Below are 56,157 nucleotides of genomic sequence, written 5' to 3'. Positions count from 1 at the left end.
GCCCTGGGCTTCATGGGCATGACCCGTCGTCTGAACCACTCCGACAACCCACTGTGGGAACCCTACCTGTACGTAGCCGTCGTCGGCGCCGTGCTGATCCTGTTCGGTATCGCTTGCCAGCTGATCCAGATCTTCGTTTCGGTCCGCGACCGCAACCAGAACCTGGACGTGACCGGCGACCCATGGGGCGGTCGTACTCTGGAATGGTCGACTTCGTCGCCACCTCCGTTCTACAACTTCGCCCACATGCCTGAGCAGGTTGGTCTGGATGCATGGCATGAAACCAAGGAAACCGGTGCTGCTTACAAGCCGGCAACCAAGTTCGACGCCATCCACATGCCGAGCAACACCGCTACCGGTTTGTTCATGGGTCTGTTCCTGACCGTCTTCGGCTTTGCCTTCATCTGGCACATCTGGTGGCTGGTTGGCGCAAGCCTGGTTGCAACCATCGCTGTCTTCGTTCGCCACGCCGCACGTGACGACCAGGGCTACATGGTTCCGGCCGAAGAAGTGGCGCGCATCGAAGGCGAGCGCATGCAAGCGCTGGCCAAAGCAGGTGCTCTGCCTGCCGGCGCACGTGTCGAATCGTTTGAGCGGGTGTAATCAATGTCCAGTCAAGTAATACACGGCGGTGCTCATGGACACGACCATGGGCATGACGACCACCACCACGACTCGGGCCAGATGACCGTACTGGGTTTCTGGCTGTACCTGATGACCGACTGCATCCTGTTTGCGTCGCTCTTCGCCACCTACGCGGTGCTGTCCGGCAGTTTTGCCGGCGGCCCGTCGGGTCACGACATCTTCCAGCTCGACTTCGTGCTGGTTGAAACCGCGTTCCTCCTGCTGTCCTCGATCACCTTCGGCTTCGCCATGCTGAAGATGTTCGCCGGCAACAAGGCAGGCGTGCTGGGCTGGTTGGCAGTGACCTTCCTGTTCGGTGCTGGCTTCATCGCGATGGAAATCTACGAATTCCATCACCTGATCGCTGAGGGCTTCGGCCCGCAGCGCAGTGGCTTCCTGTCGGGCTTCTTCGCCCTGGTAGGTACCCACGGCCTGCACGTGACCGCCGGCCTGATCTGGATGGCAATCATGATGTACCAGATCAGCAAGCACGGCATCACGCCGACCGCCAAGACCCGCATGAGCTGCCTGAGCCTGTTCTGGCACTTCCTGGACGTGGTCTGGATCTGCGTATTCACCGTCGTTTACCTGCTGGGGGTTCTGTAATGGCTAACGCACACGACACTCATCACGAAGGTAACCACGGTAGCGTCAAGTCCTACATGGTCGGCTTTATCCTGTCGATCATCCTGACCGCGATCCCGTTCGGCCTGGTGATGTTCCCAAGCCTGCCGAAGAACCTGACCGTCCTGGTCGTGGTGGCCATGGCCGTCATCCAGGTGGTAGTGCACCTCGTGTACTTCCTGCACATGGACCGCTCGAAAGAGCAGCGTTCCAACGTGTCGACGTTCCTGTTCACCGCCATGGTGATTGCACTGCTGGTCGGCCTGTCGCTGTGGATCATGTTCAGCATCCACTTCGAAATGATGGCCAAGTGAGGTAAGACTGCATGTCCGTTAAGCACTTTATCCAAATCACCAAACCGGGGATCATTTTCGGTAACGTGCTTTCCGTGGCAGGCGGTTTCTTCCTTGCCTCGAAGGGCCATGTAGACTTCGCCCTGTTCCTGGCGGTGGTGATCGGTACTTCCCTGGTAGTCGCGTCTGGTTGCGTGTTCAACAACTGCATCGACCGTGACATCGACATCAAGATGGAACGTACCAAGAACCGCGTCATGGTCCAGGGCGGCATGTCGCTGCCCCTCGCGCTGATCTACGCCACCCTCCTCGGGGTGGCCGGCTTCAGCCTGCTGTATGTCCAGGCCAACCCGCTGTCGGCGTTCTGCGCGCTCATCGGGTTCGTCGTCTACGTCGGTTTCTACAGCCTCTGGCTGAAGCGCAAATCGGTGCACGGCACCTTGGTTGGCAGCCTGTCCGGTGCCATGCCTCCGGTGATCGGCTACTGCGCCGTGAGCAACAGCTTCGACCTGGCTGCAGTGACTCTGCTGGTGATGTTCAGCCTGTGGCAGATGCCGCACAGCTTTGCGATCGCCATCTTCCGCTTCAAGGATTACAGCGCTGCCAACATCCCGGTCCTGCCGGTGGCACGCGGCATCCTCGCGGCGAAGAAGCAGATCGTGCTGTACGTGCTGGCCTTCGTGCTCGCGACCCTGATGCTTACCCTCGGCGGTTACGCCGGCCTCGGCTACCTGGCTGTGGCAGCTGCCATGGGCCTGTACTGGCTGTACATGGCGTGGGGTGGCTACAAGGCCGAGGACGACAGCAAGTGGGCCCGCAAGGTATTCGGCTTCTCCATCCTCACCGTTACTGCCCTGAGCGTGATGATGTCGGTGGATAGCCAGACTGCCGCGGACGTGCTGATGACCTACGCGCGCTGATACAGCTGCCTGTTACAGAAAAACCCCGGCCTTTGTGCCGGGGTTTTTTTATGGGCTTTAATTACTGTCAGTCCTGTTAACTGAAAGGATTCGAAATAAGGCCCTGAAAACATGAAATAAAACGGGATATTTTCCTTTACAAGATATCTTGCGCGGCATTATTGTCTGACTCGGCCGCCGCAGCGGCCAGCGTCGCTCGGACGGTTCCGGGCGCTTACGTCTTGCCGAGGAAACCATGGCCAACCCAGGTTCGCCGCGCCGCTTTGCGCGCATCGATCGTCTTCCCCCGTACGTCTTCAACATCACCGCCGAGCTCAAGATGGCCGCCCGCCGCCGTGGCGAGGACATCATCGACCTGAGCATGGGCAACCCAGACGGTGCCACGCCGCCGCACATCGTCGAAAAGCTGGTGCAGGTCGCTCAGCGTGAAGACACCCATGGCTACTCCACGTCCCGCGGCATCCCGCGCCTGCGCCGCGCCATTTCGAATTGGTACAAGGAACGCTACGAGGTCGACATCGACCCGGAAAGCGAAGCCATCGTCACCATCGGCTCCAAGGAGGGCCTGGCTCACCTGATGCTGGCCACGCTCGATCAGGGCGACACGGTGCTGGTGCCCAACCCGAGCTACCCGATCCACATCTATGGCGCGGTCATCGCCGGTGCCCAGGTGCGCTCGGTGCCACTGGTGCCGGGTGTCGACTTCTTCAACGAACTCGAGCGGGCCATTCGCGAGTCGATCCCCAAGCCGAAGATGATGATCCTTGGCTTCCCGTCCAACCCGACCGCGCAATGCGTGGAACTGGACTTCTTCGAGCGTGTGGTGGCCTTGGCCAAGCAGTACGACGTGCTGGTGGTGCATGACCTGGCCTACGCCGACATCGTCTATGACGGCTGGAAAGCCCCGTCGATCATGCAGGTACCAGGGGCCAAGGACATTGCGGTGGAGTTCTTCACCCTGTCCAAGAGCTACAACATGGCGGGCTGGCGGATCGGCTTCATGGTCGGTAACCCCGAGCTGGTCAGCGCCCTGGCGCGGATCAAGAGCTACCACGACTACGGCACCTTCACACCGCTACAAGTGGCGGCCATTGCCGCGCTGGAAGGCGACCAGCAGTGCGTACGGGACATTGCCGAGCAGTATCGCCAGCGCCGCAACCTGCTGGTGAAAGGGCTGCACGAACTGGGCTGGATGGTCGAGAACCCCAAGGCGTCGATGTACGTGTGGGCGAAGATCCCTGAGCAGTACGCCCACCTGGGGTCGTTGGAGTTCGCCAAGAAGCTGCTGGCCGAAGCCAAGGTCTGTGTTTCGCCTGGGGTCGGTTTCGGTGATTACGGCGACGACCATGTGCGCTTTGCCCTGATCGAAAACCAGGATCGGATTCGACAGGCAATCCGCGGCATCCGGCAGATGTTCCGGGCCGATGGCCTGAGCCGCAAATAGCGCTGAACCAGGGGCCGTCACACGGCCCCTGTTGCTTGCCGGATCGACGGCGAACTATTTTTCGCTGCCCCTCTTCTCAGCCGACCTCGCTTCGATTACAAATGGCGCCGCGGGCCTGCCCCGATAACAATAACCTTCCCTCCGTGCCATCATGTCCGAATATAACCCTTGCCTTGACTGCGGCGCCTGCTGCGGGTATTTCCGTGTGTCCTTCTTCTGGGGCGAATGCCAGTCTGCCGGGGGCGTTGTGCCTGACGACCTGGTGGTGCAGATCAACCCCACTCGGGTAGCCATGATCGGCACCGATGCCAAGCCCTGCCGCTGTGTCAGCCTCAAGGGCGAGATCGGCACCGAGGTGGCGTGCACCATCTACGCCAACCGCTCAAGCCCCTGCCGCGAGTTCGAAGCGTCGTGGGAGGGGGGTGTGCACAACCCCAGCTGCGACGATGCCCGCGCGGCCTATGGCCTGCCACCGCTGACCCCGCCGGGGGCCAATGAGCCGCATTGGCCGGATGATGGGGCTGAGGTGGCCTGATGGCTTTTGCGGTGCCTGCGCTTGCCCTATCGCCAGTTCAGGCAGCCCCTCTCAGGCACCTCCAGCTCTACCTGAACACCGAAGCCCAAGGGGCCTGAAGGGTGTTCGTCGCGAGCGTTGCAGCGCTCTTGAGATCGAGCGCCGCCCGCGCGGCGCATCGCGGGGCAAGCCCGCTCCCACATTTGTTGCAACGTGCCATGGCCTGTGAGGCCATAGTTGTCAGCCTTGTTAGCACGATGCGATTTTTCCGTTGGTGCTGCCGGCGCCCCACCTGTCTTCAGCCATGCACCAAGGCGAACAACCATGGCCTGGCTGGAACGGCGCGTTGCAACGAATGTGGGAGCGGGCTTGCCCCGCGATGCGCCGCGCGGGCGGCGCTCGATCTAAAGGGCGCTGAAGATCCCAAGGCAAGCGCTTCGCGATGCGCCGCGCGGGCGGCGCTCGATCTCAAATACACCCTATAACTCAAGACATGCCCCGGCGACCTACATAACGTTACACTGTCACCTCCCCAGCAATGGACAGGAGATCCGGCGTGACCCCACCCCGCAGTTTCCCCAGCGACCTCTGCCTCGACAGCCCGCGCCTGCAGCTGCGGCCGATGCGCCATGCCGATGCCGAACAATGGCTGACGATCATGGCCGACCCCGAGGTCATGCGTTACTGGCACCACGCCCCTTGGCAAGACCTGGCCGAGGCCGAAAGCGCCCTGGCCGCTGACCGCGAAGCCTATGCCAATGGTGATCAGCTCAAGCTGGGCATGTACCGTCGTGACAACGGCGACCTGATCGGCATGGTCCAGCTGTTCAACATCGACGATGTGTCCCGCAGGGGCGAAATCGGCTACTGCCTGGCCAGTGCCGTGCAGGGCAGGGGTTACATGGACGAGGCGCTGACATGCTTCATCGACTACCTCGCCCACACCCTGCACATGCGCCGCCTGGAAGGTGAAATCGACCCACGCAACCAAGGTTCGGCGCGTACCCTTGAACGCCAAGGCTTTGTGCTTGAAGGCACGCTGCGGGCGCGCTGGTGCGTGGCGGGTGAGCTGTCCGATTCTGGTATATACGGGTTGCTGCTCGAGCCACCGGTTGCATGACGGCTTTCTACCTCACCTTCAGCCTCGCCCTGTATCTGCTCGGCTTATGTTTCGATGGCGCGTTGATGACCGCCGGCAGGCACATGCCGGCTCTGCAGATGCTGCTATACGGGCCCTGGGGCATTCCATTCGGCTTGTTTCAGTGGTTTGCCAACCCGTTGCTGGCGGTGGCGATCCTGGCCCATCGGCGCTTCCGGCGCTTGGCGCTGGTGGCTGGCTTGGGTGCGCTGTACCTGGCGGCCAGCAGCTTCGGCATTGAACGTCTGCCGGACAACATCAGCTACGACTTCCAGGATCGCACAGGCTTTGGTGCCGGTTTCTATCTGTGGTTTGCGTCTATTGTGGTGTTTTGTGCGGGGCAGGCGTGGCATGTTTGCAAGGCGCGCAACGCCCAGGACATGCCAGCTTGGCGTTGGCTCGACGTGGCGCTGATAGCAGCCCTTGCGCTGGCTGTGTATGCCGCCACACAAATGCCGTCGCTGCGTTTCGAGCCGGGCAAGGTGCTGATGCCGCCAGAGCAGCCGCAAGCGTTTTGAAGTTCACCAGGAGGGTTGCGATGAACAAGCAGTACCTGATGGGCCTGGCCCTGGCGTTGGGTACGCCGATGGCGATGGCTGGGGATAACTCGCCCACCTATACCCAGTGCATGGACAACGCATCCAGCACGGTTGCGATGAGCGGCTGCATTCAGGCCGAGACCCAGCTGCAGGATGCGCAATTGAACAGGGTCTACAAGCAACTGCTGGCCAAGCTCGAAGCAGCGCCGCAGAAAAGCCTGCGCGACGTACAGCGGCAGTGGATCGCCTACCGCGATGGCAACTGCAAATTCCACGTGCAGGCGAGTGGCGGGACGATGGCCCAGCTTGAAGGTGCCATGTGCATGATGGACATGACCCGTGAGCGGGCGGCGGAGCTGGAGCGGGTGCTCAGCCCAGGGCAGTGATATTGCCTGGGCGGGCCTTTTCGCGGGTAACCCGCTCCTATGACGGCTGGCGCAGTACCTGTAGGCGATGGGGCGCGAAGCGGCCCTATTTATTCATGTGAGCACCGCGCAGCGCCCGGGCCTTGAGGTACTCGCGCACCTCCAGCGCATCCCCGGCAAACTCGATCCGGTCAGCCTTGGCGTCACGCTGGTAGGCATACATCGGGTCGTAATATTCCTGCAACAAACCCTCGATCCACCCGCGGTGCAGGTCTATTGCACCGCACCGCTGCTGCTCGTCCAGTGCCTGGCGCAGAATCTGGGACAGGCGCTGGAACCGCTCGCCACCCAGGCGCTTCTGAATATTGGCCATGCTCTGCAGCATGCGCTCGGCGAATAGCCGATGGCCGAGCTGCTCACCGTGCAGCGTGACGAACTCGGCGCACAGGTTGATTACGTAGTCGCGCAGGATGCGTTCCACACGGTTCTCGAAGCTGTCCTCCAGCCATACCATCGGGTACTGCTGCATGCCTTGGTACAACGCCAATGGCACCGTGCAGCTGCCAACGATGCGGCCTTCATCTTCCAGCACGAACTGCTCGATGCCACGGGCACGTTTCTTCAGTACATCGATGGCCAGCTTGTTCTCGAAGTCGATCTGCGCCGGCTGCGCGGTGGCGCGCTTGCCGAAACTGGAGCCGCGGTGGTTGGCTTGGCCTTCAAGGTCGAGCACGTTGTTCAGCTGGTGCAGCACATCGGTCTTGCCCGTGCCGGTCAGGCCGCCCAGCAGGACGAAGTCGCACTGTTCGACAGCCTGTTCGGTGGTTTCCAGCAGGAAGGTGCGCAGCGCCTTGTAACCGCCGCTGATTCGCGGGTAATCGATACCGGCCTCATCGCGCAGCCACTGCTGGACGATCAGTGAACGCAAGCCACCGCGAAAGCAGTAGAGGTAGCCGTTTGGGTTGGCCCGGGCGAAGCTGGCCCAGGCGTGCAGGCGCTCACGCTTGGTGGTACCGCTGACCAGTTGGTGGCCGAGGGTGATGGCTGCGGCCTGGCCTAGTTGCTTGTAGCAGGTGCCTACTTTCTGCCGCTCCTGGTCAGTCATCAACGGCAGATTGACCACGCCGGGGAAGGCGCCCTTGGCAAATTCGATGGGCGCGCGCATGTCCATCATGGGCGCGTCGTCGAGGAACAGCTGGCGGAAATCGGTGCAATCGGGGCGCATCAGCTCACCTCGACTGCGTGGCGCTGTCGCTCGGCCAATATGCCGATCGGCGAGAGCGTGAGGCCCAGCTCGGCAGCCACGGCGAGGAATTCCTCCTCGCCTTCGGCGCTGACGGCCACCAGCAAGCCGCCGCTGGTCTGCGGATCGCACAGCAGGTGCTTCTGATCATCGCTGAGCGGGCCGATCTTGTGCCCGTAGCTTTCGAAGTTGCGCAGGGTGCCACCGGGGATGCAACCCTGCGCCAAGTAGTGCTCGACGCTGGCCAGGCGAGGCACGGCGGCATAGTCCAGGTGTGCGGTCAGGCCGCTGCCTTCGGCCAGTTCGACCAGGTGGCCAAGCAGGCCGAAGCCGGTCACGTCGGTCATGGCCTTGACCCCATCGAGCTTGCCGAACCGGCTGCCGGGGGTGTTGAGAGTGCACATCCAGTCACGTGCCAGGCCTTGGTCCTGCTCGCGCAGTTTGGCCTTTTTCTCGGCGGTGGTAAGAATGCCGATACCCAAGGGTTTGGTCAGGTACAGGCGGCAGCCTGCGGTGGCGGTGTCATTGCGCTTGAGATGGCGTTTGCTGACCATGCCGGTGACGGCCAGGCCGAAGATCGGCTCTGGGGCGTCGATGGAGTGACCACCCGCCAGCGGGATGCCGGCTTCGGCGCACACGGCGCGCCCACCGCGGATCACTTCGCGGGCGACCTCCGGTGGCAGCACGTTGACCGGCCATCCGAGGATGGCGATGGCCATCAGCGGGTCCCCGCCCATGGCATAGATGTCGCTGATGGCGTTGGTGGCGGCGATGCGGCCGAAATCGTAGGGGTCATCGACGATCGGCATGAAAAAGTCGGTGGTGGAGACCACGCCGCGCTCATCGTCCAGGGCGTAGACGGCAGCGTCGTCGCGCGATGCGTTGCCGACCCACAGCTTGGGGTCCAGGGCTTGCGCGCCGCTTTCGGCCAGGATCACATCCAGTACCTTGGGGGAGATCTTGCAGCCACAGCCAGCACCGTGGCTGTACTGGGTCAGGCGAATCGGCTCGCTCATACGCACCTCAGGGAATCAAATTGTTGCGCGATTGTAGCAAAGCTGGCCTTTGTGCCATGCGCCCTTATACTTTCCACGCGCGGCGCGGATCGTCGCCCATTCCCCCCGCTATTGAACCGGAGTCTTCCCATGCTCAAACGCCCAATGGCGCTCGCCGCCGGCCTGGTCCTGTCCTGCTGTGCCGTTGTCGCCCAGGCCGCTGAAACCCTGCGGGTCAGTGCCATCCCCGACGAAGCGCCGACCGAGTTGCTGCGCAAGTTCGAGCCGCTGGGCAAGTACCTGTCGCAGCAGCTGGGTATGGAGGTTAAGTTCGTGCCGGTTGCCGATTACCCGGCGGTGGTCGAGTCCTTGGCCAGTGACCGCCTGGACATGGCCTGGCTGGGCGGGTTCACCTTCGTCCAGGTGCATTTGAAAGACCCGAAAGCCACGCCTCTGGTGCAGCGTGAACAGGATGCCAAGTTCACCTCCAAGTTCATCACCGCCAACCCCGATGTGAAGAGCCTGGCCGACCTCAAGGGCAAATCGTTTGCCTTCGGCTCCATCTCGTCTACCTCGGGCAGCCTGATGCCGCGCTATTTCATGCTCAAGGAAGACAACATCAAGCCTGAGAGCTATTTCAGCCGCGTGGCCTATTCCGGTGCCCACGACGCCACTGTGGCCTGGGTGCAGGCTGGCAAGGTCGACGGTGGCGTGCTCAACGCCAGCGTGTGGCAGAAGCTGGTCGATGCCGGCAAGGTCGATACCGGCAAGGTCAAGGTGTTTGCCACCACGCCGGAATATTACGACTACAACTGGACCGTGCGCGGCAACATGGAGCCGGCCCTGAAGGAGAAGATCAAGCAAGCCTTCCTCGATCTGGACCCCGCCAAGCCCGACCATAAAGCGATTCTCGACCTGCAGGCCGCCAGCCGCTTCATCGAGACCAAGCCTGAGAATTACCAGGGCACCGAGCAGGCGGCACGTGAGGCCGGCCTGCTCAAGTGACTATCGACCTGCACAACGCCGGCCTGCGCCATGGCCAGGTGCGCGCGCTGGAGTCCGTATCCTTGCGTATAACCAAGGGTGAGCGGGTGGCGATCATCGGCCCTTCCGGGGCCGGCAAATCCAGCCTGTTGCACCTGATGGCCACGGCCGTGCAGCCCAGCGCCGGGCGCCTGGTGCTGTTCGGCGAGCAGCCCTGGGCGCTGTCTGCCAGGGCACGCCAGCGCTTGCGCGCGCGGATCGGGCTGGTTCATCAGGCGCCGCCCTTGCCGCCTCGCCAGCGGGTGGTGACAGCGGTGCTGGCGGGCCGCCTGGGGCAGTGGGGCACGTTGCAGGGGTTGTTCAACCTGGTGTATCCCACCGATGTGCCAGGCGCACGGCAGGTGTTGGCCGAGCTGGGGCTGGCGGAAAAGCTGTTCGTGCAGTGCGGGCAACTGTCCGGCGGCCAGTTGCAGCGGGTCGGTATCGCCCGAGTGTTATACCAGCGCCCCGAGTTACTGCTGGCTGACGAGCCGGTGTCGGCCATGGACCCGGTGCTGGCTGACCACAGCCTGGCTTTGCTAAACCGCCATGCCCAAGCCAATGGCGTCACCCTGGTGGCCAGCCTGCATGCGGTTGAGCTGGCCTTGGCGCATTGGCGGTGCTGAGCGGGTGTTGTTTATACACCTGCGTTTCTTGGGGGTGGACTACCAGATCTTGTAGTGATTAGCGTATGAACGGGTTGGCTGCAGCCCACCGAATGAACTGTTGCATTATTGTGAAGAGGCAGGTTCATTCGTCGGCTGAGAGGCGGTAATGGCTTACTAACATCGCCGGGATGCAATGTTCTAAGTAGTTGGTTGGATTAGGCGCAATGAATCTAGTGCTAGCGCAAAGCCTTCTATGACGATGTGATTTTGCTTGTTGACAGAGATTCAGGTTGGTCTAGTCTAACGGCCTGTTTTCAACTTTAGTGGTGCTCAAAATGGAATTAGGGCAGCAGTTGGGATGGGATGCGTACTTTTATAGTATCTTTGCGCGAACCATGGATATGCAGGAGTTTACGGCTGTCGCGTTGAGGGCCTTGCGCGAACTACGGTTTGATTTTTTTGCCTACGGCATGTGCAGCGTGACCCCGTTCATGCGGCCCAGGACTTATATGTACGGCAATTACCCCGAGGACTGGGTGCAGCGATATCAGGCGGCTAACTACGCGGTGATCGATCCCACGGTGAAGCACAGCAAAGTCTCGTCGGCCCCCATTCTATGGAGCAATGAGTTGTTCCGGGGATGCGCGGACCTGTGGTCTGAAGCCAAGGATTCACATTTATGCCACGGCCTGGCACAACCCTCGTTCAACGCCCAGGGGAGGGTCGGGGTGTTAAGCCTGGCGCGCAAGAACAACCCCATCAGCCTTCAGGAATTTGAAGCCTTGAAGCCGGTGACCAGAGCCTTTGCCGCCGCGGCCCACGAGAAAATTTCCGAGCTGGAGAGCGACGTGCGTGTCTTCAATACGGGCGTGGCGTTCAGTGGGAGGGAATGTGATGTGCTGCGCTGGACGGCCGACGGCAAGACCTCGGAGGAAATCGGCGTGATCATGGGGGTGTGCACCGATACCGTGAATTACCATCACCGCAACATCCAGCGCAAAATCGGCGCCAGTAACCGCGTGCAGGCAGTGTCTTACGCAGTCGCGATGGGCTATATCTGAGGGGCATTCAAAAAGGACGACTCGGCCCGTATCAAGCTGTCTCTTTCAATAATGTGCCGGACATGAAGGCTGACGGTGCGACCGCGCTGCGATGGTGCTCGCGGTGGGCCGAGAGTTTGATGGCGAGGATTTTCTCATTCTGGTGCACCGTGACCGGGCCCAGCCGTTCGTAGTGGACTCCGTTGATTTTGTAATAGCGCTCCATGGTGCTGTTGACGATCCCGACGATGGCCTCTGCGCCCGCCAGGGCGGCCGTCTTGAGGCTTCTCCAGAACAACGGCATCGCCAATTGCGGTTCGCAGGTGGTGAAGCGAGTCATTTCCCAGACGGCTGGATGCTTGGGCGGCGCCCCGGCGCAGGCATGGCTGAACACCCCTTCAAGCAGGTTGGGGAGCGTGGTGGGAATCAGCCGGGCGCAGCCAACGATGGCGCGGTCTGCATTGAACGCCAGGAGGTAGCGGGCGTGTTCGGTGTCGTATTGATCCCATTCACAACCTGCCTGGCTCGGATGGGCGGGCAGCCGCCATCCGAGTTTCTCGACGAATTGTTCGTGCCGAAAGCGGCCGAGCATGAGTTTCAGCTCATCGTCCATTTCGCTCAGTGTGTGCTCTTCCATGTGCATTGCTGGGGTTCCTTAGGGATGGAGTGCAGTTTTATAGAGGACTTGCACAGGCTTGGCACCTGCAAGATCTGGTAGGGGCTTCGGTGGAATCGAGGTCAAGCCATTCGTTGGGGGTTCCCGCGGGTAATTGGTATTCGTGAGGGGCAGGTGGTGTTCGACTGCCCGGCCGACGCTGTGACAGACCCGATGCTGGACGCTTTGTACGCCAACGAGCAGTTTGCTTCGCAACCGGCGCAAGGGCCGACCCTGGCCGTGCAGATCCCCAGATGTTGAAAGCGCACACCCGCGACCCGGCCGCATTCACGCGGCTGATGCTAACCCTGCTTGCCCTGGCCGTGCTATGGCCTGGGGTACGGTTGAGCGAGCTGAACCCCGGCGTAATGCTGCAGGCGGAAAACCGCCAACAGATTGCCGCTTTCACCAGCGCCTTCTGGCCACCGGCGCATGATGCCGAATTCCTCAAGCTGCTCTACGAGGCCACGCTGCAGACCTTGGCCGTGGCCACTGCCGGCATGGCCTTTGCGTTGCTGTTGGCCATTCCTACAAGCTTGTTGGCCAGCCGCGCTTTGTCGTTGCGAGCCGCCTCGCGCTGTGGCCGTGCCGGTGTGATGTCGCGGCTGCTGCGTATGCCGGTTCGCGGCTTGCTGATCTTCCTGCGCAGCGTGCCGGAAATCGTCTGGGCATTGCTGTTCGTAAGGGCCGTGGGCCTGGGGCCGACCGCTGGGGTGCTGGCCATTGCCATTACCTACAGCGGCATGCTCGGCAAGGTCTATGCGGAAATCTTCGAATCGGTCGACCAACGCCCGGCGCATGCCTTGCTGCAAGCGGGCAGCGGCCGGCTGACGGCATTTTTTTACGGCATCCTGCCAAGCGCATTGGCGGAGGTGGTGTCGTACACCGTGTACCGGTGGGAGTGCGCGATCCGCGCTTCAGTGGTGATGGGGTTCGTCGGGGCCGGCGGCCTCGGGCAGCAGATCGACTTGTCCATGCGCATGTTCGCGGGAGGCGAGGTGGCGAGTATCCTGCTGGCCTTCTTCGGCCTGGTGCTGTTGGCTGACCTGCTCAGCCGCTTTCTGCGGGGGAGGCTGGCATGAACCGAGTGCTCAACTTTCTCGTAGTTGGCGCGATTGTCGCAGCGGTGTTCGCCGCGTTCAGCTATCTGGAACTGGACCTGAAGGCGCTGACAGGTAATGGCGGGCTGGGGCAGATGGGGGCGTATGCAGGGCGTTTTTTGCACCCTGACTTGTCTGCCGAGCACTTGCAGGCAGTGGCGCACGGTGCCCTGGAGACCCTGGCAATGTCGGGCTTGGGCACGTTGCTGGCCATGGCCCTGGGCCTGCTCCTGGCATTGCCTGCAGCGGGGCGATTCGGCTGGCCGCTGCAGTCAGCAGCGCGCCTGCTGCTCAATGCCTTGCGCGCCATCCCGGAGTTGGTCTGGGCTGCCCTGACGGTGCTGGCGGCGGGGCTAGGGCCGAATGCCGGGACGCTTGCGCTGGCATTGCACACGTCTGGGGTGTTGGGGCGGTTGTTCGCCGAAGCGTTGGAGAACGCACCGGCAGAGCCGGCTGCCGCTATCCGCCTGCAGGGCGGCGGGCAGGTCGCTGCGTTCTGTTTCGGCACCTTGCCCAACCTGTGGCCGCAGTTGTTGGCCTACAGCCTGTACCGTTGGGAAAACAACATCCGCATGGCCAGTGTGCTTGGCTTTGTGGGGGCTGGTGGCCTGGGGCAGATGCTCTACACCACGCTGAGCCTGTTCCAGGAGGCGCAGGCCAGCACCGTGATCATTGCGATGCTGGTGCTGGTACTGCTGGTGGATGGGTTCAGTGACCTGATGCGCCAGCGCTATGTGCGGGCATGACAGCGTCTGCCATCAACTCCCCACATTGCGCTTCGCGCTGCATCGACTCCAGGTTGCGCTCGATGGTCTCGCAAATCGTGTCCATCTGGATCTGGTGCTCACTGAAGCGGAACGGGCTCTGCAGGTCGGTGCCGATGCGCTCGATGGCCAGCAGCATGAACCCCACCACGGTCGACGCCAGCGGGGTGAACCAACCCAGCGACTCCACCAGGCCGATCGGTACGATCAGGCAGAACAACGAGATGAACAGCCGCGGAAAATACACGTAAGGGTAGGGCAGTGGCGTGTTGGCGATACGCTCCATGCCGCCCTGGGCATTGGACAGGTCCACCAGCGTCGACTCCAGCCGCGCCAGGCGAATGCTGTCGAGCCGGCCGGCCTTGTATTCTCGCGCCAGCAGGGCCGCGGAGCCGCTGAGGATATCGTTGGCGAAGTTGTTGGACCGGTTGCGCCGCTCGAACTCCCCCGGCGGGATGAATGCCATGAGTTCATCCGGGCATTTTTCGCCCTTCAGGTGCGCTGCCAGGCAGTTCACGTAAGCAATATGGCGGCGCAGCAAGGTGGCTTTGGTCGGGTTCAGCCCGTCAGCCGGGTCGTCGATCAGTGTCAGCGTCTGCCGGGCAAAGCTGCGCGAACTGTTCACCAGCGCGCCCCATAACGTGCGAGCCTCCCACCAACGGTTGTAGGCGCTGCTGTTGCGAAAGCTCACCAGCACCACCAATGCCGAACCCAGCAATGTCAGTGGCATGAGGGGCAGGGTGAATTTGCTGTTGAAGAACAGCATGAAATCGATGGTGACCAGTACATCCCAGATCAGCAGCCAGAACAGCGACCAGCCGATGTAGCCGAAGGTTTTCACCACCAGGCGGTACTTGCGGGCGATGATCTCTTTCACGCGGGGGTACCTCGAAAGGGTGGGCATGAAGGATCGGACGCTGAGGGGCTGGCAAGGTTCTGTGCTGTTCGTCGTAGGGTGTAACTGGAAGTGTGTGATTAGCTCAATGGCACGCGGCTCTTCGCGGGCGTTACCGCGAAGAGCCCTAGGGCAACATCACATGCCAGCAGCGGCATTGCACCCCCTGACCCACCCGGATTCAAGGCTTGGCAACCACCGCCACATAGCCCTTCACCGCAGCAGGCACGGCATTGGGCTTGGTTTTGTGAGCCAGGTACTGGAACCGGCGCCATTCCTTGTCGATTTCACTGAACGACATGAACACGCTGACCCGCGCCTTGTCCGCCAGGTCCGGCCGATTGCGCGCATCGATCCCTTCCTTGGCGATAAACGCGACGTTGATCCCGACCACCCTGCCGTCGTCGGCAAACACCGGGCCACCCGACATGCCCTTGACCATAGGGCCATCGTGCACCGAATAGAACACGCTGCCCGGCGTGCCTTCCAACCGCACCAGCGACTGCAGTGTGTGGCCCTTGCCCTGCACCGGCATCATCAGGCTGTTGAACCCGACCGCCGTCACCGACTCGCCAGGCACGTACTGGCGCCAGAGCGGCACCTGGGTGGCCTTGTGCTTGAAGAACACCACGTCACCAAGGCCCTCGTGGACCACGTTGCGCAGGAAGGGGGTGTGTTTGGCGGTCACGGCGTAGTCTTCGTTCCACTGAATGGCGGTAGCCATCAGCAGCATGGGCAGCGGTGCGCCCGAGGTGACTACGAACGCTTGATCGTAGACGGGGTTTGAAACGTACGACGTTGGCATTCCATTGCACCCACTCAGCAGCATCATTGCCGCCAGACAGGGCACAGTTGTCTTCATGATTTGCACATGGGTTAAAAAATGGGAGCGCAAATATGGCTAAGAGCCATCACGCTGGCAATACTTTCTGCATATATCTGATGAATGACATCTTAGGTAGGGGGCCAGATGATGGCCAATAGATTCCAGGCATGGCTGGAGCGCCCGTGGTCGTTGGGCTGGCGTCAAATTGGCGGGTTATAAAGTGTTTGCAGTGATGGGGCGCCTAGGTTCGGCTCATTGAGCTGCATTGAGCTGCATTGAGCTGCATTGAGCTGCATTGAGCTGCATTGAGCTGCATTGAGGCGCATTGAGCTATATCCGGAGACGCCATGGCATTGCCAAACAGAATTCTGAAAGCACTGCAGGACAACCAGAGTCTCGGATCGCGCGACATCGCCGAGCCCCTCAATGCGAGCTGGCCCACAGTCAAGCATCACTTGAATGTGTTGTTGGAGCAAAGTAGCCGAACCAGGCTTGCTGTCTGTCTCCTAGGAGGCAGGTAACGGAATGGATTAGCGCGGGGCGGCCTTTCTGATGGTTCAGCCCGTGGAGTGCCGACGTCGCGCCCCCACGCCAGCACTGAAATGCCAAGGTGCGTTGACTTCACGGCAATTCAATCACGCTATAGGCGAATTCATTGGGCTTCTTGGCCTTGCCATGCGCGGAGTCTGCGACCTGAACGCGGTCGTCATCATGAACCACCAACACGTGTCTGGCACCCAACGCCACAACACCTTCCGGTTTGTTATCGAACCACAAGGGCGTGCCGTCCTGCCTTAGTACCAGCTGTGCAGTACCGGGCCCGCCCGGCTCAAGTAGTGACATCGGCAACGTCCACAAATAGCCACCAATCCTGTCACCCTGCTCGTAGCTGGTGGTTGCCAGCAGGCGCTCGTTGAAGGGGTCGTATTCCAGGCTGGAAAGGCCCAGTGGTCGGTCGTCGCCCTGTACGCGCGGGGTGAACTGGTAGGCCAATCTGAAATCGCCAGCAATCACCAATTCACCCGCTTGCAAGCGGATTGGGGCTTGCACGATGGTGAACACTGGGTACGCCGTCGTGTAGTCGCGGCCTTGCTGGCGAATACCGAGGAGGAGCGAGCCGTCAGGGCCCATGGCTGCGCCTTCGACCTGGAAGAAGGGCTCGCGCACGATAGTGCTGATCTGCTTGCGCATGGCCGCCACTTCGCCAAGCTGCCTGGCGTCAGCCGGCCTATCCACGGGCCAGTACAGGATCTTGTTGAACGCAGGGTTTTCCGCCCGAGTGAAGGCACTGCTTGCGATCACGTAGTGCGTATCTTCGAGTGTGATTGTCGTCAGGCCTTCAAGCTTCTGTGCCGCTTCGATCAATGGGCCGCGTGCGTATTCGAGGTGGTCGAATTTCAAAGGCAAGCGGGCCAGGCCCTCAGGCGCTTTCAGGCCAATGGAGAAAACCGAGGATGTGTCGTTCCCCTTGATGGGTTTGTCATTGGCAAAAAACAGCTGTTCACCGACTCTGGTAACGGCGGACACCTCACAGTTCACGTCCAGGGCAGCGTGATGCGCCGCGTCGAGGCATTTTCCTGTGTAGTGATGAACGGTGCTGGCGTGAACGGATGACGATCCAGCGGCCAGGGGGCAGGCCAGGGTTGAGAGGGTAGCGGCCAAGGCAAATGGCAGGCTCTTTTTCATGTCGTGGCTCCTTGATCAAGAGGGGAGGAGCCAGGTTAGGGCGGTGGGGGGCAGGAGCGAGTTGGCAATCTTGCCTAGGGGCAGTGGGGCCCTAGCGTCGGGCGAGCGGCCGCTTGGTCATACTGCAGGCACAAAAAAACCGACCATAAGGTCGGTTTTTTCCGGATTTTGGTGCCCCGAGGGAGACTCGAACTCCCACTCCTTTCGAAAACGGATTTTGAATCCGCCGCGTCTACCAATTCCGCCATCAGGGCGTGTGGCGCGCAGTATAGAGAGGTGCTTGAGGTCGGTCAATCGGCTTTCATGGTCAATTTTCACACATTGGGCTAAACTTCCCGGCCCTGCCGAACCCGAACATCATCATGCGCGTCGCCGATTTTTCCTTCGAACTCCCCGATTCCCTGATCGCTCGCCACCCTTTGGCCGAGCGCCATGGCAGCCGTCTGCTGGTCCTCGATGGGCCGAGCGGGGCGCTGGCGCACAAGCGGTTTACCGACCTGCTCGACTACTTGCGCCCCGGCGACCTGATGGTGTTCAACAACACCCGGGTGATCCCGGCGCGGTTGTTTGGCCAGAAAGCCTCCGGTGGCAAGCTGGAAGTGCTGGTCGAGCGCGTGCTCGACAGCCACCGCGTGCTGGCCCATGTGCGTGCCAGCAAGGCGCCCAAGGAAGGCGCGGTGATCCTCATCGACGGCGGTGGCGAGGCCGAAATGGTCGCGCGCCACGAAACGCTGTTCGAACTGCGCTTCACCGAAGAGGTGCTGCCACTGCTTGAACGCGTCGGGCACATGCCGTTGCCGCCGTACATCGACCGCCCGGACGAGGGCGCCGACCGTGAGCGCTACCAGACCGTCTACGCCGAACGCGCTGGCGCCGTGGCCGCGCCAACGGCGGGGCTGCACTTCGACGAAGCGCTGCTGGAACAGATCGCAGCCAAGGGCGTGGAACGCGCCTTCGTTACCCTGCACGTCGGTGCGGGTACCTTCCAGCCGGTGCGGGTCGACAAGATCGAAGACCACCACATGCATAAAGAGTGGCTCGAAGTGAGCCAGGATGTGGTCGATGCCATCGAAGCCTGCCGCGCTCGCGGTGGCCGGGTGATCGCGGTCGGCACCACCAGCGTGCGTTCGCTGGAAAGCGCGGCGCGCGATGGCGTGCTCAAGGCCTTCAGCGGCGACACTGATATCTTCATCTACCCGGGCCGGCCGTTCCACGTGGTCGATGCCCTGGTCACCAACTTCCACCTGCCGGAGTCCACGCTGTTGATGCTGGTCTCGGCGTTCGCCGGTTACCCCGAAACCATGGCTGCCTACGCGGCAGCGGTCGAACACGGTTACCGCTTCTTCAGTTACGGTGATGCCATGTTCATCACCCGCAATCCGGCGCCACGCGGCCCAGAGGATCAAGCATGAGTCGCACCTGTCGTATGTCCTTCGAACTGCTGGCCACCGACGGCAAAGCCCGTCGTGGCCGCCTGACCTTCCCTCGTGGCACGGTCGAGACCCCGGCGTTCATGCCGGTGGGCACCTATGGCACGGTCAAGGGCATGCTGCCGCGTGACATCGAGGCCACCGGTGCCGAGATCATCCTTGGCAACACCTTCCACCTGTGGCTGCGCCCAGGTACCGAAGTGGTCAAGAAGCACAACGGCCTGCACGATTTCATGCAATGGAAAGGCCCTATCCTCACCGATTCCGGTGGTTTCCAGGTGTTCAGCCTGGGCGCCATGCGCAAAATCAAGGAGGAGGGCGTGACCTTCGCCTCGCCGGTCGACGGCTCCAAGGTGTTCATGGGCCCGGAAGAGTCCATGCAGGTGCAGCGCGACCTGGGTTCGGACATCGTGATGATCTTCGACGAGTGCACCCCGTACCCGGCCGAGCACGATGTAGCGCGCACCTCCATGGAGCTGTCGCTGCGCTGGGCCCAGCGTTCCAAGAACGCCCACGCTGACAACACGGCGGCGCTGTTCGGTATCGTGCAGGGTGGGATGTACGAAGACTTGCGCAAGCGCTCGCTGGAAGCACTGGTCAACATCGACTTCGACGGCCTGGCCATCGGCGGCCTGTCGGTGGGCGAGCCCAAGCACGAAATGATCAAGGTGCTGGATTACCTGCCAGCGCTGATGCCTGCTGACAAACCTCGTTACCTTATGGGGGTAGGCAAACCGGAAGATCTCGTTGAGGGTGTGCGCCGCGGCGTTGACATGTTCGACTGCGTGATGCCGACGCGTAACGCGCGCAACGGCCATCTGTTCGTCGATACAGGCGTGATCAAGATCCGCAATGCGTTCCATCGCCACGATGATTCGCCGCTGGATCCGACCTGTGACTGCTACACCTGCAGCAACTTCTCCCGCGCCTATCTGCATCACCTGGACAAGTGCGGCGAAATGCTGAGCAGCATGCTGAATACCATCCACAACTTGCGCCATTACCAGCGCTTGATGGCCGGTTTACGCGAGGCTATTCAACAGGGTAAATTGGCCGCCTTTGTCGACGCCTTCTATGCCAAGCGCGGGCTGCCTGTGCCGCCTTTGGACTGACTGTTCGCACCAAACTAATTAAAACTTAAGCAACTGGAGTGCCCAATGAGCTTCTTGATCCCCGCCGCCTACGCGGACGCTGCAGCACCCGCCGCTGGCCCAGCCGGCACCGGCTTCGAGTGGATTTTCCTGGTCGGTTTCCTGGTTATCTTCTACTTGATGATCTGGCGCCCGCAGGCTAAACGCGCCAAAGAGCAGAAAAACCTGCTGGGCAACTTGCAGAAAGGTGACGAAGTTGTCACCAACGGCGGCATCGCTGGCAAGATCGTCAAGGTTTCCGACGATTTCGTGGTCCTGGAAGTGTCCGACACCGTCGAGCTGAAGTTCCAGAAGGGCGCGATTGCCGCGACCCTGCCAAAAGGTACGCTCAAGGCTATCTGAGTTACCGGTTTATTTTTCCAGTCGGGGCGCGCAACGCGCCCCGCGTCTTGAACGGGCGGCGTGATGCTGAACAAATACCCTCTGTGGAAATACGCACTGATCGTGCTGGTACTGGCGATCGGTTTTATTTATTCCGCTCCCAACCTTTACCCGGATGACCCGGCGGTGCAGATCAGCGGTGCCAGCTCGGCGCTGCAGGTGAACCAGGCCGACCTCGATCGCGTCAGCAAGGCGCTGACCGAAGCCGGTATCACCGTCAAAGGCGCGAGCCTGGGTGAGAAGGGCAGCGGGCTGGTGCGTCTGACCAACCAGGAAGACCAACTGCCAGCCAAGGATGTAGTGCGCAAGGCACTGGGCGATGATTACGTCGTGGCCCTGAACCTGGCCCAGACTACTCCGCAATGGTTGCGTAATGTGGGCGCAAGCCCGATGAAGCTGGGCCTGGACCTGTCCGGTGGTGTGCACTTCCTGCTGGAAGTGGACATGGACAAGGCCATGAGCGCCCGCATGAAAGTCTACGAAGGCGAGGTCAAGACCTTGCTGCGCAAAGAGCGCGTCCGCTACCGCAGCCTGCCTCAGCAGGATGGCGGCATCATGCTGGGCTTCGCCGACGATGCTACCCGCGAACAGGCGCGTGCCCTGATCCGCAAGAATTTCAGTGATTTCGACCTGACCACCACCGAGCGCAACGACCTCGCCGTGCTGCGTCTGGCGCTGACTCAGGCGAAAGTCGCCGAGATCCGCGAATACTCGATCAAGCAGAACCTCACCACCGTGCGCAACCGCGTCAACGAGCTGGGCGTGGCCGAGCCGCTGGTACAGCGCCAGGGCGCCAACCGCATCGTGGTCGAACTGCCAGGCGTGCAGGACACTGCCGAAGCCAAGCGTATTCTCGGCAAGACCGCCAACCTCGAGTTCCGCTTCGGCGCCGAGCCAGGTGCGTCCAAAGCCACCACCGAGGTCTTCGAGTTCCGTGAGGGCGGCCGTTCCGCACCGGTCGAGCGCGGCCTGATCATCACCGGTGACCAGGTTACCGACGCCCAGGCCAGCTTCGACGAGCACGGTCGCCCGCAGGTGAACATTCGCCTCGACGGCCACGGTGGCGAGCTGATGAGCCGCGCAACGCGCAGCAATGTCGGGCGCAGCATGGCGGTGATCTTCATCGAGCAGAAGCCGGTCACCCGCTACGTCAAGCAGACCGTCGACGGCGTCGAGAAGGAAGTTGCCGTACAGAGCTTCCAGGAAGAGAAGAAGATCATCAGCCTGGCGACCATCCAGTCGCCGCTGGGCAGCCAGTTCCGCATCACCGGCCTCAACGGCCAGGGCGAATCGTCCGAGCTGGCCCTGCTGCTGCGTGCCGGTGGTCTGGCTGCGCCGATGTACTTCGCTGAGGAACGTACCATTGGCCCGAGCCTGGGTGCCGACAACATCACCAAGGGTATCGATGCATCGCTGTGGGGCATGCTGTTCGTCTCGCTGTTCATCATCGCCATCTACCGCGGGTTTGGCGTGATCGCCACCATCGCGCTGACTGGCAACATGATCCTGCTGCTGGCCCTGATGTCGCTGCTGGGCGCGACCCTGACCCTGCCGGGTATCGCCGGTATCGTGCTGACCATGGGTATGGCGGTCGACGCCAACGTGCTGATCTTCTCGCGGATTCGCGAAGAGCTGAAAAACGGCATGTCGGTGCAGCGCGCCATCCACGAAGGTTTCAGCCGTGCCTACACCGCGATCATCGACGCCAACCTGACTAGCCTGCTGGTCGGCGGTATCCTGTTCGCCATGGGTACCGGCCCGGTCAAGGGCTTCGCGGTTACCATGTCCCTCGGGATTTTCACCTCGATGTTCACCGCCGTCATGGTGACCCGCGCAATGGTCAACCTGACCTGCGGCGGGCGTGACATCAAGAAGCTGTGGGTTTGAGGGAATAACCATGAAAACCATCAACTTCATGGGCGTGCGCAACGTTGCGTTCGCCATCACCGTCCTGTTGACCGTACTGGCGTTGTTCAGCTGGTGGCAAAAGGGCCTGAACTTCGGCCTGGACTTCACCGGCGGTACGCTCATCGAGCTGACCTACGAGCGCCCGGCGGATCTCAAGGCGGTGCGCGCCGAGCTGGTCGAGTCGGGCTTCCACGAGGCCATCGTGCAGAGCTTCGGTGCGACCACCGACCTGCTGGTGCGCATGCCGGGCGATGACCCGCAACTGGGTAGCAAGGTTGCTGCTGCCCTGCAGCAGGCAGGCGGTGACAACCCGGCCACACTCAAGCGCGTCGAGTTCGTCGGCCCGCAGGTGGGTGAGGAGCTGCGCGACCAGGGTGGCCTGGGCATGCTCCTCGCGCTGGGTGGCGTGTTGCTTTACCTGGCCTTCCGCTTCCAGTGGAAATTCGCCGTGGGTGCGATCATTTCGCTAGTGCACGACGTGGTCGTGACCATGGGGATCCTGTCGTTCTTCCAGATCACCTTCGACCTGACCGTGCTGGCGGCGGTATTGGCGATCATCGGTTACTCGCTCAACGACACCATCGTCGTGTTCGACCGGGTGCGTGAGAACTTCCGTGTAATGCGCAAGGCATCGCTGATCGAGAACATCAACGTCTCGACCACCCAGACCCTGCTGCGCACCATCGCCACCTCGGTATCTACCCTTCTGGCCATCGCCGCGCTGCTGTTCTTCGGTGGCGACAACCTGTTCGGCTTCTCGCTGGCGTTGTTCATCGGCGTCATGGCCGGTACCTACTCGTCGATCTACATCGCCAACGTGGTGCTGATCTGGCTGAACCTGAACAGCGAAGACCTGATTCCACCGGTCAAGGCTGAGGGTGTGGACGACCGTCCGTAAGGGTTATGCCCTGCGCCGTTTGGCGCACGAAAGCCGCGAGTGTTGAACTCGCGGCTTTTTTTTTGCTCCAAGGCTGGGAGAAGCGCGGGTTGATACCCGCCGGTACGATCAGGAGGTTCACGTGAATAAATCAATGCTGGTGGGTGCGGTGCTGGGTGCTGTCGGTGTTACTGCCGGAGGTGCTGTGGCGACCTACAGCTTGGTGAACAAAGGCCCTGAGGTCGCCCAGGTGACTGACGTGCAGCCGATCAAGCAGCAGGTGAAAACCCCGCGTGAAGTGTGCAAGGACGTGGCTGTAACACGTCAGGCGCCGGTCAAGGACCAGCACCAGATCGCCGGTACCGTGGTCGGTGCCCTGGCGGGTGGCTTGCTGGGTAACCAGATTGGTGGCGGCACTGGCAAGAAGATTGCCACCGTGGCCGGTGCAGTCGGCGGTGGTTATGCCGGCAACAAGGTGCAGGAAGGCATGCAGCAGCGTGATACCTATACCACCACGCAAACCCGTTGCAACACGGTCAATGACATCAGTGAGAAGGTCGTTGGGTACAACGTGACCTATTCCATTGGTGATCAGGTGGGCAAGGTGAAGATGGATCGCGAGCCTGGCTCGACCATTCCGCTGGACAAGAATGGCAAGTTGATCCTCAGCGAAGCTGGCCAGTGATGTGTGTAGTTTGAACTGGCCTCTTCGCGGGGCAGGCCCGCTCCCACCAGGTCTGCAGCAATGCAAAGCCTGTGGGAGCGGGCTTGCCCCGCGAAGAGGCCGTTCCAGGCGCTACAAATGGCAGGCAAAAAAAAGCATCCTCGACGGATGCTTTTTTTATGCACTAGGCGCTTAGCGCTTCATGCTTTCTGGCAGGTGCGGCTGGATGGCAGTCAGCACGGCCTTGAAGCACTTGATGTTGCCGGCGACGATGTGGCCCTTGTCGAGGAAGTCGTGGCCACCGTTGAAGTCGCTCACCAGGCCACCTGCTTCCTGGATCAGCAGCACACCGGCTGCCATGTCCCACTCGGACAGGCCCGACTCCCAGAAGGCGTCGAAACGGCCGGCGGCCACGTAGGCCAGGTCCAGGCTGGCGGAGCCGGCGCGGCGGATGCCGGCAGTCTGGCCAGTCAGGGCGCGGAACATGCCCAGGTAGTTGTCCAGGTCGGCCATCTGGCTGTCACGGAACGGGAAGCCGGTGCCCAGCAGGGCGCCGTCGAGGCTGGTGCGCGAGCTGACGCGCAGGCGACGGCCATTGAGCTGGGCGCCACGGCCACGGCTGGCGGTGAATTCTTCCTGGCGTACTGGGTCGAGAACGACGGCGTGTTCAAGGCGGCCACGGTATTTGCAGGCAATGCTGACGGCGAAGTGCGGGATGCCGCGCAGGAAGTTGGTGGTACCGTCCAGCGGGTCGATGATCCACAGGTAGTCCTTGCCTTCTTCGCCGGTGCCCGCGTGCATGCCCGTCTCTTCACCCTGAATGGAGTGGTTCGGGTAGGCCTTGCGCAGTGCGTCGACGATCTTCTGCTCGGCGGCGCGATCAACCTCGGAAACGTAGTCCTTAGCCTCTTTCTCGTCCACCTTGATGCTATCCAGGCGTTCGATGGAGCGGAAAATCAGTTCACTGGCGCTGCGAGCGGCGCGCAGGGCGATATTCAGCATAGGCTGCATGGGCGGGTCACCTGGAGATGTTAAAGAAGAAAGCCGATCATTCTAGCAGAAAATTTTGGCGGAAGAAGTGTCACATTTGCTTTCATAGCGTTACGCTGGTCGGTTCTGTAAGATCGAAACCTCTAAAACCCGCATCTGTGAGCACAACACCTTGCTGCAAAATATTCGTGTTGTTCTGGTCAATACCAGCCACCCCGGCAACATCGGCGGCGCTGCGCGTGCCATGAAAAACATGGGCTTGTCGCGCCTGGTGCTGGTGCAGCCCAAGGAATTCCCGGCCGCCGAGGCCAGTGCGCGCGCCTCGGGCGCCGATGATGTGCTGGCCAGTGCCCAGGTGGTCGACAGCCTCGAGCAGGCGCTGGTCGGATGCAGCCTGGTGATGGGCACCAGCGCCCGTGAGCGCAGCATCCCCTGGCCCTTGATCGACCCCCGTGAATGTGGGGCCAAGGCCGTGGCGCATGCCGTCGGCGGTGAAGAAATCGCCCTGGTGTTCGGGCGCGAGCACGCCGGCCTGACCAACGAAGAGCTGCAGCGATGTCACTTCCACGTGCACATTCCCTCGAACCCCGGCTTCAGTTCGCTGAACCTGGCTGCCGCCGTCCAGGTGCTCTCTTACGAGGTGCGCATGGCCTGGCTGGCTGCTGAAGGTTCGGCGCCGCAAGACGAGAAGGTCGACGCCAGCGAGCTGGCGACCATGGACGAAATGGAGCTGTTCTACGAACACCTGGAGAAAACCCTGGTGGACATCGGCTTCCTTGACCCCGAGAAACCCAAGCACCTCATGGCGCGCCTGCGCCGGCTGTATGGGCGAAGCTCGGTAGAGCGTCCGGAAATGAGCATTTTGCGCGGCATCCTCACCGAGACCCAGAAGGTCGCACGGGGCGAGCCGCATAAAAGGAAGGGCTGACAGATGTTCGAACGTCTGCGTGAAGATATCCAGAGTGTTTTTCATCGCGACCCAGCGGCGCGCAACGCCTTCGAGGTATTGACCTGCTACCCGGGCATGCACGCCATCTGGCTGCACCGCCTTGGTAATGCGCTGTGGAGGCGCGACTTCAAGTGGCTGGCCCGGCTGGTGTCGAACTTCGGCCGCTGGATGACCGGGATCGAGATCCACCCCGGCGCAACTATCGGCCGCCGCTTTTTCATTGACCACGGCATGGGCATCGTGATCGGCGAAACCGCCGAAATCGGTGACGACGTTACCCTGTACCAGGGTGTGACCCTGGGTGGCACCAGCTGGAACAAGGGCAAGCGTCACCCGACCTTGGAAAACGGCGTGGTGGTAGGGGCGGGCGCCAAGGTGCTCGGCCCGTTCACCGTCGGCGCCGGGGCCAAGATCGGCTCCAACGCGGTGGTCACCAAGGCAGTGCCAGCGGGTGCGACTGCAGTGGGTATCCCGGGGCGGATCATCGTCAAGAGCGAAGACAGCGAGCTTGAGGCCAGGCGCAAAGCCATGGCCGAGAAGATCGGTTTCGATGCCTATGGCGTCAGTGGCGACATGCCTGACCCGGTGGCGCGGGCCATCGGCCAGATGCTCGACCATCTGCAGGCAGTGGACGAGCGCCTGGAAGGCATGTGCGGCGCGCTGACCAAGATGGGCAGCGACTACTGCGCCAAGGAACTGCCGGCCCTGCCGGACGATGATTTCAGCGAGGCCGCGCAGGCGCCACAGCGCGACGCTCAGTCGCATTGATTGCGCCGTAGTAAAGGCATCCTGACATAAGGGGCGTGTGCTCACGCCCCTTAGCTGCTACAATCGCGCCCGCCTTCCAGCTGCCAAACCCGACTAAAGCAGTAGGTCTAATAGTTGACTTAAATGCTCGGGAATCGCATACTCGCTCACATCCTGTAACTCCCGTGGTACCCAATAGCCATGCGACTGACTACCAAAGGCCGATACGCCGTGACAGCCATGCTTGACCTGGCGTTGCACGCGCAGCATGGGCCGGTGTCTTTGGCCGATATTTCCGAGCGCCAGGGCATTTCCCTCTCTTATCTGGAGCAGCTGTTCGCCAAGCTGCGCCGCAGCAGTCTGGTCTCCAGCGTGCGCGGTCCGGGTGGTGGCTACCAGCTGTCGCGCGGCATGGAAACCATCCAGGTAGCCCAGGTCATCGACGCGGTCAACGAATCGGTTGATGCCACCCGTTGCCAGGGGCTTGGGGACTGCCATGCCGGTGATACCTGCCTGACCCACCACCTGTGGTGCGACCTCAGCCAGCAGATCCACGAATTTCTCAGCGGCATCAGCCTGGCCGACCTCGTCATGCGCCGTGAAGTGCAGGAAGTCGCCCAGCGCCAGGACCTGCGTCGTGTCGCAGGCCGTTCTGCCCAGCTGGACAAGATTGAGACGTCCGCCGTCGACTGACCGTTAACAGTGACGACGAGCGACGCCACCGCCTGATAGGAGATACTCAATGAAGTTGCCGATCTACCTCGATTACTCCGCGACCACGCCGGTCGATCCCCGTGTCGCCCAGAAAATGGCCGACTGCCTGCTGGTCGACGGTAACTTCGGTAACCCGGCCTCGCGCTCCCACGTGTTCGGCTGGAAAGCCGAAGAAGCGGTCGAGAACGGTCGCCGTCAGGTCGCCGAGCTGATCAACGCCGATCCGCGCGAGATCGTCTGGACCAGCGGTGCCACCGAGTCCGACAACCTCGCACTGAAAGGCGTGGCGCACTTCTATCAGACCAAGGGCAAGCACATCATCACCTCCAAGATCGAGCACAAGGCGGTCCTGGACACCGCTCGCCAGCTCGAGCGCGAAGGTTTCGAAGTGACCTACCTCGAGCCAGGCGCAGACGGCATCGTCACCCCGGCTCAGGTCGAGGCAGCATTGCGCGATGACACCATTCTGGTCTCGCTGATGCATGTCAACAACGAAGTCGGCTCGATCAACGACATCGCCGCCATCGGTGAACTGACCCGTTCGCGCGGCGTGCTGTTCCATGTTGACGCCGCCCAGTCGGCCGGCAAGGTCGAAATCGACCTGCAAAAGCTCAAGGTCGACCTGATGTCGTTCTCGGCGCACAAAGTCTACGGCCCGAAAGGTATCGGCGCGCTGTACGTCAGCCGCAAGCCGCGTGTGCGTCTGGAAGCCATCATCCACGGCGGTGGTCATGAGCGCGGCATGCGTTCGGGCACCCTGCCGACCCACCAGATCGTTGGCATGGGCGAAGCCTTCGCCATTGCCAAGCAGGAAATGGCCGCCGAAAACGTGCGCATCAAGGCCTTGAGCGACCGCTTCTTCAAGCAGGTCTCGGACCTCGAAGAGCTGTACGTCAACGGCAGCAGCACCGCTCGCGTGCCACACAACCTGAACCTGAGCTTCAACTACGTCGAAGGCGAGTCGCTGCTGATGTCGCTGAAAGACATCGCCGTATCGTCCGGTTCGGCCTGCACCTCCGCTTCGCTCGAGCCGTCGTATGTACTGCGCGCTCTGGGCCGTAACGACGAGCTGGCGCACAGCTCGATCCGCTTCTCCTTCGGCCGCTTCACCAGCGAAGAAGAAGTCGACTACGCCGCGCAGAAAGTCTGCGAGGCCGTTAACAAACTGCGTGAGCTGTCGCCGCTGTGGGACATGTACAAAGACGGCGTTGACATCTCCAAGATCGAGTGGGCCGCCCACTAAGCAGTCGCCGGCAAGAGCGGCTCCCTGATGAGGAAGGAATTGCACCATGGCATACAGTGAAAAGGTCATCGACCACTACGAAAACCCACGCAACGTCGGCAAGATGAATGCCGAGGACCCGGATGTCGGTACCGGCATGGTCGGCGCCCCAGCGTGCGGTGACGTGATGCGTCTGCAGATCAAGGTCAACGAGCAAGGCGTCATCGAAGACGCCAAGTTCAAGACTTACGGCTGCGGTTCGGCCATCGCTTCCAGCTCCCTCGCCACCGAGTGGATGAAGGGCAAGACCCTGGACGAAGCCGAAACCATCAAGAACACCCAGCTGGCGGAAGAACTGGCGTTGCCGCCAGTGAAGATCCACTGCTCGGTACTCGCAGAAGATGCCATCAAGGCAGCTGTTCGCGATTACAAGCAGAAAAAAGGCTTGATCTAAGTCGCCTGCAAGGTAAGACGTAAGGAGTTCCGATGGCTATCAGCATGACAGAAGCCGCCGCCAACCACGTGCGGCGTTCCCTGGAAGGGCGCGGCAAGGGTGAAGGCATTCGCCTGGCCGTACGCACCACCGGCTGCTCGGGCCTGGCCTACGTGCTGGAGTTCGTCGACGAAGTGGCGGGCGAAGACCAGGTGTTCGAGAACCACGGCGTGAAGGTCATCATCGACCCCAAGAGCCTGGTGTATCTCGATGGCACCGAGCTCGACTTCGTCAAGGAAGGGTTGAACGAAGGCTTCAAGTTCAACAACCCCAACGTGCGCGGTGAGTGTGGCTGCGGCGAAAGCTTCAACGTTTGAGGCTGGCCGTGGGTACTCCTTGTCATTACGCCCTGTTTGATCTCCAGCCGTGCTTCCGGCTGGACCTCGACAAACTGGCCACTCGTTACCGCGAGCTGGCCCGCGAGGTCCATCCTGACCGCTTTGCTGACGCTTCCGAGCGTGAGCAGCGGGTAGCGCTGGAGAAGTCCGCGGCCCTCAACGATGCCTACCAGACGCTGCGCAGCGCGCCGCGCCGTGCCCGCTATCTGCTGGCCATCGGTGGCCACGAAGTGCCTCAGGAAGTCACGGTCCACGACCCTGATTTCCTTCTGCAGCAGATGCAGTGGCGCGAAGAGCTCGAAGAGCTGCAGGACGAAGCCAACCTCGATGGTGTTGCCGTGTTCAAGAAGCGCCTCAAAGGTGCCCAGGACACGCTGAACGAGGATTTCGCCGCCTGCTGGGATGTGCCTGCCGAGCGCGACAAGGCCGAACGCCTGATGCGCCGCATGCAGTTCCTCGACAAGCTCGCCCAAGAAGTGCGCCAACTGGAAGAGCGCCTCGACGATTAACCCGGCGTTTCCCGTGATGACGCCTAAGGTATTCAGATAAGCATGGCCCTACTGCAGATCGCCGAACCCGGTCAAAGCCCTCAGCCGCACCAGCGCCGCCTGGCGGTGGGTATCGACCTGGGTACCACCAATTCTCTGGTCGCTGCCGTGCGCAGCGGTCGCAGCGAGCCCCTGCCGGATGTGCAGGGCAACGTCATTCTGCCCTCGGCGGTGCGCTACCTGGCTGGCCACAACGAGGTCGGCCTGGCCGCGCGCGAGGCGGCCGCCAGTGACCCGCTGAACACCATTTTGTCGGTCAAGCGCCTGATGGGGCGCGGCCTGGCTGACGTCAAGCAACTCGGCGAGCAGCTGCCGTACCGCTTCATTGGCGGCGAATCGCACATGCCGTTCATCGATACTGTCCAGGGGCCGAAGAGCCCGGTGGAAGTGTCTGCCGACATTCTCAAGGTGCTGCGCGAGCGCGCCGAAGAAACCCTGGGTGGTGATCTGGTGGGGGCGGTGATCACCGTGCCAGCCTATTTCGATGATGCCCAGCGTCAGGCGACCAAAGATGCGGCCAAGCTGGCCGGCCTGAACGTGCTGCGCCTGCTCAACGAGCCGACTGCCGCTGCCGTTGCCTACGGGCTGGACCAGAATGCCGAAGGCCTGGTGGCCATCTACGACCTGGGTGGCGGTACTTTCGATATTTCGATTCTGCGCCTGACTGCCGGTGTGTTCGAGGTGCTGGCCACCGGTGGCGATACCGCCCTGGGTGGCGATGACTTCGACCACGCCATTGCCGGTTGGATCATCGAACAGGCTGGGCTGTCTTCCGACCTCGACCCGGGTACCCAGCGCCAGTTGTTGCAGGCCGCCTGCGCCGCCAAAGAAGCCCTGACCGACGCCGATGCGGTCAGCGTCAGCCACGGTGCCTGGCAGGGCGACCTCAGCCGAGCCGCCTTCGATGCCATGATCGAGCCGCTGATCGCCCGCAGCCTCAAGGCCTGCCGCCGCGCCGTGCGCGACAGCGGTGTCGAGCTGGAGGAGGTAGGTGCGGTGGTCATGGTGGGTGGTTCGACCCGTGTACCGCGTGTGCGTGAGGCGGTCGGCGCGCTGTTCGGCCGCACCCCGCTGACCTCGATCGACCCTGATCAGGTGGTCGCCATCGGTGCCGCCATTCAGGCCGATACTCTGGCTGGCAACCGCCGCGAAGGTGGCGAACTGCTGCTGCTCGACGTCATCCCGCTGTCCCTGGGGCTTGAGACCATGGGTGGGCTGATGGAGAAGGTGATCCCGCGCAATACCACCATTCCGGTGGCGCGTGCCCAGGAATTCACCACCTACAAAGATGGCCAGTCGGCCATGATGATCCATGTGCTGCAGGGCGAGCGTGAACTGATCAGCGACTGCCGCTCGCTGGCGCGCTTCGAGTTGCGCGGCATTCCGGCGATGGTTGCAGGTGCGGCGAAAATCCGCGTGACCTTCCAGGTCGATGCCGACGGCCTGCTGAGTGTCGCGGCCCGCGAACTGGGTTCGGGCGTTGAGGCCAGCATCCAGGTCAAGCCGTCCTACGGCCTGACCGATGGCGAGATTGCGCGCATGCTCAAGGACTCCTTCGAGCACGCCGGCACCGACAAGCAGGCCCGCCAGTTGCGTGAGCATCAGGTCGACGGCGAGCGCCTGCTCGAAGCCGTACAGGGCGCCCTGGACGCCGACGGCGAGCGCCTGCTCAGCAGTGAAGAGCGCGAAGCCATCGAATTCCAGATGCAAGAACTACGTGATTTGCTGACCGGCACCGATGGCCCCGCCATCGAGCAACAGACCAAGCGTCTGTCGCAGGTGACCGATGCATTTGCCGCCCGTCGCCTTGATTCGACGGTCAAAGCCGCACTGGCCGGGCGCAACCTGAATGAGATCGAGGAGTAATCGATGCCGCTGGTGACATTCCTGCCGCATGAGAAGTTCTGCCCTGAGGGGCTGACCGTGGAGGTCGATGCCGGGACCAACATCCTGGAGCTGGCGCACGACCATCACATCGAGATGGAAAGCGCCTGCGGTGGCGTCAAGGCCTGCACCACTTGCCACTGTATTGTTCGCAAAGGTTTCGATTCGCTGGAAGAGGCGGACGAGCTGGAAGAAGACATGCTGGACAAGGCCTGGGGCCTGGAGGCCCAGTCGCGCCTCGGCTGCCAGGTGGTCGTGGGTGATGAAGACCTGACCATCGAGATTCCCAAGTATTCGCTCAACCACGCTGCCGAAGCGCCGCACTGAGGTCAGCCCCATGAGCCTGAAATGGATTGATGTACTTGAGATCGCCATCCAGCTTGCGGAAAGCAAGCCGGAAGTCGATCCTCGTTATGTGAATTTCGTCGATCTGCACCGCTGGGTGCTGGCATTGCCAGAGTTCAGCGACGATCCGTCACGCGGCGGTGAGAAAGTGCTCGAGGCCATCCAGGCGGCCTGGATTGATGAAGCCGACTAAGCGCGACGCTGCAGGTTAGGCAATCCCCTGGAACCCGCGTATAATTCGCGGGTTTAATTTTTCGCAACACTCATATTCTGGAGTTTTCCATGGCTGTTCAACGTACTTTCTCGATCATCAAGCCTGACGCCGTAGCCAAAAACGTCATCGGCAAGATCACCACTCGCTTCGAAGACGCCGGCCTGAAAATCGTTGCTTCGAAAATCAAGCAACTGTCCAAAGCCGAAGCCGAAGGCTTCTACGCTGAGCACAGCGAGCGCGGCTTCTTCGGCGACCTGGTTGCCTTCATGACTTCCGGTCCGGTTGTCGTTCAGGTTCTGGAAGGCGAAAACGCCATCGCTCTGAACCGCGAGCTGATGGGCGCTACCAACCCTAAAGAAGCTGCTGCCGGCACCATCCGTGCTGACTTCGCCGAGTCGATCGACGCCAACGCCGTTCACGGTTCGGACTCCGAAGCTGCTGCTGCTCGCGAAATCGCTTACTTCTTCGCTGCTACCGAGGTAACCACTCGCTAAGCGAAAGCTTACGGGTGAGGGTGAATCCATGACGACATCTACTGGCAAAATCAACCTGTTGGGCCTGACCCAGCCGGAAATGGAACAATTCTTCGACTCGATCGGGGAGAAACGCTTCCGTGCCGGCCAGGTGATGAAATGGATTCACCATTTTGGCGTCGATGATTTCGCCGCCATGACGAACGTCGGCAAGGCCTTGCGCGAAAAGCTCGAGGCTGTTGCCGAAATTCGCCCACCGGAAGTGGTCAGTGAAGACATTTCCGCCGACGGCACCCGCAAGTGGGTGATCCGCGTTGCCTCCGGCAGCTGCGTCGAGACCGTCTACATTCCCACCGACGATCGCGGCACCCTGTGCGTATCGTCGCAAGCCGGCTGCGCCCTGGACTGCAGTTTCTGCTCCACCGGCAAGCAAGGCTTCAACAGCAACCTCACCGCCGCCGAAGTGATTGGCCAGGTGTGGCTTGCGAACAAATCTTTCGGGACCGTCCCGGCCAAAGTCGACCGCGCGATTACCAACGTGGTCATGATGGGCATGGGCGAGCCTCTGCTGAATTTCGACAATGTCATCGCCGCCATGAAGATCATGATGGATGATCTGGGCTATGGCATTTCCAAGCGTCGCGTCACGCTGTCCACCTCGGGCGTGGTGCCGATGATCGACGAACTGGCCAAGCACATCGATGTGTCGCTGGCCCTGTCGCTGCACGCGCCAAACGACGAACTGCGCAACCAGTTGGTACCGATCAACAAGAAGTACCCGCTGAAGGTGCTGCTGGAATCGTGCATGGGCTACATGGCCACCCTGGGTGGCAAGCGCGTGCTGACGGTCGAGTACACCCTGCTCAAGGACGTCAACGACCAGCCCGAACACGCCGCGCAGATGATCGAGCTGCTGCGCGATGTGCCGTGCAAGATCAACCTGATCCCGTTCAACCCGTTCCCGCACTCCGGTTACGAGCGCCCTAGCAACAATGCTATCCGCCGCTTCCAGGACATGCTGCACCACGGCGGCTTCAACGTGACCACGCGCACCACCCGCGGCGAAGACATCGACGCCGCCTGTGGTCAGCTGGTCGGTCAGGTCAATGATCGCACCCGCCGCAGCGAGCGCTACATCGCCGTACGCCAGTTGTCTGCCGACGCCGAGCTGCAAGACAGCGCTGTGCGCCACTGAGCCAGGGCCTGTCATGAGCCTGCGCGCCGCGCTGTCGATCTTCGCACTGTCGCTGCTGGCCGGATGCGTAGCGGGCGGCGCGAACGACCCTCTGGCCAGTCGCCAGGGGCGAGTGGAGGCCGGGCGCGCCTATGTGCAGCTGGGGCTTGGCTATTTGCAACAAGGTTTGACCGAGCAGGCGAAGGCCCCGCTGGGCCAGGCACTGGCGCTGGACGCCCGTGATGCCGACGCCCACTCCGCCCTGGCCGTGGTGTTCCAGGCCGAAGGCGAGCCGGCACTGGCCGAGACTCACTTCAAAAAAGCGCTGTCGGCACGCCCCAACGACACGCGAATTCGCAACAACTACGGCAGTTTCCTATATGCTCAGCAGCGTTTTGCCGAAGCCGAGCAGATGTTTCGTCTGGCCAGCGCCGATACCCTGTATCCTGAACGTTCGCGGGTGTACGAGAACCTTGGCCTGACGGCCCTGCAGCTCGACAACCGTGACCAGGCACACACGTATCTGACCAAGGCCCTGCAACTCAATCAGCGGCAACCCAGGGCGTTGCTGGAAATGGCTGAGTTGTCCTACGAAAACAGGCATTATGTGCCGGCCCGGGACTACTACGATCGTTTCAGCCAGGTGAGCGATCACAGTGCCCGCAGCCTCCTGCTGGGCAGCCGTCTTGCCCGGGTGTTCGACGAGCAGGGCACACTGGCCGACCTGGGCCAGCAATTACAACGACTTTATCCCGGTACGCCGGAATATCAGCAATACCTGTCGGAGCAACGATGAAAGCCGCGCATCCCGAAGTAGCAGCAGCGACTGGCCAGAACCCCGGCGAGCTGTTGCGCCAGGCCCGCGAAAAACGGGAGTGGTCGCAAGCCGAGGTCGCCCGTAAGCTGAACCTCACCGTAAGTTCGCTGAACCACGTGGAATCCGGCGCCTTCGACAAGCTGCCAGGGCATACCTTCGCCCGTGGTTATATCCGCGCCTACGCCAAACTCATGGACCTCGACCAGGCGCCACTGGTCGAGGCCTTCGACCAGTACACCGGCACGCATGCCAAGGGCAGTGAAGTGCATTCGCTGGGCCGCATCGAAGAGCCGGTGCGCCTGTCGCACAACATCCTGCGCGGTGTGAGCCTGTTGCTGCTGGTCGCCGTGGTCGGTGGCAGCTTCATCTGGTGGCAGGACCAGGGCAGCCTGCCCGGCAAGGACCTGGCCAAGATCGCCCTGGAACATGTCGAAGTCGAAAGCGCCGACGGTACCACCCAGATTCACCCGCTGGACGAGCCTGAAGACCAGGCCGTGAGCGTAGGCCAGCAGGGCGAGAGCGCGCCGCTGCCGCTGGAGCAGGCCCCTGCCGAGCCCGTTGCCGGCGCCGGCAGCGAGGCCGCCCCGGCTGCCGCACCGTCTGCGCCTGTACAGCAAGCACCTGCACAAACCGCAGCACCGGCTGCAGCACCCGTTGCACCTGCCGCCCCTGTAGCCCAGGCCGCCCCTGTGGCACCTGCCGCCAGCGTGCCGGCGGTCGCCGCCGCCGAGCCTGCCGCCGTACCGGCAGGCAGTGCCAAGGTCGCGATCCAGTTCGTCGCCGATTGCTGGACCCAGGTCTCCGACGGCAACGGCAAGGTGCTGTTCAGCGCCATCAAGCGCAAGGGGGACAGCCTGGAACTGACCGGCAAGCCGCCGTTCGCGGTGCGCCTGGGCTTTGCCCGCGGCGCCCAGGTCAGCTACAACGGCCAGCCCGTCGATGTTGCCCCGTTCACCAGTGGCGAGACTGCTCGCCTGAAGTTGGGACAGTAAGTCATGCACGGCGAATCTCCGATCAAACGTCGCGAATCCCGCAAAATCTGGGTCGGCAATGTACCGGTGGGTGGGGATGCGCCCATCGCTGTACAGAGCATGACCAACACCGACACCAACGATGTCGCCGCCACCGTAGGGCAGATCCAGCGCCTGGTCGATGCCGGCGTCGACATCGTTCGCGTCTCGGTACCGGACATGGACGCTGCCGAGGCCTTCGGCAAGATCAAGCAACTGGTCAGCGTGCCGCTGGTCGCCGACATCCACTTCGACTACAAGATCGCACTGCGCGTGGCCGAACTGGGCGTTGATTGCCTGCGGATCAACCCGGGCAACATCGGCCGTGAAGACCGGGTGCGCGCCGTGGTCGATGCCGCGCGCGACCGGGGCATTCCGATCCGTATCGGTGTCAACGCGGGCTCGCTGGAAAAGGACCTGCAGAAGAAGTACGGTGAGCCTACCCCGGCTGCGTTGGTGGAGTCGGCCCTGCGCCACGTCGAGCACCTCGACCGTCTGGACTTCCAGGACTTCAAGGTCAGCGTCAAGGCCTCCGACGTGTTCATGGCCGTCGAAGCCTACCGCTTGCTGGCCAAGCAGATCATCCAGCCGCTGCACCTGGGCATCACCGAAGCCGGTGGCCTGCGCTCGGGGACGGTGAAATCCGCCGTCGGCCTCGGTATGCTGCTGGCCGAAGGCATCGGCGATACCATTCGTATCTCGCTGGCTGCCGACCCGGTTGAAGAGGTGAAGGTCGGCTACGACATCCTCAAGTCGCTGCACCTGCGTTCGCGTGGCATCAATTTCATCGCCTGCCCGAGCTGCTCGCGGCAGAACTTCGATGTGGTCAAGACCATGAACGAGCTGGAAGGGCGCCTGGAAGACCTGCTGGTACCGCTGGACGTGGCGGTGATCGGTTGCGTGGTCAACGGCCCTGGCGAAGCCAAGGAAGCCCACGTGGGGCTTACCGGCGGTACGCCGAACCTGATCTACATCGACGGCAAGCCGGCGCAGAAGCTGACCAATGACAACCTGGTCGATGAGCTGGAAAAGCTCATCCGCCAGAAAGCGGCCGAAAAGGTCGAAGCCGACGCGGCGCTGATCGCCCGCGGCTGACACACAGATTCGTAAGGACTTTTCGTGAGCAAATCGCTGCAAGCCATCCGTGGCATGAACGACATCCTGCCAGAGCAGTCGCCGCTGTGGCGCTACTTCGAGAGCACCGTTGCCGGCCTGCTGGACACCTATGGGTACAGCCAGATCCGCACGCCGATCGTCGAGTTCACCGAGCTGTTCAAGCGCTCCATCGGTGAAGTCACCGATATCGTCGAAAAAGAGATGTACACCTTCGAGGACCGCAACGGCGATTCGCTGACCTTGCGCCCTGAAGGCACCGCCGCCTGCGTGCGTGCCGTGCTGGAACATGGCATCACCGGCAACGGCCAGGTGCAGAAGCTGTGGTACATCGGCCAGATGTTCCGCCACGAGCGCCCGCAAAAAGGCCGCTACCGCCAGTTCCATCAGATCGGCGTGGAAGTGTTCAACCTGGACGGCCCGGACATCGATGCCGAACTGATCATGCTGACCTGGCGCCTGTGGGGCCTGCTGGGCATCCAGGACGCGGTCAAGCTCGAGCTGAACAGCCTGGGCACCAGCGAAGCCCGTGCCCGCTACCGTGACGCGCTGGTCGAGTTTCTCTCGGCGCGCCTGGAGCAGCTCGACGAAGACAGCCAGCGCCGCCTCAAGAGCAACCCGCTGCGCATCCTCGACAGCAAGGACCAGGGCACCCAGGCGGTGCTGGTTGGCGCGCCGAAGCTGGAAGACTACCTCGACGACGATTCCCGCGTGCACTTCGAGGGCCTCAAGGCCCGCCTCGACGCCGCCGGTATCCCGTTCGTGATCAACATCAAGCTGGTGCGTGGCCTGGACTACTACAGCAAGACCGTGTTCGAGTGGGTAACCGACAAGCTCGGCGCCCAGGGCACTGTCTGCGCCGGTGGCCGCTACGACGGCCTGGTCGAGCAGATGGGCGGCAAGCCGACCCCGGGTGTTGGCTTCGCCATGGGTATCGAGCGCCTGATTCTGCTGCTGGAAACCCTCGGCAAGGTGCCGGAGTCCATCAACCGCCAGATCGACGTCTACCTGTGCGCCTTCGGCGAGCAGGCCGAACTGGCCGGCCTGCGCCTGTCCGAACGCCTGCGTGATCACCTGCCTGGCCTGCGCCTGGCGGTCAACGCCGGCGGCGGCAGCTTCAAGAGCCAGTTCAAGAAAGCCGACAAGAGCGGCGCGCTGTTCGCGCTGATTCTGGGCGACGACGAACTGGCCAAGCAAGAGATCGGCCTGAAGCCCCTGCGTGGTCAGGGCGAACAACAGAACATTGCCTGGGATGCTCTGGCTGAGCACCTGGAAACCGCGATCGCTCAGGCGTAACGCGGTTCAACAAGCGAATAGGCGAAAAGGAGTATTGGGGTGTCGAGTACTGATGATGATGACCTGGCAGGGGTCAAGGACTGGTGGAACCGCAACGGCAAGCCGCTGCTGACCGGCGCGCTGCTGGCCGGTGTGGTGGTGCTGGGCTGGAATACCTGGCACAAGTACCAGAACAACCAGTCGCAAGGCGCCTCGCAGCTGTATCAGGCCCTGCTGGAAACCAGCCTGACGCCGAGCGGCGAGCCAGACGCGACCAAGGTCGCTGAACTGTCCGGCAAGCTCAAGAGCGAGTTCGGCGGTACCGCCTATGCCCAGTACGGCAGCCTGTTCGTGGCCAAGGTCGCAGTAGAAAGCGGCAAGCTCGACGACGCCGCTGCCGAACTCAAGGCCGTGCTGGACAAGCCGGCCGACGTGACCCTGGGCGAAATCTCGCGCCAGCGCCTGGCACGCGTACTCGCAGCCCAGGACAAGGCCGAAGATGCGCTCAAGCTGCTTGACGGCGACGCTGACAAGGCGTTTCTGGCCAGCCGTGAAGAATTGAAGGGTGACTTGCTGGTGCAGCTGGGCCGCGCCGACGATGCCCACAGCGCTTATGAAAAAGCCAAGGCTGCGCTGTCTGATGAAGCGGCGGTCGGTGGCCTGCAACTGAAGCTGGATGACTTGGCCAAAGGGGACGCGTGACGTGATCGGTTGGAAACAAGCAGCAGTGCTGACCCTGGCCGTACTGGCCGCAGGTTGCAGCAGCAACAGCAAGAAGGAACTGCCTCCGGCCGAGCTGACCAAGTTCACCGAAGAAGTGGTGCTGAAGAAGCAGTGGAGCCGTTCGATCGGTGACGGCCAGGGTGAGACTTACAACACCCTGGTACCGGCCATCGAGAACGACCGCATCTACGCCTCCGACGTCAACGGCGAAGTCTTCGCCCTCGACCGCAATACCGGTGACGTGGTGTGGAAGAAGGACCTGGAGCTGCCTGTTTCCGGCGCAGTCGGCGTAGGCTATGGCCTGGTCATGCTCGGCACCCTCAAGGGTGAAGTGATTGCCCTGGACTCCAGCACCGGCGAAGAGCGCTGGCGTTCACGCGTTACCAGTGAAGTCCTGGCGCCACCTGCCAACAACGGTGATGTCGTGGTGGTGCAGACCCAGGACGATCGCCTGATCGGCCTGGATGCCGCAACCGGCGACCGCCGCTGGATCTACGAAAACACCCCGGCCGTTCTGACCCTGCGTGGTACCGGTGCACCGATCGCCACCAACCGACTGGCCGTTGCTGGCCTGTCCACCGGCAAGGTGGTGGCGGTGGATATCAACAACGGCGTACCCGTGTGGGAAAGCCGTGTGGCTATCCCGCAGGGCCGTTCCGAATTGGACCGTGTGGTCGATATCGACGGCGGCTTGCTGCTGTCGGGTGGTACCCTGTACGTCAGCACCTACCAGGGCCGTGTAGCGGGCCTGGACCTGGAAAGCGGCCGTGTGGTCTGGCAGCGTGATGCTTCCAGCTACGTGGGTGTCGCCCAGGGTTACGGTAACGTCTATGTCAGCGAAGCTTCCGGCACTGTCGAGAGCGTCGACGAGCGCTCTTCCAGCGCCCTGTGGACCAACGACTCGATGGCACGCCGTCAGTTGTCGGCACCTGAAGTGTTCTCCAGCTACGTGGCTGTAGGTGACTTTGAGGGTTACCTGCACCTGCTCAGCCAGGTCGACGGCCGTTTCGTCGGCCGTGAGCGTATCGACAGTGATGGCCTGCGCGCCCGGCCCCTGGTGGTCGGCGACACCATCTATGTCTTCGGCAACAGCGGCAAGCTCGAGGCACTGACCATCCGCTGAAGCTATGCTCAAGGCCGCTACAGGCCTTGAGTTGCGGCGTAGGACACGCCGCCCGAACTCCGGCCGCTGCCTTGCAGCGGCCTTTGCATTTTCAAGAATTCAAGAGTGGAGAGCCGCATGGTTCCCGTAATCGCCCTGGTGGGACGGCCGAACGTCGGCAAATCCACCATGTTCAACCGCCTGACCAAAACCCGCGATGCCATCGTCGGTGACCTGTCGGGTTTGACCCGTGACCGCCAGTATGGTGATGCCAGCTGGCAGGGTCGCTCCTTCATCCTGATCGACACCGGTGGTATCACCGGTGACGAAGTGGGCATGGACGAGAAAATGGCCGAGCAGTCGCTCATGGCCATCGAAGAAGCTGACTATGTGCTGTTCCTGGTCGATGCCCGCGCCGGCATGACTGCGGCAGACCAGATGATTGCCGAGCACCTGCGCAAGCGCAACAAGGCGGCAATCCTGGTCGCCAACAAGATCGACAACATCGACCCCGATGTTGCCCGCGCCGAGTTCTCGCCGATGGGCATGGGCAACGCCATTCCAGTGGCGGGCTCCCAGGGCCGTGGTATCAACGCCCTGATGGAAGCCGTGCTCGGTCACCTGCCGCGTGATGCCGAGGAAGAAGCCCTCGACCAGAACGTCGCCGAAGGCGAGGAAGCCGTACGCATTCCTGGCCCAAGCGAAAAGGATGGCATCAAGATCGCCATCATCGGCCGCCCCAACGTGGGCAAGTCGACCCTGGTCAACCGCATGCTCGGTGAAGAGCGTGTGGTGGTCTACGACGAGCCGGGTACTACCCGCGACAGTATCTACATCCCGTTCGAGCGCGATGGTGACAAGTACACCTTCATCGACACCGCCGGGGTGCGCAAGCGCGGCAAGATCCACGAGGAAGTCGAAAAGTTCTCGGTGGTGAAGACGCTGCAGGCGATCAAGGACGCCAACGTGGTGATCTTCGTCATGGACGCCCGCGAAGGTGTGGTCGACCACGACCTCAACCTGCTGGGCTTTGCCCTCGAAGCCGGCCGCGCAATCGTCATCGCCCTGAACAAGTGGGATGGCATGGAGCCAGGCGAACGCGCCTACGTGAAGACCGAGCTGGAGCGCCGGCTGTTCTTCGTCGACTTCGCCGATATTCACTTCATTTCCGCGCTGCACGGCACGGGCGTTGGCAACCTGTACAAATCGGTGCAGGCCGCGTTCAAGTCGGCGGTCACCCGCTGGCCGACCAGCCGCCTGACGCAGATTCTCGAAGATGCCGTCAGCGAGCACCAACCGCCGCTGGTCAACGGCCGCCGCATCAAGCTGCGTTATGCCCACCTGGGTGGTGCCAACCCGCCGCTGATCGTGATCCACGGCAACCAGACCGAGAGCATTCCCAAGTCGTACTCGCGTTACCTGGAAAACACCTACCGCCGCGTGCTCAAACTGGTCGGTACGCCGATCCGCATCGAGTACAAGGGCGGTGAAAACCCGTATGAGGGCAAGAAAAACACCCTCACCGACCGCCAGGTCAACAAGAAACGCCGCTTGATGTCGCACCACAAGAAGGCCGAGAAGAAGCGCCGCGACAAGCGCTAAGTAGCATCATTTGGGAGCGGCTTGCCCCGCGAAGCAGGCAACGCGATGGATGGCACGGGCTTCGCCCGTGTTCGCGGGGCAAGCCCGCTCCCACAGAGGCCCTTTGATCCAACGCAATCCCGCTATTTTTTCAACCTTTTTCCTGACTGCTCGATCCGCTATGCTCGGACTCCACCCCGTGCCGGATACACCCCAGGAAAGAGGGCTCCATGATCCGCAGCAAACTGCCGAATGTCGGCACGACCATCTTCACCACCATGTCCCAGCTCGCCGTGCAGACTGGCGCGCTCAATCTCTCCCAGGGTTTCCCCGACTTCAATGGCCCGCAGGCACTGCTCGATGCAGTCGGCCGCCATGTGTCGGCCGGGCATAACCAGTACGCGCCGATGACGGGCTTGCCGGCCCTGCGCCAGCAGGTGGCCGCCAAAGTCGAGCGCCTGTACGGGGCCAAGGTCGATGCCGACCAGGAAGTGACCATCACCCCGGGCGCCACCGAGGCGATCTTCTGCGCGATTCAGGCGGTGATTCACCCCGGTGACGAGGTCATCGTCTTCGACCCCTGCTACGACAGCTATGAGCCATCCGTGGAGCTGGCTGGGGGCCGTTGCGTGCATGTGCAACTGAGTGACGGCGACTTGCGCATCGACTGGCAGAAGTTCAGCGATGCCTTGAGCCCGCGCACGCGCATGGTCATCCTCAATTCGCCACACAATCCCAGTGGCGCCCTGATCACCCGTGAAGACCTCGACCAGCTGGCCCGGCTGATCGCCGACCGCGAGATCTACCTGATCAGCGACGAAGTCTACGAGCACCTGGTGTACGACGGCGTACGCCACGCCAGCGTATTGGCCCATGCCGAGCTGTACAGCCGAGCCTTCGTGGTCAGTTCGTTCGGCAAGACCTACCATGTGACCGGCTGGAAGACCGGCTACGTGATCGCTCCGCCGGGCTTGAGCGCCGAAATGCGCAAGGTGCACCAGTACGTCAACTTCTGCGGCGTGACGCCCCTGCAATGCGCATTGGCCGACTTCATGGCCGAGCACCCCGAGCACATCGATGAGCTGCCGGCTTTCTACCAGGCCAAGCGCGACCTGTTCTGCGACCTGCTCGAAGGCTCACGCTTCAGCTTTACCCGCACCGCGGGCACCTATTTCCAGCTGGTGGACTATTCGCAGATCCGCCCCGACCTGAACGACGTCGACATGGCCTTGTGGCTGACCCGTGAACACGGCGTGGCGACCATCCCGGTGTCGGTGTTCTACCAGCAACCCATCCCCGAGCAACGCCTGGTGCGCCTGTGCTTTGCCAAACGTGAGGAGACGCTGCGTCAGGCAGCGGAAAAACTATGCGCGATCTGAGTGCACTGCCCAACCTGAAAATCGCCTTGGTGCAAACCACGCTGGCCTGGCACGACCGCGAAGCCAACTATGCGCATTTCGAGGTATTGCTCGACCAGGCAGGCGATGCCGACCTGGTGATCCTGCCCGAAATGTTCACCACCGGTTTTTCCATGGAGTCGGAAAGCCTGGCCGAGCCTGAGAACGGCCCGACCTATAAATGGCTCAAGGCTCAGGCCAAACGGATCAACGCCGTGGTCACCGGCAGCGTGATCATCCAGGCCGCCGATGGCAGCCACCGCAACCGCCTGCTCTGGGCACGCCCCGACGGTGAGATCCTGCATTACGACAAACGCCACCTGTTCCGCATGGCGGGCGAGCACAAGCATTACACCCCCGGCGAGCGCCAGGTACAGTTCGAAATCAAGGGATGGCGCGTGCGCCCGCTGATCTGCTACGACCTGCGCTTCCCGGTATGGAGCCGTGATTCGCAGGACACCGACCTGCTGCTGTACACCGCCAACTGGCCGGCGGCCCGCCGCCAGCACTGGAACCGCCTGCTGCCGGCGCGGGGTATCGAGAACCTGTGCTTCGTGGCGGCGGTGAACCGCGTGGGTACCGATGGCAAGGGCTTTGCCTATTCAGGCGACAGTCAGGTGCTGGACTTTCAGGGCGAGAGCCTGTTGAGTGCCGGTGAGGCGGATGGGGTGTTTACCGTGGTGCTGCGGGCTGCTGAACTGGCGGCTTACCGAACCCGCTTCCCGGCCAATCTGGATGCCGATACCTTCGAGCTGCATTAAGCCAGTACCTGCCTCTTCGCGGGGCAGGTACTAACCCATCAGTTCGTGTTCAGTAAACATCCCGCCGATAACGCCCATCCTCGATCAACTGCTCGACCACGTCTTCGCCAAGGATGCCCTTGAGCGCCGCATCGACGCCGGCGGCCATGCCCTGCAGGCTTCCACAGACATACACGCAAGCGCCATCGGCCACCCAGCGCTTGAATGCCTCGGCCTGCTGCAGCAGCACGTCCTGCACATACACCTTCTCGGCCTGGTCGCGCGAAAACGCCAGGTCCAGCCGCGCCAGGTCGCCGTTGTCGAGCCAGGCTTGCAGCTCATCGCCACACAGCAGGTCATGGGCGCGGTTACGTTCACCGAACAGCAGCCAGTTGCGCTGTTCACCGGCATTGACCCGCGCGCGCAACAGGCTGCGCAGGCCCGCCAGGCCAGTGCCGTTGCCGATCAAAATCATCGGCGCAGCGGCCTCAGGCAGGTGGAAGCCACTGTTACGCCGCAGGCGCAGGCTCAGGGTGCCGTTCACGGGTAGATATTCGGTCAGCCAGCCAGAGCCCAGACCAAGGTTGCCGTCGCAGTGGCGCTCCTGGCGCACGATCAGCTCCAGCACACCGTCGCTGGCGATCGAGGCGATGGAGTATTCACGGCTGCCGATCGGTACCAGCGCATCGACCAGTGCCTGCGGCTGCAAGCCGATCAGGTGGTCGCGGCGCGTCGGCAACTGGCGGCCAGCCAAGGCCTGGCCGAGCGTCTCGTTCAGGCCGTCGAGCTGCACCCTCGCGTTGGCATCCAGTGCCATGCCATTGAGGAAAGCCTCGACCCGTGGCTGACCATTGAGCGGCAGGATCTCCACCAGGTCCCCGGCCTCCCAGCTGGCGGGCGCGTCCGGGCGCAGGCCGAGCAGGTAGACCGGTTGGCCCTGGCTGCCCGGGTTGAGCAAGGTGCGCTTGACCAGGCTCCAGCTGCCGAACGTTGGCGGCTGCCACGCGGCAACGGGTTGTGCACCCGTGAGCTGCGCCAGTTCCTGCTGCCACTGCTGCAAGGCGGCCTGGTCGGCGTTGTCGACTTCCACCGGGCTGAAGGCACTGCTGGCCCCTCGCTCGCCGAGCCAGGCCTGCAGGCGACGGGCAAAGCCGCAAAAGTGCGGGTACTGGCGGTCGCCTAGGGCCAGCACGGCATAGCTCAGGCCGTTCAGCGACCAAGGCTGGCCCAGCACCTTTCGCTCGAAGGCACGGGCGCTGTCCGGCGCTTCGCCATCACCAAAGGTGCTCACCACGAACAGCGCGCGGCGGGCCTGGCGCAGGTCCTCTTCGCCCAGCTCAGCCAACGCCCGCACCTGCACCGGCAAGCCGGCAGCTTGCAATTGGCCGGCGCTCTGCCAGGCCAATTGCTCGGCGAAACCGCTCTGGCTGGCGAAACCAATCAGCCAGCTGTCGCCGCTGCCGGTGCTGCTGGCGACGTTGCCCCGGGCGGCACGCACCTGGCGCTTCTTGCGACGGCGGTCGAGGTACAGCAACCAGCCTGTCACGAAGAACAGCGGCATGGTCAGGCTGGCGATGGTGACGATGATGCGCCCCGGCAAGCCGAAGTATTCCCCCACGTGCAAGGCGTAAACACTCTGCAGCAGCTGCGCCTTGAAGGATTTATCGGTGTAGCGGTCGTGGTTTTTTACCTGGCCGGTGGCCGGGTCGAGGACCAGGGTGTTGAACGCACGTGGGTGCGCAGCATTGTCGAGCAGGTAGAAGAGGTTGGCCGGCTGACCGCCAGCCGGCGGCAGGCGCAGGTTGTACATGGCCAGGCCTGGGCCCGCAGCATCCTTGAGGTTGGCCCAGATGGCGTCGTAATCGACCACCAGCGGCGGTGCATTCTTGTCGACTTTCTGCGGCCCGTGCCGGCCACGGCCTTCACCCCGTTTTTGCTGCTGGCCTGCAGCGGGCGCGTCGGCCAGCAGCTTGTTCAGGCCTTCGCGGTACCACTCGTAGGACCAGAACAGGCCGGTCAGCGCGAACAGCAGGTAGAACAGCAGGCACCAGGTACCTGCCACAGCGTGCAGGTCCCAGTTGAAGGCACGGCCTTTCTTGGCCCAGTCGAAGGTCAGCCAGGTGCGCCAGTTCAGCGCCTTGCGCGGCCAGCGCAGGTACAGGCCGGACAAGCAGAAGAACACCAGCATCAGGGTGCAGGCGCCGGTGATCTGCCGGCCAGTGTCGCCCATCGCCAGGAAGCGGTGCAGGGTGAGCATCAGGTTGAAGAAACCCTGCCCGGCGACTTCACCCTTGAGCTCGCCGGTGTACGGGTCGGCATAGCGCAACTCGCCACGGCGTTCGCCGGGGGCAGGGGTGAAGAAGACGCGTGCGGCATTGCCGTCGCGCACATCCACCCACAACATCGATACCTTGTCGCCTTGGGCGGCTTCGACCCGCTGCACCAACTCCGCCGGCGGCAACACGCCCTGCGGGCGCACCTCGACTTTGAGCACATCGCCATTGAACGCGCGCAGCAGTTCTTCCTGGAACGAGTACAACGCACCGGTAATGCCCATCAAGGCCAGCACCAGGCCGGCGGTGATGCCAAAGAACCAGTGCAATTGGAACAGTGTCTTCTTCACCACATCGATCACCTTGTCTTGCTGCCGCAACCTGTGCGGCGTGCATTATGCCTTGATACGCAAAAGCCCCGCTCACTGGAATGAACGGGGCTTGGGGGTGCTGCTTCAGAAGTGGACGCTGGTGGTCAGCAATGCGGTCCGGCCCGCCGCCTGGTTGGCGAAGTGGGTGGAGAACGCCTTGTCGTAGTACACCTCGTTGGTCAGGTTCTGCACGTTCAGCTGCAGGTCGACGTTCTTGGTCAGCTTGTAGGCTGCCATGGCGTCGTAGCGTACGTAGCTGTCGACCATGGTGGTGTTGGCCACGCTGCCGTAGACGTCATCCACGTAGAAGGCGCCGCCACCGACGGTCAGCTTCGGCGTGATCGAGTAAGTGGTCCACAGGCTTGCACTGTTGTTCGGCGTGTTCGGCAGCTGGTTGCCGTCGTTGGCCTTGCCCAGCGGGCCGCCGTCGATCTGGCGAGCCTGCATGTAGGTGTAGCCGGCGAACACCTGCCACTTGTCGGTCAGCTTGCCGCTGGCCGACAGCTCGATGCCCTGCACGCGGGTTTCGCCAACGTTTTCGTAGCTGGTGGTGTCCACCTGGACGCGGGCGTTTTCCTTCTCGGTGCGGAACAGCGCAGCCGCCAGGGACAGGCGCTGGTCGAGCAGGTCCCACTTGGTGCCGATTTCGTAGTTGGTGGTTTCTTCTGGCTCCATATCGCTGGACAGCAGGTTGCCAGCGCGGTCGCTGGTGTTGCCCAGCGGGTTGCCTTCGGTGCCTTCACCCAGCATTGCACCTGGGGGTGTCGCGGAGGTGGCGTAGGAAACGTAGATGCTGCCATTGTCGGCCGGTTTCCACACCAGGCCCAACTGGCCGGTGACGAATTCGCTGGTGTCGCGGCCCTTGGAGGCAACGCCCTTGGCGTTTACCACAGTGGCGCCAGCAGCGTCATAGGTACGGTACTGGGTGTCGAAGTGGTCGTAGCGCAGGCCCATGTTCAGCAGCCACTCAGGCGTCAGCTCGAGGGTGTCGAAGACGTAGATAGCGCGGGTGTTGCTCTTGGTATCGGTGCCGGCGTAGTTGCGCGCAATGTTGCCGTTCCACGGGTCGTCCGGGTTCGGATTGCTCAGCGAGGTGCAGTTGTAGCCGCTGCTGGCGCCGATCATGCTCGGGGTGCAGTTGGAGTTCGCGGCGCCGCCTGGGACAGTGTCGGTGTCGACCGTGTACGACGAACGCGTGCTTTCCTCACGGCTCAGCTCGATACCGGTGGAGAAGCTGTTCTTCAAACCGCCCAGGTAGAACTCGCCGAACAGGTCGGTCTGGTTGGTGGTGGTCGCAGTATTGCCCACACGGGAGTTGGCGCGCCGCCAGAGGCTGCCGTTGTTGACGTTGCCCTTGCTGTCGTCAGGCTGGGTCAGGATGTAGTCCTGCATGCTGTTGCCGTGACGCAGGGTGTTCTTGACGGTCAGCGAGTCGGTCAGGTCGTGTTCAATGGCGAAGGTCGCGATGTCGACGCGGCTCTTGCGGAAGTCGCGACCGGTCAGGCCGTAGAAATTGTCACTGTCGCCGCCGTCGTACGGCTTGCTCGGGTGTGCCGAGGTGCGCGCGCCGCTGCCACCGGTCGGGATGGTGTACGGGATGCCCGAGTCCGGCAGGTCGTCGCTTTCCAGGTGGTAGTAGTCGAGGTTGACGCGGGTTGGCGTGCCCAGGCCAAAGGCCAGGGACGGGGCAATGCCCCAACGGTCATAGTTGACCTTGTCACGGCCGGCAACGTTGCTTTCGTGGGTCATCAGGTTGAGACGGCCGGCAACGGTGTCGCTGAACTGGTAGTTGCCATCGAAGGTGTAACGCTGGGTCTGGTCGCTGCCCCAAGTCCAGGCGCCGTCCAGGGAGTTGCCCAGGTGCGCGCGCTTGCTCACCAGGTTGATGGTGCCGCCTGCCGCACCGCGGCCGCCAATGGCCGAGTTCGGGCCTTTGGCCACCTCGACCGATTCGATGGCGAAGATTTCACGGGTTTGCGCGCCGGTATCACGCACGCCGTCCAGGTAGGTGTCGCCCTGGGCGTCGAAGCCGCGGATGAACGGGCGGTCGCCTTGCGGGTTGCCGCCTTCGCCAGCACCAAAGGTGATACCGGGTACGGTGCGCAGGGCATCCTGCAGGCTCAGGGCGTTGGTGTCCTTGATCACCTGCTGTGGGATCACGGTAACCGAGCGTGGGGTGTCCACCAACGGTGCGGTGTACTTCTGCGAGGAGGCTTTCTCGACCTTGTAATCGGTGCTGGCCTGTTCAGCCTTGCCGTTGACGCTGGTGGCGTCGAGGGTGACGGCGTTATTGGTGGCTGGGTCGGCGGCATAGGCCGACGATGCGCTGAGGGCGACGCCGATGGCGGTTACGATCAGGCGAGGTGAAGACACTGCAGCTGGCACGTATGGACGCATTGTTATGGACCTTCCCCAAGGTGTGAAGGCCGCGGATCATAGTGTAAGCGATTGTAACTAACAATTGAGATTCGTTACCATTCACTAGGAATTTACAATCTTTACAAATTCTCTTTACGGTTTACATGCGCTGAAACGTCTCACGCGCCGAAAGGGCTTGTGCAGCGCAAAAGGGAATCAATATCATTGGCGCCTTTACATTCCTTGACGGTGCCGCCGCCATGCTGCTTCACATCCCCGGCTTGTTCGACGCCGACGAGCTCGCCCGCATTCGCGAGGCCCTGGAGCAAGCCGACTGGGCCGATGGCAAGGTCACGGCCGGGTATCAGTCGGCCAAGGCCAAGCATAATCTGCAGCTGCCAGAAGGCCATGCGCTGGCGAAGGAGATCGGCAGCGCGCTGATCGAGCGCCTGTGGAAGACGCCGCGATTCATGTCGGCGGCGCTGCCACACAAGGTGTTCCCGCCGTTGATCAATTGCTACCGCGAGGGTGGCAATTTCGGCTTTCACATCGATAACGCCCTGCGTCAGCCCAAGGGCAGCCCGGAGCGGGTGCGTACCGACCTGTCCTCGACGCTGTTCCTCAGTGACCCTGACAGTTATGACGGTGGCGAGTTAGTGATCCAGGACACCTACGGCGTGCAGCAGATCAAACTGGCCGCTGGCGACCTGGTGCTGTACCCCGGCACCAGCCTGCACAAGGTCAACCCGGTGACCCGTGGCGTGCGCTATGCCGCCTTCTTCTGGACCCAGAGCCTGGTCCGCGAGGACAGCCAGCGGGCATTGCTGTTCGAGATGGACAATGCCATCCAGCAACTGACTGCCGATGTACCCGAGCACCCCTCGCTGCTGCAGCTGACCGGCACCTACCACAACCTGCTGCGCCGCTGGGCTGAGGTCTGAACCGTGTCTTACCAGTTGCGTCGCGAAGAAGTGATGGATGTCGCAGGCCTCAAGGCCATGCTCGAAGAAAGCCCCGGCAAGGCCGCCCAGGCGATTCTCGCGGCGGCAGGGCAGGGGGTGAACGAGGCGCAGTTGCTGCTCGGGCAAATCCTCCTCGACGGCCGGGGCATCGAAGCCGATGCGGGCGTTGCCCGGCGCTGGTTCGGTATTGCTGCACAAGGTGGCAGTGCCATGGCGCACAACATGCTCGGGCGTTGTATGGAGCATGGTTGGGGCGGCGAGGTGAGTTTGCCGCAGGCTGCGGTTCACTATGCCCGCGCGGCCGATGCCGGGTTGGATTGGGGCCTGTATAACCTTGGCAATCTGCTGGCCACTGGGCGTGGGGTGCCGGCCAATCAGGCGCAGGCATTGCTGTGCTACGAGAAGGCTGCGCAGCAGGGGCATGCCAAATCGATGAACCTGTACGGTCGATACCTTGAGCAGGGTATCGCAACGGCGCCCAGCCCGGCGCGGGCCGTGCGCTGGTATCGGCGCTCGGCCGAAGCGGGGGATTTCCGTGGGATGTTCAGCCTGGCGTTGGTGCTGGTCGAGCGTGGCCAGCTAGCCGAGGCGGGGCAGTGGCTGGAGCAGGCGCGGGTTGAGGGGAACATGAATTTCCTGCGCAGTGCGTTGGTGACCTTGCAGGGGGCGGGGCCAGTGATGATGGCCTTTGCGGCGCGGTATGCCGAAGAGATAGCACAGCGCGAAGTGTGATGGTGTCGGTACTGGCCCTATCGCCGGCAAGCCGGCTCCCACAGGTAGCGCTCAAGGCTTGAGACTTGTGCACTTTCATGTGGGAGCCGGCTTGCCGGCGATAGGGCCGGTACAGGCATAACGAAACGGGGCCTTGCGGCCCCGTTCTGCGTTACAGGTAGTACGCCTTCAGCGGCGGGAAGCCGTTGAATTCCACCGCGCTGTAGCTGGTGGTGTAGGCACCGGTCGACAGCCAGTACAGGCGGTCACCAATGGCCAGGTTCAGCGGCAGGCCGTACTTGTAGTGCTCGTACATGATGTCGGCGCTGTCGCAGGTCGGGCCTGCGATCACCACTTCTTCCATCTCGCCTTTCTTCTCGGTCCAGATCGGGAACTTGATGGACTCGTCCATGGTTTCGATCAGGCCGGAGAATTTGCCCACGTCGGTGTACACCCAGCGCTCGACCGCGGTGCGCGACTTGCGTGCTACCAGCACCACTTCGCTGACCAGGATGCCGGCGTTGGCGATCAGCGAACGGCCTGGCTCGAGGATGATTTCCGGCAGGTCGTCACCGAAGTCTTCCTTAAGGAAGCGGATGATCTCTTCAGCGTAGGTCTCGAGGCTATTGGTACGGGTGATGTAGTTGGCCGGGAAGCCGCCACCCATGTTGATCAGCTTCAGCTCGATGCCGTCTTCTTCCTTCAGGCGCTCGAAGATCACCTTGACCTTGGCGATGGCGGCATCCCACACGCTGATGTCGCGCTGCTGCGAACCGACGTGGAAGGAGATGCCGTAAGGCACCAGGCCCAGGTCACGGGCGAGGATCAGCAGGTCCATGGCCATGTCGGTCTGGCAGCCGAACTTGCGGGACAGCGGCCAGTCGGCCGTGGTGGAGCCTTCGGTGAGGATACGCACGTAAACCTTGGAGCCCGGTGCGGCCTTGGCGATGTTGCGCAGGTCGGCTTCCGAGTCGGTGGCATACAGGCGCACGCCCTTCTCGTAGAAGTAGCGGATGTCCTTGGACTTCTTGATGGTGTTGCCGTAGCTGATACGGTCGGCGCTGACGCCGCGGCCCATTACCTTGTCCAGCTCGTAGATCGAGGCGATGTCGAAGCTCGAACCTTTGTCTTTCAGCAGGTCGATGATCTCGACCGCCGGGTTGGCCTTGACCGCATAGTAGACCTTGGCAAATTCGAAACCGGCGCGCAGGTCGTCATAGGCCTGGCTGATCATCTGGGTATCGATGAGTACGAACGGGGTTTCTTGCTTGTCGGCGAACGCCTTCATTTTCTGGAAGGTGTCGCGTGCGAAATAGTCTTCGACCTGGATCGACATGCTCAGGGACTCCATGGGCAAACTGAAAAGATAAGTGGCTGCAAACTGAACGTCCTCCGTATCCCCACTTTGGTTCGCCTACTCAGTACTTGAGCCGGATGGATCGTTTCCAGCATGGACGTTCGGCGCGCACTTTAGGGCGTGAAGAAAGCAAGATCAACAGGCAATCCGGCGGTGTTCGTCGTGGATTGCGGCCCTATCGTTTGAATAAACGACTCGTGTGACTGGCAGATGTTCCCCCAGTGTTCGCAAGCGTAAAAAATTGTGGAATGGACCGTGTCGACCCTATCGCGGGCAAGCCCGCTCCTACGGGGCTGCGCTACTGCTGTAGGAGCAGGCTTGGCCGCGATGGGGCCAGTGGTGTTCATATTTATGGCCACATTTTTCTGGCACGTCGGTCCATGAAATCCGCAAATTTTTTTTGCTACCGACTGGCGGATTTGCCGATTTTGATGAGAAACATTACTATTCGCACCCTTCTCTGCCTCCCTGACGACCCCGACCGTGTCTGGACACAAAGGCTTCCTCGACCACTACCATGAGCTGATCGGCACCTGGACGCGCAAGCTGCGCAGTCGTCAGCAGGCCGAAGACCTCACCCACGATGCCTTTGTCAGGGTGCTGGAAAACCCGCGCCAGCAGGTAGAGCAGCCACGCGCCTACCTTCACCAGACCGCACGCAACATTGCAGTGGACGGTTTTCGCCGTGAAGACCGGCGCCAGGCGCTGGAATTGGAAGCCTTCGATGAAAGCGCCACCAGCAGCGGCGACCCAGAGGCCTATGTGCACGCCCTGGAACTGGCCGACAGTGTCGAGCGGGCGCTGGCCGAGCTGCCGCTCAACTGCCGCCGGGTGTTCATCTGGCAGAAGCTCGAAGGTTTGACCCAGGCCGAGATCGCCGAGCGCATGGGTTTGACCAAGAACATGGTCGAAAAGTATATGATCCGCACGCTCCGACATCTGCGTGAGCACCTGGATGTGTCGGCACCATGAGTCAGGAGACCTTCCCCATGAAACAGCACGGTACCGATACCGTCCGCGAGCAGGCGGCCGAATGGTTCGCCCGCATGCAGGACGCACCGGAGGATGCCGGGCTGCAGGCACAGCTGCGCGCCTGGCAGGAGGCTGACCCGCAACACCGTGACGAATACCAACAGCTCGCCAACCTGTGGCGCGCCGCCGGCTACATCCCACGCCAGCGCCTGGATGCGTTGTGCCAGCCCGAGCCCGTGCAGCAATTGCCACGCCGGCGCTTGGTGCGCCAGGCCTTGGCGGCCGGTATCGCAGTGCTTGCCCTGGGGCTGGGCTGGGCTGGCTGGCAACACCAGCAGCTGAACCACCAGGACCACTTGCAGACAGCCTTTGCCGAGCGCCGCCAGGTCGAATTGCCGGACGGCTCGCGGCTGGAACTCAACGGCGGTACCCAGCTGCAGGTCGATTTCAGCACGGGCCGTCGGCATATTCAGCTGGATGCTGGCGAAGTGATGTTCACCGTCACCCACGACAGCGGGCGGCCATTCGTGGTCGATACCGCTCAGGGCAGCGTGACCGTCACGGGCACCCGCTTCGATGTGCGGCTGGACTCGGCTGCCACCCGTGTAGCGGTGGAGCAGGGTTCGGTTCGCGTGCAGGGCAAGGACGCTTCGCTGGCGCAACTGACCGCAGGCCTGGGTGCGCATATAGATGCACGAGGCAAAGTGGCAGCGCCTCATGCGGTGGATACCGCTGCGCTGACCGCCTGGCGCCAGGGCAAACTGGTGTTCGACAACGCCACCCTGGCCGACGTTGTGGCCGAAGTTTCGCGCTACCGCACCCAGCCGTTGCGTGTAGCCCCTGGCAAGGTAGCGCAGCTGCGCCTGTCCAGTACCTTCAGCACCGACGACACCGATGCCCTGTTACGCGCCCTGCCGAGCATCCTGCCGGTAGCCGTCAAAACCCATGAAGACGGTTCTCGCGAAATAATCGCGAAATAGATTCAGGTTTTTTTCAGCTCGTTCGTCTTCCTCGCCAGCTGCAACTGCCAAGCATTTCCATTTGCATGCGGTTGGCGTTTATCCCGAACTTCAGGATGCCTTGACGACGTGAACAACAACAAACCTCTGCCACGCCTGCGCGCCCTGGCGCTGGCCCTTGCGGTCGCTGCCGTGGCCGTAAACAGCCACGCCGAACAGGCTGGCAGCGCAATCCACATCCAGGCCCAACCATTGGCCTCGGCGCTGAGCCAACTGGGCCAGCAGACCAACCTTCAGCTGTTCTACAGCCCTGAACTGGTGGCCGGCAAACAGGCCCCGGCGGTGTCCGGCACGCTGGCGCCGGTGCAGGCACTGCAACAGTTGCTGCAAGGCAGCGGGCTGACGTTCGAGATGTCCCAGGACACCGTGGTGGTAAAGCCGTTGCCGACCACCCTGGACCTGGGCAGCGGTAGCCTGGAGCTGGCACCCACCGACATCAAGGTGGTCGGCGACTGGCTGGGCGACGCCGACCAGGCGGTGGTGCAGGACCACCCCGGCGCGCGCACCGTGGTGCGTCGCGAAGCCATGGTGGAGCAGGGCGCGATGAACGTGCGCGATGTACTGCGCGGCATCCCGGGCGTGCAGGTGCAGGACTCCAACGGTACCGGTGGCAGCGACCTGTCGCTGAACGTTGGTGTGCGCGGCCTGACGTCGCGCCTGTCGCCACGCTCGACGGTGCTGATCGATGGCATCCCGGCCGCCTTCGCCCCTTATGGCCAGCCGCAGTTGTCGATGGCGCCGATCTCCTCGGGCAACCTCGACAGCATCGACGTGGTACGGGGGGCAGGCTCCGTGCGCTATGGCCCGCAAAACGTCGGCGGGGTGATCAACTTCGTCACCCGGGCGATCCCGGAGAAAGCCTCGGCAGAGCTGTCCACCACCCTGGAAACCTCGCAGCGCGGGGGCTGGAAGCACACCGAATCTGCCTTCGTCGGTGGTACTGCCGACAACGGCATGGGCGTGGCGCTGCTGTACACCGGCGTGAACGGCAACGGCTACCGTGCGAGCAACAATGGTAACGACATCGACGACGTCATCCTCAAGACCCACTGGGCACCCACCGACGTCGACGAGTTCTGGCTGAACTTCCATTACTACGATGGCCGTGCCGACATGCCGGGCGGCCTGACCCAGGCGCAGTACGACAGCAACCCGTACCAGTCGCTGCGCGACTACGACTACTTTGCCGGCCGGCGCAAGGACGTGTCGTTCAAGTGGCAGCGCCAGCTCGACGACGCCACCCAGTTCGAAGTGCTGACTTATTACACCGACAGTTTCCGCGGCAGCGCCATCGCCGCGCGTGACATGAAGACCCTGTCGTCGTACCCGCGCAACTACCACACCTTCGCCATCGAGCCGCGGCTGTCGCGGATCTTCTTTGCCGGCCCGACCACCCAGGAAGTCAGCGTCGGCTACCGCTACCTGAAAGAAGCCATGCGCGAGCAGTCGACCCGCCTGGCGCTGATCGACAACGTACCGACCGTCACCCCCACCTCCGACGGCCACGTGTTCCAGGACCGCAGCGGCGGTACCGAGGCAAGCGCCTACTACATCGATGACAAGATCGATGTCGGTAACTGGACCATCACCCCGGGCATCCGCTTCGAGCACATCAACACCGACTGGCGCGACCGCCCGGTACTGGACGCCAACAACCGCCCGGTGGCCGAGAAGAAACGCAGCATCACCAGCAACGAGCCGTTGCCGGCGTTGAGCGTGATGTACCACATTTCCGATGCCTGGAAGGTATTCGCCAACTACGAGACCTCGTTCGGCAGCCTGCAGTACTTCCAACTGGGCCAGGGTGGCACCGGCAACAGCACCGCCAATGGCCTGGAGCCGGAAAAGGCCAAGACCTACGAGGTCGGTACGCGGTACGACAATGGCGGGTTCGCCGGGGAGCTGACGGCGTTCTACATCGACTTCGATGACGAACTGCAGTACATCAGCAACGATGTGGGCTGGACCAACCTGGGCGCCACCAAGCACCAGGGCATCGAGGCCTCGGTGCGTTATGACCTGGCTGGCCTGGACGCGCGTCTGGAGGGCCTGTCGGTGAACGGCGGTTACACCTACACCCGCGCCACGTATGAAGGCGAGATTCCTGGCTTCAAAGGCCGCGACCTGCCGTTCTATTCACGTCAGGTGGCCACCGCCGGCGTGCGTTACGAGGTCAACCGCTGGACCTGGAACCTGGATGCCTACGCCCAATCCAAGCAGCGCGCACCGGGTACCGGGATCAATGCCGATGGCAGCTTCAATGGCGACTACATCACCGAGCCGAGCGCCGATGGGCAGTATGGCGACATCCCAGGCTACGTGACCTGGCATGCCCGGGGGGGCTACGACTTCGGGCCGAAGATGTCCAACCTGAAGCTGGCGGCGGGGGTGAAGAACCTGTTCGACAAGCAGTACTTCACCCGCTCCAGCGACAACAATGCTGGCCTTTATGTAGGTGAGCCGCGGACCTTCTATGTGCAGGCCAGTGTAGGGTTCTGATACCGCGGCGCCCCAATCGCCGGCAAGCCGGCTCCCACAGGGACCTCCACAGGCTCAAGCCCTGCGCAGTACCTGTGGG

At 62.3% G+C, this 56,157-nt stretch carries 56 protein-coding genes, 1 tRNA gene and 2 pseudogenes (1 of these 59 only partly in view); 48 read left to right on the top strand and 11 right to left on the bottom strand.

Annotated features, from left to right (window positions below; genetic code table 11):
• From cyoB to ACNQPL_RS03095, 9 genes are all read left to right on the top strand, one after another.
• Positions 1–603, top strand: the final stretch of a protein-coding gene (gene cyoB, locus ACNQPL_RS03135; protein WP_387524700.1) for a cytochrome o ubiquinol oxidase subunit I. 1,416 nt of this gene lie to the left of the window's left edge; the window shows 603 of its 2,019 coding nt (coding positions 1,417–2,019); its start codon lies off the left edge, out of view; it ends in the stop codon at positions 601–603.
• Positions 604–606: 3 nt separating this feature from the next.
• Positions 607–1,230, top strand: a complete 624-nt coding sequence (gene cyoC, locus ACNQPL_RS03130; protein ID WP_346612050.1) for a cytochrome o ubiquinol oxidase subunit III — start codon at positions 607–609, stop codon at positions 1,228–1,230.
• A complete protein-coding gene (cyoD, locus tag ACNQPL_RS03125) occupies positions 1,230–1,562 on the top strand; it encodes a cytochrome o ubiquinol oxidase subunit IV (protein WP_346612049.1) in 333 nt (110 codons plus the stop codon). Before cyoC ends, cyoD begins: the two co-directional genes overlap by 1 nt.
• A gap of 11 nt (positions 1,563–1,573) precedes the next feature.
• The gene (gene cyoE / locus ACNQPL_RS03120) at positions 1,574–2,461 is read left to right on the top strand and encodes a heme o synthase (protein WP_346612048.1); all 888 of its coding nucleotides are present in this window, start codon (positions 1,574–1,576) and stop codon (positions 2,459–2,461) included.
• A gap of 235 nt (positions 2,462–2,696) precedes the next feature.
• Positions 2,697–3,905, top strand: a complete 1,209-nt coding sequence (alaC, locus tag ACNQPL_RS03115) for an alanine transaminase (protein ID WP_346612047.1) — start codon at positions 2,697–2,699, stop codon at positions 3,903–3,905.
• Positions 3,906–4,056: 151 nt separating this feature from the next.
• On the top strand, positions 4,057–4,440 hold the full coding sequence (locus ACNQPL_RS03110) for a YkgJ family cysteine cluster protein (RefSeq protein ID WP_012316177.1): 384 nt from the start codon (positions 4,057–4,059) through the stop codon (positions 4,438–4,440).
• 535 nt (positions 4,441–4,975) lie between these two features.
• Positions 4,976–5,539 (top strand): GNAT family N-acetyltransferase, encoded by a 564-nt coding sequence (locus tag ACNQPL_RS03105; protein WP_258655312.1) that lies wholly within the window; start codon positions 4,976–4,978, stop codon positions 5,537–5,539.
• Positions 5,536–6,075, top strand: coding sequence for a hypothetical protein (locus ACNQPL_RS03100; protein WP_346612046.1), 540 nt, complete (start codon positions 5,536–5,538; stop codon positions 6,073–6,075). The genes ACNQPL_RS03105 and ACNQPL_RS03100 overlap by 4 nt, the downstream gene beginning before the upstream one ends.
• A 20-nt stretch (positions 6,076–6,095) precedes the next feature.
• Positions 6,096–6,482: a lysozyme inhibitor LprI family protein gene (locus tag ACNQPL_RS03095; RefSeq protein ID WP_416465839.1), complete on the top strand. Its 387-nt coding sequence runs from the start codon at positions 6,096–6,098 to the stop codon at positions 6,480–6,482.
• Between the two features lie 85 nt (positions 6,483–6,567).
• On the opposite strand, the gene mnmH is transcribed toward ACNQPL_RS03095, so the two are convergent.
• Together mnmH and selD are read right to left on the bottom strand one after the other, a co-directional pair.
• On the bottom strand, positions 6,568–7,686 hold the full coding sequence (gene mnmH / locus ACNQPL_RS03090; RefSeq protein WP_416465837.1) for a tRNA 2-selenouridine(34) synthase MnmH: 1,119 nt from the start codon (positions 7,684–7,686) through the stop codon (positions 6,568–6,570).
• Positions 7,686–8,720 carry a selenide, water dikinase SelD gene (selD, locus tag ACNQPL_RS03085; RefSeq protein WP_416465835.1) on the bottom strand — a complete coding sequence of 345 codons (1,035 nt, stop codon included), beginning with the start codon at positions 8,718–8,720 and terminating at the stop codon, positions 7,686–7,688. The genes mnmH and selD overlap by 1 nt, the downstream gene beginning before the upstream one ends.
• A gap of 129 nt (positions 8,721–8,849) precedes the next feature.
• On the opposite strand from selD, the gene ACNQPL_RS03080 reads away from it, so the two are divergent.
• The 3 genes and pseudogenes from ACNQPL_RS03080 (at position 8,850) to ACNQPL_RS03070 (ending at position 11,391) form a co-directional block, all read left to right on the top strand.
• Positions 8,850–9,704 (top strand): putative selenate ABC transporter substrate-binding protein, encoded by an 855-nt coding sequence (locus tag ACNQPL_RS03080; RefSeq protein ID WP_346612040.1) that lies wholly within the window; start codon positions 8,850–8,852, stop codon positions 9,702–9,704.
• Positions 9,701–10,339: pseudogene (locus ACNQPL_RS03075) on the top strand (phosphonate ABC transporter ATP-binding protein); the annotation flags it as partial. The gene ACNQPL_RS03080 and the pseudogene ACNQPL_RS03075, both read left to right, overlap by 4 nt.
• Positions 10,340–10,665: 326 nt before the next feature.
• Positions 10,666–11,391, top strand: coding sequence for an autoinducer binding domain-containing protein (locus ACNQPL_RS03070; protein WP_038635113.1), 726 nt, complete (start codon positions 10,666–10,668; stop codon positions 11,389–11,391).
• 31 nt (positions 11,392–11,422) lie between these two features.
• Here ACNQPL_RS03070 and ACNQPL_RS03065 read toward each other — a convergent pair whose 3' ends face one another.
• Positions 11,423–12,013: an acyl-homoserine-lactone synthase gene (locus ACNQPL_RS03065; protein ID WP_038635110.1), complete on the bottom strand. Its 591-nt coding sequence runs from the start codon at positions 12,011–12,013 to the stop codon at positions 11,423–11,425.
• A gap of 114 nt (positions 12,014–12,127) precedes the next feature.
• Between ACNQPL_RS03065 and ACNQPL_RS03060 the strand changes: the two are divergent.
• From ACNQPL_RS03060 to phnE, 3 genes and pseudogenes are all read left to right on the top strand, one after another.
• Positions 12,128–12,286, top strand: a pseudogene (locus ACNQPL_RS03060) (phosphonate ABC transporter); the annotation flags it as partial.
• Entirely contained in the window at positions 12,280–13,107 is an 828-nt protein-coding gene (locus tag ACNQPL_RS03055) for a PhnE/PtxC family ABC transporter permease (RefSeq protein ID WP_416465833.1), read from the top strand. The pseudogene ACNQPL_RS03060 and the gene ACNQPL_RS03055, both read left to right, overlap by 7 nt.
• The gene (gene phnE / locus ACNQPL_RS03050) at positions 13,104–13,871 is read left to right on the top strand and encodes a phosphonate ABC transporter, permease protein PhnE (protein ID WP_346612037.1); all 768 of its coding nucleotides are present in this window, start codon (positions 13,104–13,106) and stop codon (positions 13,869–13,871) included. The genes ACNQPL_RS03055 and phnE overlap by 4 nt, the downstream gene beginning before the upstream one ends.
• Here phnE and ACNQPL_RS03045 read toward each other — a convergent pair.
• Positions 13,834–14,766, bottom strand: a complete 933-nt coding sequence (locus tag ACNQPL_RS03045; RefSeq protein WP_346612036.1) for a bestrophin family protein — start codon at positions 14,764–14,766, stop codon at positions 13,834–13,836. The two genes, phnE and ACNQPL_RS03045, sit on opposite strands and share 38 nt — an antisense overlap.
• Positions 14,767–14,965: 199 nt before the next feature.
• Complete coding sequence (locus ACNQPL_RS03040) at positions 14,966–15,613, bottom strand: trypsin-like peptidase domain-containing protein (protein WP_346612072.1); 648 nt, start codon at positions 15,611–15,613, stop codon at positions 14,966–14,968.
• Positions 15,614–15,957: 344 nt separating this feature from the next.
• Here ACNQPL_RS03040 and ACNQPL_RS03035 point away from each other — a divergent pair, with 344 nt between their 5' ends.
• Positions 15,958–16,131, top strand: coding sequence for an ArsR family transcriptional regulator (locus ACNQPL_RS03035; RefSeq protein WP_416465830.1), 174 nt, complete (start codon positions 15,958–15,960; stop codon positions 16,129–16,131).
• A 100-nt stretch (positions 16,132–16,231) separates the two neighbouring features.
• On the opposite strand, the gene ACNQPL_RS03030 is transcribed toward ACNQPL_RS03035, so the two are convergent.
• Positions 16,232–17,296 (bottom strand): hypothetical protein, encoded by a 1,065-nt coding sequence (locus ACNQPL_RS03030; RefSeq protein WP_416465828.1) that lies wholly within the window; start codon positions 17,294–17,296, stop codon positions 16,232–16,234.
• A gap of 169 nt (positions 17,297–17,465) precedes the next feature.
• Positions 17,466–17,550 (bottom strand) — tRNA-Leu (locus ACNQPL_RS03025).
• 108 nt (positions 17,551–17,658) lie between these two features.
• On the opposite strand from ACNQPL_RS03025, the gene queA reads away from it, so the two are divergent.
• The 6 genes from queA to ACNQPL_RS02995 all read left to right on the top strand — a co-directional run bounded on the left by queA (position 17,659) and on the right by ACNQPL_RS02995 (position 23,728).
• Positions 17,659–18,708: a tRNA preQ1(34) S-adenosylmethionine ribosyltransferase-isomerase QueA gene (gene queA, locus ACNQPL_RS03020; protein ID WP_346612033.1), complete on the top strand. Its 1,050-nt coding sequence runs from the start codon at positions 17,659–17,661 to the stop codon at positions 18,706–18,708.
• A 14-nt stretch (positions 18,709–18,722) separates the two neighbouring features.
• Complete coding sequence (tgt, locus tag ACNQPL_RS03015) at positions 18,723–19,838, top strand: tRNA guanosine(34) transglycosylase Tgt (RefSeq protein ID WP_346612071.1); 1,116 nt, start codon at positions 18,723–18,725, stop codon at positions 19,836–19,838.
• A 45-nt stretch (positions 19,839–19,883) separates the two neighbouring features.
• A complete protein-coding gene (gene yajC, locus ACNQPL_RS03010) occupies positions 19,884–20,219 on the top strand; it encodes a preprotein translocase subunit YajC (protein ID WP_056795769.1) in 336 nt (111 codons plus the stop codon).
• Between the two features lie 63 nt (positions 20,220–20,282).
• On the top strand, positions 20,283–22,145 hold the full coding sequence (gene secD, locus ACNQPL_RS03005) for a protein translocase subunit SecD (protein WP_346612032.1): 1,863 nt from the start codon (positions 20,283–20,285) through the stop codon (positions 22,143–22,145).
• 10 nt (positions 22,146–22,155) lie between these two features.
• Positions 22,156–23,064, top strand: coding sequence for a protein translocase subunit SecF (gene secF / locus ACNQPL_RS03000; protein WP_346612031.1), 909 nt, complete (start codon positions 22,156–22,158; stop codon positions 23,062–23,064).
• Positions 23,065–23,185: 121 nt separating this feature from the next.
• Positions 23,186–23,728: a glycine zipper 2TM domain-containing protein gene (locus ACNQPL_RS02995; RefSeq protein ID WP_416465825.1), complete on the top strand. Its 543-nt coding sequence runs from the start codon at positions 23,186–23,188 to the stop codon at positions 23,726–23,728.
• Positions 23,729–23,899: 171 nt separating this feature from the next.
• Here ACNQPL_RS02995 and suhB read toward each other — a convergent pair whose 3' ends face one another.
• The gene (gene suhB / locus ACNQPL_RS02990) at positions 23,900–24,718 is read right to left on the bottom strand and encodes an inositol-phosphate phosphatase (RefSeq protein WP_346612029.1); all 819 of its coding nucleotides are present in this window, start codon (positions 24,716–24,718) and stop codon (positions 23,900–23,902) included.
• Positions 24,719–24,869: 151 nt separating this feature from the next.
• Here suhB and trmJ point away from each other — a divergent pair, with 151 nt between their 5' ends.
• The 21 genes from trmJ to ACNQPL_RS02885 all read left to right on the top strand — a co-directional run bounded on the left by trmJ (position 24,870) and on the right by ACNQPL_RS02885 (position 43,577).
• Positions 24,870–25,625 carry a tRNA (cytosine(32)/uridine(32)-2'-O)-methyltransferase TrmJ gene (gene trmJ, locus ACNQPL_RS02985; protein WP_416465823.1) on the top strand — a complete coding sequence of 252 codons (756 nt, stop codon included), beginning with the start codon at positions 24,870–24,872 and terminating at the stop codon, positions 25,623–25,625.
• Positions 25,626–25,628: 3 nt separating this feature from the next.
• The gene (gene cysE / locus ACNQPL_RS02980) at positions 25,629–26,414 is read left to right on the top strand and encodes a serine O-acetyltransferase (RefSeq protein ID WP_416465821.1); all 786 of its coding nucleotides are present in this window, start codon (positions 25,629–25,631) and stop codon (positions 26,412–26,414) included.
• A 180-nt stretch (positions 26,415–26,594) separates the two neighbouring features.
• A complete protein-coding gene (gene iscR, locus ACNQPL_RS02975; protein WP_042111731.1) occupies positions 26,595–27,086 on the top strand; it encodes a Fe-S cluster assembly transcriptional regulator IscR in 492 nt (163 codons plus the stop codon).
• Between the two features lie 49 nt (positions 27,087–27,135).
• Positions 27,136–28,350, top strand: a complete 1,215-nt coding sequence (locus tag ACNQPL_RS02970) for an IscS subfamily cysteine desulfurase (RefSeq protein WP_346612026.1) — start codon at positions 27,136–27,138, stop codon at positions 28,348–28,350.
• Between the two features lie 46 nt (positions 28,351–28,396).
• Positions 28,397–28,783: a Fe-S cluster assembly scaffold IscU gene (gene iscU / locus ACNQPL_RS02965; RefSeq protein WP_003248539.1), complete on the top strand. Its 387-nt coding sequence runs from the start codon at positions 28,397–28,399 to the stop codon at positions 28,781–28,783.
• A 32-nt stretch (positions 28,784–28,815) separates the two neighbouring features.
• Complete coding sequence (iscA, locus tag ACNQPL_RS02960; protein WP_027595543.1) at positions 28,816–29,139, top strand: iron-sulfur cluster assembly protein IscA; 324 nt, start codon at positions 28,816–28,818, stop codon at positions 29,137–29,139.
• An 8-nt stretch (positions 29,140–29,147) separates the two neighbouring features.
• Complete coding sequence (gene hscB / locus ACNQPL_RS02955) at positions 29,148–29,669, top strand: co-chaperone HscB (protein ID WP_416465818.1); 522 nt, start codon at positions 29,148–29,150, stop codon at positions 29,667–29,669.
• A gap of 42 nt (positions 29,670–29,711) precedes the next feature.
• Positions 29,712–31,574 (top strand): Fe-S protein assembly chaperone HscA, encoded by a 1,863-nt coding sequence (gene hscA, locus ACNQPL_RS02950; RefSeq protein ID WP_416465816.1) that lies wholly within the window; start codon positions 29,712–29,714, stop codon positions 31,572–31,574.
• A 3-nt stretch (positions 31,575–31,577) separates the two neighbouring features.
• The gene (gene fdx, locus ACNQPL_RS02945; RefSeq protein ID WP_416465814.1) at positions 31,578–31,919 is read left to right on the top strand and encodes an ISC system 2Fe-2S type ferredoxin; all 342 of its coding nucleotides are present in this window, start codon (positions 31,578–31,580) and stop codon (positions 31,917–31,919) included.
• Between the two features lie 10 nt (positions 31,920–31,929).
• Positions 31,930–32,130: a Fe-S cluster assembly protein IscX gene (gene iscX / locus ACNQPL_RS02940; RefSeq protein ID WP_016713204.1), complete on the top strand. Its 201-nt coding sequence runs from the start codon at positions 31,930–31,932 to the stop codon at positions 32,128–32,130.
• Positions 32,131–32,219: 89 nt separating this feature from the next.
• A complete protein-coding gene (ndk, locus tag ACNQPL_RS02935) occupies positions 32,220–32,645 on the top strand; it encodes a nucleoside-diphosphate kinase (protein ID WP_033701183.1) in 426 nt (141 codons plus the stop codon).
• Positions 32,646–32,673: 28 nt separating this feature from the next.
• Positions 32,674–33,819: a 23S rRNA (adenine(2503)-C(2))-methyltransferase RlmN gene (gene rlmN, locus ACNQPL_RS02930; RefSeq protein ID WP_346612022.1), complete on the top strand. Its 1,146-nt coding sequence runs from the start codon at positions 32,674–32,676 to the stop codon at positions 33,817–33,819.
• A 13-nt stretch (positions 33,820–33,832) separates the two neighbouring features.
• Positions 33,833–34,594, top strand: coding sequence for a type IV pilus biogenesis/stability protein PilW (gene pilW / locus ACNQPL_RS02925; RefSeq protein WP_416465811.1), 762 nt, complete (start codon positions 33,833–33,835; stop codon positions 34,592–34,594).
• Complete coding sequence (locus tag ACNQPL_RS02920; protein ID WP_416465809.1) at positions 34,591–35,607, top strand: RodZ domain-containing protein; 1,017 nt, start codon at positions 34,591–34,593, stop codon at positions 35,605–35,607. The genes pilW and ACNQPL_RS02920 overlap by 4 nt, the downstream gene beginning before the upstream one ends.
• Before the next feature lie 3 nt (positions 35,608–35,610).
• Positions 35,611–36,720 carry a flavodoxin-dependent (E)-4-hydroxy-3-methylbut-2-enyl-diphosphate synthase gene (ispG, locus tag ACNQPL_RS02915; protein ID WP_012316136.1) on the top strand — a complete coding sequence of 370 codons (1,110 nt, stop codon included), beginning with the start codon at positions 35,611–35,613 and terminating at the stop codon, positions 36,718–36,720.
• Positions 36,721–36,744: 24 nt separating this feature from the next.
• On the top strand, positions 36,745–38,034 hold the full coding sequence (hisS, locus tag ACNQPL_RS02910) for a histidine--tRNA ligase (protein WP_416465806.1): 1,290 nt from the start codon (positions 36,745–36,747) through the stop codon (positions 38,032–38,034).
• A 39-nt stretch (positions 38,035–38,073) separates the two neighbouring features.
• The gene (locus tag ACNQPL_RS02905; protein ID WP_416465805.1) at positions 38,074–38,715 is read left to right on the top strand and encodes a tetratricopeptide repeat protein; all 642 of its coding nucleotides are present in this window, start codon (positions 38,074–38,076) and stop codon (positions 38,713–38,715) included.
• A gap of 1 nt (position 38,716) precedes the next feature.
• On the top strand, positions 38,717–39,859 hold the full coding sequence (gene bamB / locus ACNQPL_RS02900) for an outer membrane protein assembly factor BamB (protein WP_346612015.1): 1,143 nt from the start codon (positions 38,717–38,719) through the stop codon (positions 39,857–39,859).
• 117 nt (positions 39,860–39,976) lie between these two features.
• A complete protein-coding gene (gene der, locus ACNQPL_RS02895; RefSeq protein WP_346612014.1) occupies positions 39,977–41,440 on the top strand; it encodes a ribosome biogenesis GTPase Der in 1,464 nt (487 codons plus the stop codon).
• A 209-nt stretch (positions 41,441–41,649) separates the two neighbouring features.
• Entirely contained in the window at positions 41,650–42,798 is a 1,149-nt protein-coding gene (locus tag ACNQPL_RS02890; RefSeq protein WP_346612013.1) for a pyridoxal phosphate-dependent aminotransferase, read from the top strand.
• The gene (locus tag ACNQPL_RS02885; protein WP_346612012.1) at positions 42,786–43,577 is read left to right on the top strand and encodes an amidohydrolase; all 792 of its coding nucleotides are present in this window, start codon (positions 42,786–42,788) and stop codon (positions 43,575–43,577) included. Before ACNQPL_RS02890 ends, ACNQPL_RS02885 begins: the two co-directional genes overlap by 13 nt.
• Before the next feature lie 49 nt (positions 43,578–43,626).
• Here the strand turns inward: ACNQPL_RS02885 and ACNQPL_RS02880 are convergent, their stop codons facing one another.
• Positions 43,627–46,182: a PepSY domain-containing protein gene (locus ACNQPL_RS02880; protein WP_416465802.1), complete on the bottom strand. Its 2,556-nt coding sequence runs from the start codon at positions 46,180–46,182 to the stop codon at positions 43,627–43,629.
• 102 nt (positions 46,183–46,284) lie between these two features.
• Positions 46,285–48,597, bottom strand: coding sequence for a TonB-dependent receptor (locus tag ACNQPL_RS02875; protein WP_416465800.1), 2,313 nt, complete (start codon positions 48,595–48,597; stop codon positions 46,285–46,287).
• 221 nt (positions 48,598–48,818) lie between these two features.
• On the opposite strand from ACNQPL_RS02875, the gene ACNQPL_RS02870 reads away from it, so the two are divergent.
• Both ACNQPL_RS02870 and ACNQPL_RS02865 read left to right on the top strand, forming a co-directional pair.
• Entirely contained in the window at positions 48,819–49,499 is a 681-nt protein-coding gene (locus ACNQPL_RS02870) for a Fe2+-dependent dioxygenase (protein ID WP_346612009.1), read from the top strand.
• Between the two features lie 3 nt (positions 49,500–49,502).
• Positions 49,503–50,252, top strand: a complete 750-nt coding sequence (locus ACNQPL_RS02865) for a tetratricopeptide repeat protein (RefSeq protein ID WP_416465798.1) — start codon at positions 49,503–49,505, stop codon at positions 50,250–50,252.
• 151 nt (positions 50,253–50,403) lie between these two features.
• On the opposite strand, the gene ACNQPL_RS02860 is transcribed toward ACNQPL_RS02865, so the two are convergent.
• On the bottom strand, positions 50,404–51,567 hold the full coding sequence (locus tag ACNQPL_RS02860; RefSeq protein ID WP_346612006.1) for a type III PLP-dependent enzyme: 1,164 nt from the start codon (positions 51,565–51,567) through the stop codon (positions 50,404–50,406).
• 504 nt (positions 51,568–52,071) lie between these two features.
• Between ACNQPL_RS02860 and ACNQPL_RS02855 the strand changes: the two genes are divergently transcribed.
• The 3 genes from ACNQPL_RS02855 (at position 52,072) to ACNQPL_RS02845 (ending at position 56,078) form a co-directional block, all read left to right on the top strand.
• Entirely contained in the window at positions 52,072–52,560 is a 489-nt protein-coding gene (locus tag ACNQPL_RS02855; RefSeq protein ID WP_346612005.1) for an RNA polymerase sigma factor, read from the top strand.
• 17 nt (positions 52,561–52,577) lie between these two features.
• Positions 52,578–53,540 (top strand): FecR family protein, encoded by a 963-nt coding sequence (locus tag ACNQPL_RS02850; RefSeq protein ID WP_416465796.1) that lies wholly within the window; start codon positions 52,578–52,580, stop codon positions 53,538–53,540.
• Positions 53,541–53,648: 108 nt separating this feature from the next.
• A complete protein-coding gene (locus tag ACNQPL_RS02845) occupies positions 53,649–56,078 on the top strand; it encodes a TonB-dependent siderophore receptor (protein WP_416465794.1) in 2,430 nt (809 codons plus the stop codon).
• Positions 56,079–56,157: the final 79 nt, after the last annotated feature.

This window comes from Pseudomonas sp. LFS044, from assembly GCF_047978245.1.
Taxonomy (GTDB): Bacteria; Pseudomonadota; Gammaproteobacteria; order Pseudomonadales; family Pseudomonadaceae; genus Aquipseudomonas.
This window is presented reverse-complemented; position numbering and strand designations above follow the sequence as displayed.

Coding starts and splice junctions, on each gene's coding strand:
- cyoC (WP_346612050.1), top strand. CDS start 607: ATGTCCAGTCAAGTAATACACGGCGGTGCTCATGGACACGACCATGGG.
- cyoD (WP_346612049.1), top strand. CDS start 1,230: ATGGCTAACGCACACGACACTCATCACGAAGGTAACCACGGTAGCGTC.
- cyoE (WP_346612048.1), top strand. CDS start 1,574: ATGTCCGTTAAGCACTTTATCCAAATCACCAAACCGGGGATCATTTTC.
- alaC (WP_346612047.1), top strand. CDS start 2,697: ATGGCCAACCCAGGTTCGCCGCGCCGCTTTGCGCGCATCGATCGTCTT.
- ACNQPL_RS03110 (WP_012316177.1), top strand. CDS start 4,057: ATGTCCGAATATAACCCTTGCCTTGACTGCGGCGCCTGCTGCGGGTAT.
- ACNQPL_RS03100 (WP_346612046.1), top strand. CDS start 5,536: ATGACGGCTTTCTACCTCACCTTCAGCCTCGCCCTGTATCTGCTCGGC.
- ACNQPL_RS03095 (WP_416465839.1), top strand. CDS start 6,096: ATGAACAAGCAGTACCTGATGGGCCTGGCCCTGGCGTTGGGTACGCCG.
- mnmH (WP_416465837.1), bottom strand. CDS start 7,686: ATGCGCCCCGATTGCACCGATTTCCGCCAGCTGTTCCTCGACGACGCG.
- selD (WP_416465835.1), bottom strand. CDS start 8,720: ATGAGCGAGCCGATTCGCCTGACCCAGTACAGCCACGGTGCTGGCTGT.
- ACNQPL_RS03080 (WP_346612040.1), top strand. CDS start 8,850: ATGCTCAAACGCCCAATGGCGCTCGCCGCCGGCCTGGTCCTGTCCTGC.
- ACNQPL_RS03070 (WP_038635113.1), top strand. CDS start 10,666: ATGGAATTAGGGCAGCAGTTGGGATGGGATGCGTACTTTTATAGTATC.
- ACNQPL_RS03065 (WP_038635110.1), bottom strand. CDS start 12,013: ATGCACATGGAAGAGCACACACTGAGCGAAATGGACGATGAGCTGAAA.
- ACNQPL_RS03055 (WP_416465833.1), top strand. CDS start 12,280: ATGTTGAAAGCGCACACCCGCGACCCGGCCGCATTCACGCGGCTGATG.
- phnE (WP_346612037.1), top strand. CDS start 13,104: ATGAACCGAGTGCTCAACTTTCTCGTAGTTGGCGCGATTGTCGCAGCG.
- ACNQPL_RS03040 (WP_346612072.1), bottom strand. CDS start 15,613: ATGCTGCTGAGTGGGTGCAATGGAATGCCAACGTCGTACGTTTCAAAC.
- ACNQPL_RS03035 (WP_416465830.1), top strand. CDS start 15,958: ATGGCATTGCCAAACAGAATTCTGAAAGCACTGCAGGACAACCAGAGT.
- ACNQPL_RS03030 (WP_416465828.1), bottom strand. CDS start 17,296: ATGAAAAAGAGCCTGCCATTTGCCTTGGCCGCTACCCTCTCAACCCTG.
- queA (WP_346612033.1), top strand. CDS start 17,659: ATGCGCGTCGCCGATTTTTCCTTCGAACTCCCCGATTCCCTGATCGCT.
- tgt (WP_346612071.1), top strand. CDS start 18,723: ATGTCCTTCGAACTGCTGGCCACCGACGGCAAAGCCCGTCGTGGCCGC.
- yajC (WP_056795769.1), top strand. CDS start 19,884: ATGAGCTTCTTGATCCCCGCCGCCTACGCGGACGCTGCAGCACCCGCC.
- secD (WP_346612032.1), top strand. CDS start 20,283: ATGCTGAACAAATACCCTCTGTGGAAATACGCACTGATCGTGCTGGTA.
- secF (WP_346612031.1), top strand. CDS start 22,156: ATGAAAACCATCAACTTCATGGGCGTGCGCAACGTTGCGTTCGCCATC.
- suhB (WP_346612029.1), bottom strand. CDS start 24,718: ATGCAGCCTATGCTGAATATCGCCCTGCGCGCCGCTCGCAGCGCCAGT.
- cysE (WP_416465821.1), top strand. CDS start 25,629: ATGTTCGAACGTCTGCGTGAAGATATCCAGAGTGTTTTTCATCGCGAC.
- iscR (WP_042111731.1), top strand. CDS start 26,595: ATGCGACTGACTACCAAAGGCCGATACGCCGTGACAGCCATGCTTGAC.
- ACNQPL_RS02970 (WP_346612026.1), top strand. CDS start 27,136: ATGAAGTTGCCGATCTACCTCGATTACTCCGCGACCACGCCGGTCGAT.
- iscU (WP_003248539.1), top strand. CDS start 28,397: ATGGCATACAGTGAAAAGGTCATCGACCACTACGAAAACCCACGCAAC.
- iscA (WP_027595543.1), top strand. CDS start 28,816: ATGGCTATCAGCATGACAGAAGCCGCCGCCAACCACGTGCGGCGTTCC.
- hscA (WP_416465816.1), top strand. CDS start 29,712: ATGGCCCTACTGCAGATCGCCGAACCCGGTCAAAGCCCTCAGCCGCAC.
- fdx (WP_416465814.1), top strand. CDS start 31,578: ATGCCGCTGGTGACATTCCTGCCGCATGAGAAGTTCTGCCCTGAGGGG.
- iscX (WP_016713204.1), top strand. CDS start 31,930: ATGAGCCTGAAATGGATTGATGTACTTGAGATCGCCATCCAGCTTGCG.
- ndk (WP_033701183.1), top strand. CDS start 32,220: ATGGCTGTTCAACGTACTTTCTCGATCATCAAGCCTGACGCCGTAGCC.
- rlmN (WP_346612022.1), top strand. CDS start 32,674: ATGACGACATCTACTGGCAAAATCAACCTGTTGGGCCTGACCCAGCCG.
- pilW (WP_416465811.1), top strand. CDS start 33,833: ATGAGCCTGCGCGCCGCGCTGTCGATCTTCGCACTGTCGCTGCTGGCC.
- ACNQPL_RS02920 (WP_416465809.1), top strand. CDS start 34,591: ATGAAAGCCGCGCATCCCGAAGTAGCAGCAGCGACTGGCCAGAACCCC.
- ispG (WP_012316136.1), top strand. CDS start 35,611: ATGCACGGCGAATCTCCGATCAAACGTCGCGAATCCCGCAAAATCTGG.
- der (WP_346612014.1), top strand. CDS start 39,977: ATGGTTCCCGTAATCGCCCTGGTGGGACGGCCGAACGTCGGCAAATCC.
- ACNQPL_RS02890 (WP_346612013.1), top strand. CDS start 41,650: ATGATCCGCAGCAAACTGCCGAATGTCGGCACGACCATCTTCACCACC.
- ACNQPL_RS02885 (WP_346612012.1), top strand. CDS start 42,786: ATGCGCGATCTGAGTGCACTGCCCAACCTGAAAATCGCCTTGGTGCAA.
- ACNQPL_RS02875 (WP_416465800.1), bottom strand. CDS start 48,597: ATGCGTCCATACGTGCCAGCTGCAGTGTCTTCACCTCGCCTGATCGTA.
- ACNQPL_RS02870 (WP_346612009.1), top strand. CDS start 48,819: ATGCTGCTTCACATCCCCGGCTTGTTCGACGCCGACGAGCTCGCCCGC.
- ACNQPL_RS02860 (WP_346612006.1), bottom strand. CDS start 51,567: ATGTCGATCCAGGTCGAAGACTATTTCGCACGCGACACCTTCCAGAAA.
- ACNQPL_RS02850 (WP_416465796.1), top strand. CDS start 52,578: ATGAAACAGCACGGTACCGATACCGTCCGCGAGCAGGCGGCCGAATGG.